Here is a 57671-nt window from a genome sequence, read left to right on the forward strand (position 1 = left end):
AAACAGAACTGTATATGCAAAAATTAGCCGATCTAATCGGACCCGAAGTTGCTATTCCATCAAGTGGTCATGGTGATATTGATGTCGTAAGAGCTGATGTTAACAAAGCCTATGGCCTAGAATATTTATCAAAAAAATTAAACATTAAGCCTGAGGAAATGTGTGCTTTCGGTGACGGTGGTAATGACTTGGAAATGTTGAGATATGTTGGTCACAGTGTTGCTATGGAAAATGGTTCACCTATTGTTTTAAAAACTGCCAAATATCACACAGTCAACAATAATCAACAAGGCGTTATTGCTCACCTAGAAGAAATTTTTGATATATAAAAGAGCATGTGGACAATCCACATGCTCTTTTATTGTTCAAAATAACGTTGTTTTTCTATTTCCCAATACTTTTTATCCTTATCGTTAATCTCACGTAAAACCTTACAAGGATTCCCAACCGCTATAACGTTACTAGGAATATCCTTAGTGACAATGGATCCAGAACCAATTACAACATTGTCTCCAATTGTTACGCCTGGATTGAAGACCACATTTCCTCCAATTCAAACATTATTACCAATCGTTATAGGTTTACCATACTCATAATGTTCATTGCGAATAACTGCATCGATTGGATGACCTGCTGTATAAAGACTTACTCGTGGTCCAAACATAACATTGTTGCCAATCGTGACGTTAGCAATATCTAAAATTATACAGTCATAATTACTATAGAAATTCTCTCCTATAACGGTGTTACAGCCATAATCTGTATAAAACGGTGGTTCGATATGAATCTTCTTGCCACTTTGCTTGAAAAGATCTTTCAAAATTGTTTGTCTATCAGTTTCTTGATATTCAGTCGTTTGATTGTACTCACGCAACAATCCCTTAGCCTTATGAAAATCCTTGGCAAGCTCTGGATCATCAGCAATATACAAATCGCCGGATAACATTCTTTCTTTTTGTGAGCGCATATTTTCTCCTATCTAAAAACAGGTTTACTATTACGATATTGAATATCTTCGACACCGTCAAGAACATTGCTAAAACGTGCCGCTGCGAAGAAATAATCTGACAAACGATTAATGAATTTTAAAACAAACTCATTAATTGGTTCTTCTTGCATCAAAGCCACAATTTCTCTTTCTGCACGGCGAGTTACCGTTCTTGCCATATGTAAATTAGCTGCTGTTTTTGATCCGCCAGGTAAGATAAACTTTTTAGTTACAGGTACTTTAGCTGAATAATCATCAATCTTTTTTTCTAGCCAATCGACTGAACCATTGTCAGCTTTAAAAATAAATTCATGTTTCTTATCGGTCGGCGAAACAGCCAAATCAGTTCCACAATCGAATAATAATTGTTGAATTTCCAATAATTCATCCTTCAAAACTTCTGTCTTTTCTGATAGGTTAGCAATTACCACCCCAACTAATGAATTTAATTCATCAACAGTTCCGTAAGAATCGATTCGTTGAGCTGATTTATATAAAACATCATTGCCAATAATTCTAGTTTTTCCTTTGTCACCAGTTCTAGTATAAATTTTCATCCATGTACTCCTCATATAATTATGTGTATGAATAATTATCATACACTCTATAATAAATTATCAATAATTTCACAATGAATAACCGTAGCTTTATCTCTCGTACCTATGTATAATATCACATGTAAGCGCAGTCATTGTGAAATTGGAGGAGATTACATGAATGATAGTTTAACCTTACAGCTAGTAGGGGAATTCGTTGGTACTTTAATTTTGATCTTACTTGGTGACGGAGTTGTCGCCGCTGTTACATTGAAAAAATCTAAGGCCGAAGGTTCTGGCTGGATTGCCATTGCTCTTGGTTGGGGACTTGCAGTAACTTTGGGGGTTTACTGCTCAGCCTTCTTAAGTCCAGCCCACTTGAACCCAGCAGTTACATTAGGTATGGCTATTGCCGGAGTCTTTCCTTGGTCAAGCGTCATCCCTTATATGATTGCCCAAACCTTAGGTGGTATCGTTGGTGCCATTATCGTTTGGCTCAACTACTATCCACATTGGGAAGAAACAGAAGATTCCAGCGCCATTTTGGGAGTATTCGCAACTGGACCTGCTATTAGAAATTACTTCTTTAACTTTTTAAGTGAGTTCATTGGTACATTTGTCCTAGTCTTTGCACTATTAGCCTTCACACGTGGTAAATTTACTGAAGGATTGAATCCCATCGTTGTCGGATTATTAATCACAGCTATCGGTTTCTCACTTGGTGGGACAACAGGTTATGCGATTAATCCAGCCCGTGACCTTGGACCAAGAATTGCCCATCAAATCTTACCAATTGCCAACAAAGGCGATTCCGATTGGGCTTATAGTTGGGTTCCTATCTTAGGACCTTTAGCTGGTGGTGCTGTTGGCGCATTCTTATATCTATTAATTCCGTAATAATTTAAAAAGCGAACCTAAATCGATAGGCTCGCTTTTTTAATGCTTAAAATAAATCATATTTTTGTTTGTAATTATTGAATAACTTTATCCACCGTTTACCCACAAACAACAATAAAACACCGGTAAACAAAGCATGAACAAAATCAAAATAAAAACTGGCCATGATTGATGTGAGGATGCTCTTAATAGTAATTGGATCAACGTAACCGATAATGTAATAAATATCCATAATCCATCCCATCAAAAAGCCACTGAAGAATCCCCAAACAACTAAGAGCCATCTAGGAACATCACTACTCATTAATCCTGAAATTAACCCAATTATACCTAATGCAAACATTTGCCATGGCGTCCAAACACCTTGACCAAAATACATATTAGATGTCAGGGCAATGATTGTTCCCATTAAAAAACCAGTCTCCGGACCACTAACGACTGCTCCCATAATTAAGATAAATAATTCTGGCTTTACAGATGGCAACGCTGCAAAAATTATTCTACCAACAACTGCTAAAGCACAAACAATAGCAATAAAAACTATCTCTTTAGAATTGTGTTGTGACTTTTCAAATCTCCAAAAATAAACTCCTAGAGTCACAATCAAAAATCCAAATGAGAATAACAAATAATTCCGACTAGAAAAGACGGCCATTAAAACTAAAACTAACAGTGATAATACTAATAAAATTGTTGATTTACGATTCAAGTCGTTCAATATCCTTCCATGTTAAAGCTTTGGGGAAAATATCTCTCAAAGCTTTATTTATTTCTGTTGTATAAAAAAATCTGTGACTGAAAAACATTTGCGGACTATTGAATTCACTCAATTTGCCACTAAACATCAACGCCACTTGATCAAAATACTGGGCTGCAAATAGTAAATCATGACTGTTGACAAAAACTGTGCCACCCTTTTCCTGAAAATCTTTAAGACGTCGACCTAACTCCATGCGCTTATTAGGATCTAAGCCCTTTGTCGGCTCATCTAAGAACAAGATTTGGGGATTTTTGATAAATCCCAAGGCCAAGGCCAAAAATTCTTGTTGACCACCGCTTAGATCATAAGGACTGACATCCTCTAATCCTTCTAATGAAAAAGCTTTTAAAACATCCGCCACTTTTTGCTGACTTTGACTCAATTCAATTTGAAATTCTAATTCCTTTGAAACTGTATCTTTGGCAAATAAAGTTGCTGGATCTTGTGGCAATACAAATACATTACGATAAAAATCTTTAGTTATTTTTTGTCCGGCAAACAAAATTTGGCCAGATTGTTTCTGCAGTTGTTGCGTAATGACTTTGAGTAGAGTCGTCTTCCCCATACCATTGGGACCAACTACGCAATAAGATAAGCCCTTCATCAATTTAAAACTGACATTATCAACGATTTCGTTGCCATTATAATTAAAGCGAAAATTCAATCGACTCACTGAGAACAACTCACTGTCACTTTGAATTGGAACCTCGTTATCTCTAAAGTTCAATTCAGCTTGATGATGATGGATGATTGAACTTAACTTTTTATTATTTAAAGGTAAAACAATTTGTTCCGGTAAATGCAATTCTAAGAATAGACGATCCACTTGCGTTAAATAATTCCTATAACGGGGATTGTTAAAGATAGTTTGCAATGCTTCACTAATGTTCTGATCAACAATCAAGTGACTAGCTTCCATCACGACTAAACGATTCGCATATTGTATTACTTGATCTAGTTTGTGTTCCACTAAAATAATTGTCATATCAAATTCAACATTGACCTTGTGGACCATTTGTAATAATTTCTCAGCTGCTATTGGATCAAGTTGTGAAGTGGGTTCATCTAACAATAAAACTTGCGGTTTCAAAATCAAAGCACTCGCTAAATTGATTAATTGCTTTTGACCACCAGATAAATTCTTAACTGGTTCATCTAACAAATTAATTATTCCTAAAAAGCTAGCGATTTCAGCGATTCTCAAGCTAATTTCATCGTCAGATTGACCTTGATTATCTAAGATAAATTTCAATTCATCCCTAGGAGTTTCCATGATCAACTGATTATCCACAAATTGTGAGACGTAAGAAAAATGATTAGTATCACGTAACAATTCGGTTTCAATACTTCCAAAACTTTTGCCATCAACTATTGGCAATAACTGTTTTAACAATGTACTCTTGCCACTGCCAGTCTCACCAATCATTACTACAAAATCACCTTTGTTGAGCGCAAAATTAATCTTGTCTAACGAAAGTCTTTGGCTGTTGTAGTATTGGAAACTGTAATTTTTGAAACGTAGTATTTCCACCATAAGTACGCCCATCCTCCTGAAATTAATGGCAATAAAATTAACAAACTATCCAAAATCATAATTATCCAAATTTTAATGTCAATTTGAATCGATAAATTAGCTGAGCCAAAATTGATTTTACCAACCTTCAAAATCACTAAGATTAGATTGATTATTACTGATATTAAAACAGTACACAAAATTACCCAATCACTGTTTCTAAAATCAGTTTTTCCAACCTTTTGTTGTCTTTGTTCATAACCTTTCAAAGTTAAGGCATCGGCCACATTCATAAAATTAGCAATTGACTTATTCAACACCACTTCCGTAAGTGTCATAGTCTTTTTGATTTTTTGACTAAATTTTTTTGACTCTTCATAAATTCGAAATTTATTTAACTCTTTAGTTTCATGATAAATAGCAATAATTCTAGGAATAAACTTAATCGTTAAAACAAAAACGATCGCCACACTCTTAAAAAATTTTGCTAACAGTTCAAAAATGACTTTGATTCTAATCAACGCATCATACAAATAAAAAGCCCACAACAAATTAACAAATGAAATACCCAAAATAATACCATTACTAAGCGATTCAGTCGTAATTTTAATCAGAGGCAGTGTCAACAAAAGGTTATTTCCACGTTGATTCAAAATCAAATTAAACAAGACCGTCACCAGAAAAATTATCCCAGAAAATTTACAATACGTTTTGAATTTTTCCTGTCGTGTATAAAATGATACAACTAATAATGAAATTAATATGCCCGTAATAATAATTGGATTATTAAACAGTAAAGATATCAAAATGACATTGGCTAAATAAGCAAATATCACCAAATTATTAGTATTTTTTTGAAAATGAAAAACTAACTGATTCAATATCTCCACCTCCTATCCAATATTCTTATTCTAACTTATTAACTTTAAAAAACTAAATGATTCAAGAAAGTTTTATTTTGTTATAATTGAAATCGTGTTTAATTTATGAGGAGGAATTTATCGATGAAAAGAATTGCTGCATTTTTAGCTACATTATTGATGTTACTAGGAGTATTTGCTCCAGCTGCTGCAACACCCGTTCAAGCTAAGTCAACTAAGAATATCAAAGTAACTTACGTCTTGAAGAAGAACAAGAAACAAATCGCCAAGAAAACTCTAACTTTAAAGAAAAATACCACTGTTTCTAAAGGTTTGAAAAAGGCCTGGAAAGTTACTGACAAAGATGGTTTCATCACAAAGATCGATGGTCATAAACAAAATACTAAGAAAAAAATTTACTGGACTTTTACCGTCAACAAGAAACAAGTTAATGTTTCAGCTGATAAGAAGAAATTACACAACAAAGATAAAGTCGAATTCAAGCTTTCAAAATATAACGGCTAATAAAAATGCATTCAACAATTCCAAGTGGAAGATGTTGAATGCATTTTTTATTTGTTAACGTCAAATGTGTAAGAACTTGCATAAAATGGAACTCGATATGCTCTATAGACATAAGCTTTGGAAGCGGCATTTTCAATTGTTACATTGAAGACTTGATTACCAGCTTGATCGACTTCAATAATATTGCTTTCTTTACCATTATTCTTAAATCCAAAATCAACTAAAGTATTACCATTAGATTCTCTTTCAGCGTACCCGATAATATTAGTAAAATTGGCTTTACCCAAATCTTTTCCATAAGACCACGTTTGATCAATAGTCATATTCTTAGTATCGATATGATATTGAACGGCTTGTGAATACTTGCCGCTAGTCTTCTTATCACCGTTTGTAACATCGATGTTGTTGTCATATAAGATTACATCTTCGGAATCCTTATCCTTACTCAAGAGATACAACCCATGTTGACCACCAGTAATTGAGGTTCCCTTAGTTGGTGTTAAAACTTTACTGCGATATTTCTTAGGCCATGACGACTTCTTCTTACCACTGTAAATCCAGACTATTTTATCAGTCTTGTAATTCAATTTCATAATCATATCTTGATTACGTCCTGAAATCATAATCGAATTATCAGATGCATCGTAATCAACTGCGTTTTGATGGAACCAGTCGACTTTACCATCCGAACCAGCCTTGTAATTCTTGTACATTGAGCTAGGCAAGATCTTCTTCAAATCGATAACTTTAACTACCTTACCGGTCTTATGAGAAATCTGAACCATAACGTCTTCTTTGTACTTCGAACCATCACTGACAGTAGCTAAAATATCCTTATTCGGCAATTCAACTAAATCATGGTGAATCAAGGTTGTTTCATCCTTAGCGTTTCCTGAATCATTTGATTTCGTCTTAGTACTGAAGGTATATTCTTTATAAACTCGACCTAAAACGTCTGTTTCAATCAAGTCATTGTATACTTGCGAATCTTGTTTTTTCTTGGTCAAAACTAACATATGGCCATTAGAAATTTGTTCGATCGTATGTTGCGAATAATCAGTTGAATACCAGCGAACCTCTCCATCAGCATCAATTGCAAATGGCTCTTTGGTCGTACGGTTGACGATAGTTAATTTATTATCACCGATATCCATCTTTGATTTATCGTTCTTAGAGACAGTTATTTTGGCATTCTTGACATATTTTGGCAACGAACCAGTTTTAATTTGAATCGTCTTTTCGTCAGTCGTACCATCCTCATAAGTAACTTTGATTGTTACATTATTAGTAGTATCAGCATACAAACCTACTATAGGTACTTGATGAGTTTTCGAATTGCCATTGACCTTGTTAGTAATATCCGTAGAATCAGTTTTACCCTCAACAGTATATGAAACTTTCGCTTTTTGATCAGTCTGGAAAACTACTAATGCAGTTAATGGCGATGTCTTATATGGATTGACCTTAATATATGGATCATCCAATGTATATTTTTTATTTTTGACTACTTTTTGGTAAGTCTTTGTTAGTGCCGCTTGTTTATCCTCACGTGTAGTAACAAGCTTTGAACCGATATTTTTCTTTATCTGAGCGGTGGATAGTACTTGTGAATCATTGCTACTTTGACTACATCCCACTAAGAGAAAAGAAATAAATAATAACGGTATTAAAGAAAATACGACTCTCCTCCTCAAAAAATTATTCCCTCCTTTTATTCTTATACGAATAATTTACCAAATAAATATTTATATTCCTTCAATATTTTATGAACATTCTATGAAATTTTGCTCAAAAAAAGCCTAAAATTATCTACTTCGGGATAATTTTAGGCTTTATTTATTTAATTATTAATGGTTGAAGATTCTTCTCAATCTCAGCCAACGGAGTCTCAACTTGAGCTAAAGTAGCAGCAGTATAAGCGCCTTCTACCAAAGCTACATCATACTTATGAATCGTTTTATCAGTCATTTCCATCAGCATTTCAAGATTCATTTTCGAACTACCTAAATCGTAAAATGCCAAAATCTCATCGCCAGTATTGTCATCAACAGCCGTTTTAATTTTCTCTAACGAAGAACCAATTTCACCTTCATCAGTTCCTCCAGCGGTAGTTATTGATAAATCTGGTGCTGCTTGAGAAATTAAATCCTTCACTCCCGCGGCAATTTTACTCGAGTGAGAAACTATTACGATTCCATATTTCATTTTTAGTCCCCCAATACTTCTAATAAGGATTCAAATAAGTATGCACTTGATTCTGCACCTGGGTCGATATGACCTTTAGATTTTTCTTCTAGATAACTAGCACGACCTTTAGTAGCAACTAAATCTTTGACATTTTCTAGTGCTGAATCGATAACTTTTTGATTGAAAGCATTGTTTTTCAAAGCATCACTAGCTGGTTGCCAAACATCAATCATCGTCTTCATACCGACATCTGACTGACCACGACGTTTGATACCGTCAGTTCCAATTTGAATTAAATCGGACAATTCAATATTTTCCGCTTTGACTGCTTTAGACATATCCAAAAAAGCCGTTCCATACAAAGGACCTGAAGCCCCACCAACTTTTTGAATCATTGCAAAGGCAGTTGTTTTGTATAAGTCAGCTAAGTTTTCCGGATCTTTTTTATCAAAAGAATCTTTGATAGCATTCATCCCACGATCCATATTTGTTCCATGGTCACCATCGCCAATTGCTGTATCTAATTCGTTTAAGTTTGCTTTATTAGCTTGAACTTTTTCTACAAATAAATTAATCCATTTTTTTGCATCAATTAATTCTAATTTCATCGAATCTTCCTCTCTACCAAGCGATTGTTGTAACTGGTTCTTTTAAGAATTTGATCCATTCACTGTCTGCTTTCATGATGGTCAAAGAAATTCCCTGCATATCGAGCGATGTAACTAAATTACCAACTTTACTAAACTCAACATCAATATCTTTATCAGCTAATTCTTTTAAAACGTCGTTAGCAAAGATGTATTGTTCCATTAAAGGTGTTCCACCCATACCGTTAACTAAAATAGCAAAATTGCCTGATTTATCATCAAATTCTTTTAAAATCTTCTCAATCAATTCGTGTGCTAAATCTTTTGCAGGCTGAATCTTTTCGACAGCATAGCCGCGTTCATTGTGGATACCAATGCCATATTCAATTTCATCGTCACCTAATTCAAATCCAGGATGCCCTACAGCGGGCACAGTAGCCGCATGGAGAGCAATTCCAATCGTTTTAGTATTGTCGATAACCTTTTGACCTAAAGTTGCAACATCGTCTAAGGACATCCCAGAACGAGCTGCAGCTCCGACGATTTTTTCGACTAAAGCAGTACCGGCAACCCCACGTTTACCTTGAGTAAATTCACTATTTTCTACTGAAATATCATCGTCAACAACTATTGTCTTGATTTTAATATCATCCGCTTCAGCCATTTCTTTAGCCATGTCAAAATTCATAACGTCACCGGAGTAATTCTTAACTACTAACAAAACGCCCAATCCTTGATCAACCGCCTTGATAGCCTCATAAATTTGGTCAGGAGTTGGTGAAGTAAAGACTTCTCCAGCCACAGCGGCACTGAGCATTCCATCGCCCACGTAACCAGCATGCAATGGTTCATGACCACTACCACCACCAGAAACGATACCGACTTGTTTGTTTTCAGTAAACTTCTTATCATTTCTAACTACAGCAGTCGTACCGTCGATTTGTCTTACTAAATCAGAATTGGTTTTAACTAAACCTGAAATCATTTCAGGAACAATATCCTCAACATTATTAATAATCTTCTTCATATTCTCCTCCTTGTTTACGCTTACAAATTTTATTATACAGCTTTTTCATAACAAAAAAACTACCCTAGAAATTAGAGTAGTTTTTCATTATGCCAAACTAGCTTTAGGCAAAATATTAATGATATAAAGTAAAATTACGAAAACAACGAACAATCCATACATGATAGGATTGATTTCTTTTCTCTTACCGGCAGCCAACATGGTAATTGGATAAACCAAGAAACCAAAGGCGATACCGTAGGAGATGTTATAAGTCAAAGGCATACCAACGATAGTTAGAAAGGCTGGCAAAGCAATTTCAAAGCGATCCCATCTAATTCCTTTCATCGATTGCGCCATCAATGTACCAACAATAATTAAAACCGGTGCCGTAACGTTTGTTGTTACAACCGATAATAATGGTGAGAAAAACATTGATAAAGCAAACATAACGCCGACTGTAATTGAAGTTAAACCAGTTCTACCACCAACAGCAATACCTGCTGAAGATTCAACATAAGCTGTTGGAGGAGTTGTACCAAAGACAGCTCCACTGACCATTGAAATCGAATCAGCCATCAAAGCATGACCAATTCTTGGCATTTTACCATCTTCGTCTTGCATAACGTCAACTTGCTCAGCTAAACCAATCAAAGTACCAGCAGTATCAAAAAAAGCTACTAATAAGAAGATTATTACGACGGCCCATAATTGTGGATGTGTAATATCTGAAATGTGCATTACCCCAACACCAAAAGTTGGTTTTAAACTAGGAATTGCTGAAACAATATGTGATGGCATAGGAATTAATTTAGTAACTAAGCCCACAATAGTCGTAAAGACCATCCCGATAAAAATAGCTCCAGGAATTTTACGAGCCATCAAGATTGCTGTTACTAACAATCCAACAATCGTCAACCAAGTAGTTGGAACGGCAAATGATCCAATTGCTACTAATGAGGACTTACTAGCCGTGATCAATCCCCCACCTTGCAGACCGACAAAGGCAATGAAGATACCTAACCCGGCGGCCACCGCCAACTTCAGGTCCTTGGGAATAGCATTAATAACTACTTCACGAATTTTCATTAATGAAAGAATTAAGAAAATCAAACTAGCTACAAAGACTCCAGCCATGGCAGTTTGCCAAGGAATTCCCATCGCTATAACGACAGAATAACTGAAAAAGGCATTGTCGCCTAAACCTGGTGCAATCGCAATTGGGTAGTTAGCTAAAATTCCCATCAAAATTGAACCAACGACGGCAGTTAATGCTGTAGCAGTAAATAAAGATCCTTTGTTCATCCCCGAGTCTCCCAAAACTTGTGGATTAACAAATAAAATATAAGCCATGGATACAAACGTTGTTAAACCAGCTAAAATCTCACGTCTAACATTTGTTTTGGCTTCTTCGAGATGGAATAAACGTTCCATAAAACTTAAATTCCGTCCATCTTGTAATGAATTCACAATAAACGCCCCTTAGAAAATATAAAAACTTTTTTTCGAACTTTTCTAGTATTGCAGATTATTCGGGTTTTTACAAGTAAATTAGAAACATTTTATTATTTTTTATTTATATTGTTCGGATTTTACTATTATTTTATTAATATATTTTGTTTTTTAAGTGATTTTATAGTTACGTGTAACGCTATTGTTCGGATTTTACTTAATTTTTCACAAAAAAAGAAGACTCAAACAAGAAACGTTCAAGTCTTCTTTTTTCAGAAATATTAGTTTGTAACAGCTGATTTTTCTGAAATTTTAATAGTTCCATCAACTAAATCAGCTTTTAAGTTTTTAACGTCCAAATGATCGAGATAGAATTCAGCTACTTTATCTCTAATTTGTTGCTCAATAACACGACGTAATGGTCTTGCTCCCATGGCTTCGTCATATCCTTCATCGATCAACCATTCTTTAGCTTCTGGTGTGACTTCCAAAGTGATTTGTTTCTTAGCCAAGTTAGTATTGACATCATTTAACATCAAGTTAACGATTTGATTCAAGTCCTTCTTTGATAGATGGGTAAACTCAACGATGCCATTGAATCTATTCAAAAATTCTGGTTTGAAGTAAGGAGCTAATTTATCCATCAACTTCTCGTCTTCAGTTGCTTTATTACCAAATCCAGCATTAGATGTAGCAATAATGATCGTATTCTTGAAATCAACAACATTTCCTTGTCCATCAGTCAAACGACCGTCATCCATAACTTGCAATAACAAGGTCAATACTTGAGGGTTAGCCTTTTCAATTTCATCTAACAAAACGATGGAATATGGATTACGACGAACCTTTTCAGTTAAAGTATTGCCATTATCTTCATAGCCAACGTAACCAGCTGACGTACCAATCAATTTGGATACCGCTGTTAAGTCTGAATATTCACTCATATCCAAACGAACGATAGCATCCTTGCTACCAAACATATCTTTGGCTAATTGTTTGACTAATTCCGTCTTACCAACACCAGTAGGTCCAACGAACAAGAAACTACCGATTGGACGATTGCCGTCATCAAAACCAGCCCGGTTACGACGAATAGCTCTGACTACCATGTCAACAGCTTCGTTTTGACCGATAACCTTGCTCTTTAAACGTTTGCCCATATCTTTGAGACGTTCAATATCGCTGGCACCCATTTGTGATACGGGTACACCAGTCAATCTTTGAACGGATTCAGCAATATCGTTAACGGTTGCTACTGGTTCATCGGTTTGCTCGTCACCTTTATCTAGTTTTGCTTGTAGTTCTTCAATGTGTTTCTTCAAACTAGCAGCTTTTTCATAATCTTCTTTTTTAGCAGCAGCTTCTTTATCAGCTTCAGCTTGTTTGAGATCTTTTTCCAAGCTTACTTTGTCAGTTACAGGATTTTTGGCTGCCAAGTGAGCTGCCGTCATATCGATCAGGTCAATTGCCTTATCTGGTAATGATCTCTGAGGAATGTATTGAACTGAATAATCGACTGCGGCTTTCAATACATTGTCAGGTAGTTTTACATGATGATGATCTTCGTATGATTTACGTAAACCTTTCAAAATAGCCACCGTAGCATCTTTACTTGGTTCATTGATTGTTACATCGTTGAATCTTCTTGCCAAAGCAGCATCCTTCATGATCGTATTACGATATTCATCTTGCGTTGTAGCACCAATAATAGAAATCTCGCCACGACTCAAAGCTGGTTTGATAATGTCAGCTAAACCTTTGCTACCAGAATCGGAGCCACTTGATCCAGCACCAATGATTTGATGAATTTCATCGAAGAATAAGACGACATTGCCAGCCTTTTTAACTTCTTGCAAAAGTTTTTGAATGTTTTCCTCAAATGATCCACGGTATTGAGTCCCTGCTTCAAGAGATGAAACATCAATTGAAATAATTTGTTTGTCTTTGATAGCTTCAGGTACGTCACCTTTGACGATGGCTTGTGCTAAACCCTCAACTACTGCAGTCTTACCAACACCAGCATCACCAACGAGAATTGGATTATTCTTCGTTCTCCGACTTAAAACTTCAGCTGTTTCTTGAATCTCTTTGTCACGGCCAATAACTGGATCCAAAAGTCCATCTTTAGCCTCTTGGGTCAAATTACGACCTAACTTCTCTAACATCGTGCCATTTTTTGTTTGTTTATTATCGCTGATAGGGATATTTTCCCCAGCAGTTCTTGCTTCTTGATATTTTGCTAATTCTTCAGGAGTCAACTCTTGGCCATTCACATAATACTTAGCTTGTGAATTACCGTTTTGTTGACTCATTAATCTTCTAAATATTTCGTCCATATTGTCGTTAAATGGATCTCCATCCCAAAATGATCTTGCCATATAAAAGCCTCCTCACTTCAAGTAATGCAATTCCAATTCACGCAGAACTTTCCACATTGCTGTATCCTGCGCCTTGGCAATTGCCTCTATATCGCGCAAATTGATAGATGTGGCGGAAGATTGTTTTTTGTTGAAAGATTTATGAAGCGTCGTATAACCATACCCGCTCTTTTTTGCTATTACATAAATTGTTAATCCGTTGTCTTCTAAGTATGATTTGATATCTATTCTCATCTTTCTCCAACCTCCACACTTATAGTATAGCACATTTGTGATATAACACAAATGTGAAGTATCACAAATGTGACATATTTTTAAAATGATTCTTGATTCCTAATTTATCAACATTTTGTTAAACTAAAACTATTAAGAGGTGATTTAATGAGGGCCTTACTAAGTACTTTAAACAGATTAAATCATGTTTATGACCAACTCGATTTACTCAATTTTCGAGCTCACAAGAATCTTCCTTTGACTTTCAACAAGGAAGATAGTAAGAAGTTACTACCCCAAAACAAACGTCTTTATTTCAGTTATTCGTATCTAAATAAGGAAAAATCTCGTTTAACGAATGTATTATTGAACCAAGTTGTTGACTTACGTTTACCAATTTTTATCAGAAATAAAACTATCCATCCCCAGATGATCGATAAAGTCTTAAAACTGCAAAACATCAATCAAGCTCCTAGCAAGCAACGTTTCAAACTACCTTCTAGAAATCGTAAAATCAACAAATTAAAACAGTTGATTACAATGATTGAAAACGAAAATTTGAATCTTTGCCGTGGATATCTCAATCAAATTTATATCATTTTGCTGATTCATCATGCCTTGCCTTTAGAGCTAAGAGATCAACGTTATCAAGCTGGTGAATTACTTCAAGATAGTGATTTTCGGACCAAGCTTTTACAATACGACTATGATCGTTATTTGTATGAAGAATTTGAACCGGAAAATTACTTACGACTATTGATTTACAATCGTGTCCATCGGATGCCAGATTACGTTAAATCTTTTGAAGCTCGCAAAGTTTTGCCTGAAGCTGCTGAATGTGGATTTTCTGCCACGGCTTTTCAAATTGCTATCGATGGTGTCAAAGAACTGTACATTGCCTTTCGTGGTACCGAAGGTGGCGATGACAATACTATCAAATCTCGCAGTAAACGTTTTGAAGCCTCAATCTTAGAAACTTATAAAGATTGGGATTACAACGTCAACGCTATTTTGATTGGTAGCGATAAAAATCTCAGCCAACTGAAAATGGCTCGGCAATTCGTACAATACGTTAAATTACACAGTCTTTCTGACACTTTGATCTATGGCTTAGGACATTCTTTAGGTGGTCATTTTGTCCAAACTTTGCAACTAATGGACAATCCTTTTGATGCCGGTTTTACACTGAACTCTGCTCCAGTTAATTTAAAATTGATCCAACATTTAAAGCCTGAATTATTTACTCCAGAAATCTGGGAAAAATTATTTGATTTAACTAATGATACGGAAAATGTGAAGTACATTACGACTGACTTAAAAAATCAAATCAATCGTCTATTACCAAGTGATTATTCGGAAATTATCAACCAAAGTTTTGAACAGGATATGACCCAAGTTTTCTACGAATTGCCTTTTACTATTTGGATCGGACAAAAATGGGAATATAACTTAAGTAATTGGAAATATCCTTTTAAAAATCATCCCCGAGCCTTTTTGAGCAGTGGTGAAATTCACGCCTATCAAAGATTCTTTGAACAATTATTCGCTTACCTAACGATTTCTAATAATAGTGCTCAGGTCGTCAAAAATAGTATGAGTTTTATTAGACATCGAACACGAATATTACATAATACGATCAATGACCCTAAAACTGCTAAATACTTTTTTGACTATGCTAATTATTTGTACCAGTCTGGCGTCTTTAAAGATCGTCCACAAAAAATCAGTCAAACTTTCATTGAAGAAAATAATTCTGTTCTTCGTGGTTCGTTACGCGAGTGGCCTTTTTTGAAGAGTATAAATACTGATATGTTAGGCTTGGCAACCTATTTCCACGTTATAGATGGTGCAAAACATTTCCTCAATCGCAAGCCTACAAAATTATAAAAATTATAACTTTATTAAAATAAACCTTGAAATTTTAATTCTATGTGCCTATAATACGAACCAACAAAACGTTGAAGAAAAAAGTAGAAATCTCAAAAACGCTTAGTGAGTCATGTTGAGTGAAAAATGACCGTCATGAGAATTTTGAAAATCATTTCTGAGTTCGGTGCCGATATGTAGGTTACCGTGGCTGCCACCATTATCAGGCTAGCGGATTATTTGTCCGTTAAATGAGTGAGTATTTTTGTAATACCCATAAAAGGTGGTACCGTTCTATTTGAGCCCTTTTCCTTAGCTGGAAGAGGGCTCTTTTTGTTCCTAACGTTTTTAAAATTTCAAAAGGGGTGGTTAAAAATGGATTCTGATATTAGTGGCATTAAGAGCCCATCACAGATTAGAAACAACATTTTTAGGAGGAAGTTTTATGAAAGACGATTACGATTTATCAGGAGAAAAAAGCAGTAAGAGAAAGGTTCTACACCTACTAGTAGTATCATCATTAATTTTTGGGATGTTCTTTGGTTCTGGGAACTTGATTTTTCCAGTTCACCTAGGACAATTAGCCGGTAACAATTGGCTGTCAGCCGCATTTGGCTTTGCAATTTCTGGTTCACTCTTTCCGTTACTAGCAATTTTGGCTGTTGTCGTTACTAAGAGTGACGGCTTATATGATTTGGCCCGTCCAGTTGGCAAATTTTATGCTGCAATGTTTTTAGTTTTGGTTCATTTGACCATCGGACCTTTCTTCGGTACTCCACGTACTGCCGCTACCGCTTTTGAAATGGGACTTAAACCATTCTTACCAGCAAAATTTGACACCGTCGGGATGTTAGTTTTCACCGCTTTATTTTTTGGTTTAGCCTATGTTTTAACTGTTCATCAAAACAGATTATTGAAATACGTTGGAAAATATTTGAATACTATCTTCTTGGTATTATTAGCTGTTATCTTTGTAGTTGCTTTCTTGAACCCTATGGGTGGCTTGAATCATATGCCAACCCAAGCTTATCAAACTAGCGCTACTGTCAGTGGTTTACTTGAAGGTTACAACACGATCGATGCCGTTGCCCTTCTAGCTTTGAGTGTTACTTTCGTTCATGCCGTTAAAGGTCTTGGCTACAAAGATAGAGAACTAACTGGTTTAACTGCTAAAGCTGGTTCTTTGAGTATCGCCTTAGAAGTTTTAGTTTACTTTGGATTAGTTCTCTTAGGTTCATTTAGTTTGAGTAGATTAAACCTTTCTGACAATGGTGGTACTGCTCTTTCACAAATCGTTAATTACTACTTCGGTAATTTTGGAGCCGCCTTCTTAGGTGTTCTAGTTACCTTAGGTGTTTTCACTACCGCTATGGGACTTGTGGCATCATTCTCACAAGATTTCCACAAATTATTCCCTAAAGTAAGCTACTTAGCTTGGTTACGTGTCACAACGGTGATGTCATTTATTGTTGCTAACGCTGGACTAGATAACATCATCGCTTGGTCACTACCAGTGTTAATGTTACTTTACCCACTATCATTAGCTTTGATCCTCGTTTCTTTGACAGTTCACTCAAAACCATACGCTGGGGTCGTTTACAAGATGACCATCGCCTTTACTGTTTTACCTGCCGTCTTTGATATGTTAAATGCTTCACCAGAGGCTGTCACAAATTTAACTTTCGTCAAAGCTGCATTAAACTTCTATCATCAATACGTTCCATTCGCTAGTTTAGGTTTAGGCTGGGTTACATTGACTCTAGCTGGATTTGTTCTAGGACTAGTCTTTGGTAAATTAGGCGTCTTTGCTAGTGCAACAAATTCAGTTGAAAGTAGAAACTAAGATGATTGAAGTTGCATCCACTACTAAAGATTTCAATTTTCAAACAATTCGTGAACTGTATTATAAAACCTGGCAATATGCTTATGTTGGGATCGTTCCACAAGCCTTGTTAGATAATTTAAAAATTGATATTTGGCATCCAGAGACGAGATGGAACAATACTTTAGTAGCCTTAGACGGCGAAAAAGTAGTCGGGGTTTGTTCATTTGGTCCTGCTAGACGTAAGAAATATCAAGGATTTGGGGAAATCTATACGCTTTACGTCCTGCCAGAATATCAACATCAAGGTATCGGTCAAAAATTATTCGCCGCTGCCTTAGAAAACTTAACTAAAAAGTTTAATAACTTCTATTTGATTGTCTTGAAGAAAAACTTAATTGCTCAAGCATTTTTTGAAATGTTTGGCTTTGAAGAAACATTAGATCAAATTGCTGATCAAACAGAATATGGTCTCGTTCACGAAATTGTCTTTACAATGAACGACAAAAAAAGCACCCTCGATTGAGGATGCTTTTTCATTTGCAATTAATTATGAATTATAGTCTCTTATTTAATTCTTCGCCAAGTTCTTCGTAACCAGGACGGCCAAGTAGACCAAACATGTTCTTCTTATATGCTTCAACACCTGGTTGGTTGAATGGGTTGATACCGTTCAAGTAACCAGAAATACCAACAGCAATTTCGAAGAAGTACATTAAGTAACCTAGGTTATAAGCATCTTGTTTTTCAATGTGAACTGTCATAACTGGAACGCCGCCGTCAGTGTGAGCTAGAACAACACCTTCGTAAGCCTTCTTGTTAACGAAGTCCATTGACTTGTTTTCCAAGTACTTCAAACCATCAAGGTTATCTTTTTCAGCAGGGATCTTAACGTCATGTCTTGGTGTGTCGATCAAAACAACAGTTTCCATCAAGTTACGACGACCTTCTTGAATGTATTGACCTAATGAGTGCAAGTCAGTTGAGAAGTTAGCTGATGATGGGTAGATACCTTTTTGATCTTTACCTTCAGATTCACCCATCAATTGCTTCCACCATTCACCAAAGTATTGAACGTTTGGTTCGTAGTTTTCTAGCAATTCTGTTGTGTAACCTTTACGGTACAAGATGTTTCTCAAAGCAGCATACTTGTAAGCATCGTTCTTTGTAAGATCAGCTGATGAGTAGTCTGTACGAGCTTGTGCAGCACCTTCCATCAACTTGTCGATGTCGATACCAGCAACGGCGATTGGCAATAGACCAACAGCTGTAAGAACTGAGAAACGACCACCGATATCGTCAGGAACAACGAATTCTTCGTAGCCTTCAGCATCTGATTCTGTCTTCAAAGCACCCTTAGCACGATCTGTTGTAGCGTAGATACGTTCCTTAGCACCTTCAACACCATACTTTTCAATCAACTTAGCTTTCAAAATTCTGAAAGCGATTGAAGGTTCTGTTGTTGTACCAGATTTAGAAATGATGTTAACACTGAAATCACGGTCGCCGATAACATCAAGTAAATCAGCTAAGTAATTTGGAGAAATTGAGTTACCACAGAAGTAAACTTCTGGAACATCTTTTTCATTCTTAACATTGTAGAATGATGAACTTAGGAAGTCGATTGCAGCACGGGCACCTAAGTATGAACCACCAATACCGATACCAATGAAGACTTCTGAGTCTGATTGGATCTTCTTAGCAGCTTTCTTAATACGGGCAAATTCATCTTTGTCATAGTCAACAGGCAAATCGATGAAACCACGGAAGTCAGCACCGGCACCGGTACCCTTACGTAGTTCTTCATCAGCAGCATTAACTAATGCTTGCATTTCGCCAACTTCGTTCTCATGAACGAACTTGCTCAATTTTGAATCATCAAATTTAATTTGAGTCATTTATCTCTCTCCTCCATATATATCGTCAAATCTAAGATTAATCATTTTCGAAGAAAATTTCAAATTTTTATTAGCTTTTTTATCCATTTTCCCAAAAAATATAATAAATACCCTACCACAGCACCTAGAGTATTGAAGATAACATCATCAATATCAGTAACGCCGGTGTTTAAAACAAATTGTAAAGCTTCAATTGACACTGAAATCATCGCACCCATTAAGACAACTTGCAGAAAGTTGAGGTGGCGCTTACTTAATGCGGGAATGAAAAATCCCATCGGTACGAACCACACAATATTACCATACAAATTATAAAAAAAGTCGACCAATGACTTAGCATCTGCTAACTTCATCGTTTCTATCAGTGGAATGGTATTTATATCAGATAAGGGACGGTGCCAGAAAAATTTGAACTGCCATATGAAATAGCCATCTCGAAAAACTGTCAAAGCAAAAAGTAGGAAAACATAAAAAACGAACACGCTGAGCCAAAACTCATACCAAAAGGTAGTATTTCTTTTCTTTATTTTAACCCAGATATACCTTAAAATTATAAAAATTAAAGTATATAATATTGCTTTATCAACAGCGTAAAAAGAAAGCCGAATCAATGGAAAATGATTAAATTTTGTTGCAAAACGCGCATATATGTAACTATACAATGGTCCTAAAAATATCATTTTGCTCATTCTTTCCCACTTTTTACCTATAACGTATTATACTAACAATTAAGTGATTTATTTAGTCTTTAAATAGATTTATTTAAGAATTTTTAAAAACAAGGAATTTCTAATGAATAAATTAAAAAATATCTTGAACAAGCGACTAGGCTTTATGGCCCTATTAGTTGCTTTACTATGGATCAAAACTATTATTGCCTATTACTGTGATTTTTCACTAGGCGTTTCGGACCCGTTACAACATTTCATTTTAATAATTAATCCTATTGCAACAGCCGTTATACTTTTGAGCATAGCGTTATACATCAATCGCTCCAAAATTTCCTATATCGTTATGGGCTTCATTTATCTTCTAGAATCCGCTCTTTTATACGGTAACATTCTTTATTACCGAGAATTTAGTGATTTTCTATCTTTTAATACTATTGCTGGAGCTACTAAAGTCTCCAAAGGTCTCGGGGGCAGTGCTGCTAACCTAGTTCAAATCCATGATTTTATTTATGGATTGGATTTCATTATTTTAGCAATTTTGTTACTTACCCATTATATCAAAATTGATCCCCAACCTATGAAAAAATTAACTGCAATTGCAACAACTTTTCTAGGTATTTTTCTTTTCTCGTTAAATTTAACTATTGCTGAAAGTAATCGTCCACAATTATTAGGTCGAACTTTTGATCGTGCCTACATCGTTAAATATTTAGGCTTAAATAGCTTTCTAGCCTATGATTCAATTAAAACAGTTCAAAATAATCAAGTACGTTCGGAAGCCGTCGGAACCGATATGGATGATGTTTTAACTGAGGTCAAGAAAAATTATGCCAAACCAAATCCAGCATACTTTGGCAAAGCTAAAGGTAAAAATATCATTGTAATCCACTTGGAAAGTTTTCAACAATTTCTCATTAATTACAAGGTTAATGGCCAAGAAGTTACACCGTTTTTGAATAGTCTTTACAGTGATAAAAACACGATGTCCTTTGATAATTTTTATCATGAGGTTGGTCAAGGGAAAACTAGTGATGCTGAGAACATGTTAGAGACGGGACTCTTCGGATTGCCAGAGGGTTCTCTCTTCTCAAAACTCGGTAGTGACAACACTTTCCAGGCTGCACCAGCTATTCTTGGACAAAAAGAAGGCTATACTAGTGCCGTTTTCCATGGAAATATTGGAAGTTTTTGGAATCGTGATAATGTCTATAAAAACATGGGCTACGACTATTTCTTTGATTCAAATTACTTTAACAAAACAGCTGATTCTAGTCTGGAATATGGAATGAAAGATAAATTGATGCTTTCAGAAAGTGTTAAGTATCTTGAACAGTTGCAACAACCTTTCTACACTAAATTTATTACCGTTACTAACCACTATCCATTTGAATTGCCCGATGAAGATAATGATGGTTTCCAAGCACCTAATACAAGCAACAGTGCCGTTAATAATTACTTTTTGACTGCGCACTACTTGGACAATGCTCTACAAGAATTCTTCAATTATCTAAAATCTAGCGGAATTTATGATAATTCCATGATTGTTCTTTACGGTGATCATTACGGCCTTTCCAACAGTCAAAATCCCGACCTAGCTCCATTATTGGGTGTCGATACGAATGATTGGTCTGACTTCAATGATTCACAAATGCAAAAGGTTCCTTTTATGATTCATATGAAAGGTCTTAAAGGCGGCGTCAATCACTCTTATGGTAGCGAAATCGATGTCTTGCCAACTATTTTGCATTTAGCTGGGATCAATACTAAACAGTACATTCAATTAGGAACTGATCTATTATCGAAACAACACAATCAAATCGTTATCTTCAGGAATAAGAATTTTGTTACACCACACTACACTGTCCTAAAGAATAGTGATGGCAATCCTGAAGTTTATAAAAACAAAACTGGTGAATTAGTTGATTTAAGTCAAAATCCTAAATTAAAGGAAAAAGTAGCTAAATGGCAACAATACGTTAATGATAAATTGAAACTATCCGATACGATCAACAACAAGAATCTTTTGCGATTCTACACACCAAACGGTTTTACTCCAGTCGATAGTAAAGAATACAATTATCAAAATGAGATTCAAAAACTAGTCGCTACTAGAAATGATCTTGGATTGAAATCTACCAGCGTTTATTCACAAAATGGCAACAAATCAACTACTAACCTTTACTCAACCGATGCACCTGAACTAAACGGTGATCGATCTGTAATTGATAGCTGGTCCAGTGTTCTCAAAGGAAAAAATGATTCTACTAAGTAAGTCAGCGGAAGCTGGCTTTTTTTCTTTTCCGAAATAACGTATTATTTAATCATTGAATTAATTTAGTTATGAGGGATATTATGCAAAAAATAAAATCCATATTGAACACGCGACTGGGATTCATGAGTTTCTTAGTTGTTTGTCTATGGTTAAAAACAGTGGTTACTTATTTTTTAGACTTTGGTTTAACTATCAATAACTTATGGCAATACTTTTTCATGATAGTTAACCCTTTGGCAACACTGGTTTTTTTATTAGGATTAGCTCTTTACATCAACAAACCAAAAATTTCATATTTAGTAATGGGATTTATTTATCTAGCCGACTCTATTTTTATTTACGCTAATTTACTCTATTATCGCGAAATGGCCGACTTTATCTCGGTCAGTACAATGCTTGGTGTCACTAAAGTTGCTAAGGGATTAGGCGCTAGTACTCTAAGCTCGATGCAGCCGAGAGATTTAATCTACTTAATAGACTTTGCAGTGATAATTTTATTATTCGCAACTCATTTTGTAAAAATCGACCAACGACCATTTAGAAAACTCAACGCTCTAGCCACTAGTATGCTTGGAATTGCACTATTCTCTGCCGATTTAGCAGGTTCTGAAGCTAATCGACCACAATTATTAGGAAGAACTTTTGACCACTCTTATATTGTCCAATATCTCGGTATCAATTCATTCTTAGGCTATGATTCAGTTCGCTCAGTCCAAAACAATCAAGTACGCTCTAATGCTACTGAAGCTGAAGTCGATGACGTCTTAGATTATGTTAACAATAATTATGCCAAACCAAATCCCAAGTATTTTGGTAAAGCTAATGGCAAAAATATCATCATCATCCACCTAGAAAGTTTCGAACAATTTTTAATCGGTATGAAAGTTAACGGACAAGAAGTTACGCCATTTCTAAATAGTCTTTACAATGACCAAAATACCCTTTCGTTTGATAACTTTTTCAATGAAGTTGGTAATGGTCGGACAAGTGATGCGGAAACAATGCTCGAATCAGGTTTATTCGGATTACCTGAAGGTTCATTTTTCCAAAAACTTGGTGGCGACAACACTTTCCAATCTGCCCCAGCAATTTTAGCCCAACAAAAAGGTTATACGAGTGCTGTTTTCCACGGTAATATTGGAAGTTTTTGGGGACGAAACATTACCTACAAAAACATGGGTTACAATTATTTCTTCGACAAAAGTTACTACGACACCAAAGATTCTGATAGCTTGTCGCTAAATGGTTATGGTGTTAAGGACAAGTTGCTCTTTTCTGAAGGAGTCAAATATCTAGAACAAATGCAACAACCCTTCTACACCAAATTCTTAACTATCACTAATCACGTCGGCTATCAATTTTCTGATGAAGACAACGCCGGTTTCCAAACTTCTGACAACGAAAATTCTACTGTAAATGACTACTTCAAAACTGCCCATTATCTCGATAAATCCGTCGAAGAATTTTTCAATTACTTAAAAGCTTCTGGCTTAGAAAAAAATACTATGGTTGTACTTTACGGTGATCATTACGGCTTAAATGACGAACAACACCAAGCTCTTTCAACAATGATCGGTAAAACTCCGGAGACTTGGACAAAATTTGACAACGCTCAAATGCAGCGCGTTCCTTTTATGATTCATATGGACGGACTAAAGGGTGGAATTAATCATACTTATGGTGGCGAGATCGATGTTCTGCCAACAATCTTACATCTAGCCGGGGTCAATACTAAATCGTACGTACAGTTATCTACTTTCCAAGCAACATAATTCAATCGTTGCCTTCAGAAAGAAAAGCTTCGTAACGCCAAAATACACTGTCATCAGAAATGGAACCTCGACTACCGTTTACACGAATGAAACTGGTGAAGAAGTCGATATGCGCAATAACCCTGAATTAGTCACTAAAGTTGCTAAATGGGAAGAAGATGTTGATACTAAACTCAAGACCTCTGACAATATCAATAACAAAAACTTGCTTCGCTTCTATACGCCAAAGGGATTCACTCCCACCGACCCGAATAATTATTCTTATTTGAATCAAGTACAACAAATGGAAGAACTCCGTAACAAACTCGGAGATAAATCAACTAGTCTTTATTCAAAGAATGGCAATAAATCAACAACTGATCTTTACACGACTGATGCAGTACAACTACAAAATGACCGTACGCCAATCGACAGTTGGGACTATTTAAATCAAAAATAAAAAAACTCCAATAAATACCTAAGAATTTAGGGCTTATTGGAGTTTTCTTAATAAGAAGACATTTTTATTTAATCTGATATCTTAAGATAGTTTTTAATTTATCGGGTGCAACTCGACGGGCATCTGACAAATAAATTTCACGATGAACTTTAGATATACGCTGTTTGTTTTCACTAGCAACCAAATCGTCAATTTTCTCAAAGCTAGCAGGTTCATCATCATAACTACCAACATGCAGTATTTGAGCTACTTCCATAGCCGGATACTCTTTGATTTCAAGATTATCTATTTCGGGCAAAGATTTCTTTTCTTTGACTGCTTGCAAGGCTGATTTGACTAAATCATCAGAAACAAAATCTGGAATTCTAATCATAATGTCATAACTGAATTCATTTTTATCTAAATAATCTAATTGTTGACCTTTTTTCGTTAATGACCAAACTCCTTCCAATGGAAATACCACATAGTCGTCATATTCTTGAGAGTTTGCTACTTTTTTATACGCACCTTTAATTCCATACGCAGCTGGATATAACACTTGAATCTTTTGAGAAAATTCAGAACCGTTAGGATTACCGATCCCAGATAGTGAAATAAATTTTTGCTTTGGAATATTTAATATCACTGGTTTTTTCTTAGTAGAATAAAAATCACGTTCGAGCTTACGCCATTCATATTTCATTAGTTAATCCTCCGTAGTATATATCAAAAAAGTACACCAAAATGGTGTACTTTACTAGTCTTGTTTCTGTTCATCTTTCTTATGTTCAAAACCTTCATCAAATAAGGTCACAGTAAAGGTTGTTCCTTCATTGAGTTTACTTTTGACCTCAATTTCACCACCATGATTTTCTACCAATTGATGGACGATTGAAAGTCCAAGTCCTGACTCACCATACTTACGATTCTTACGAGATGGATCAGCCTTATAATAACGGTCCCAAATATTCTTAACTTGATCTTCTGACATCCCGATACCAGTATCAGAAATTATGAAGACTGAAGCGTGGCGTTCTTCATTACGACTACCACTAATAAAAATCTTGCCGTTATTAGTAAATTGAATGGCATTTTGCATGATGTTAAAAATAACTTGTACAAAACGATCGTAATCAGCATAAGTCTTCAGTTCACCCTCATAAGGTTTCAAAATCAATTCATCGCCAGCGGTCTTAGCCTTTTTATCCAATTGTGAAGTTATATCATGCAATGGCTTATTAGCATCGAAAACTCGTTTAGCCATAGTGATTTGGTTAGTTCTAATTTTTTCATAATCCAAATTTTCATTGACTAATCGAATCAAACGCTTAGTCTCATTACGCATCAATTGAATACTTTGACCTTTAGACTCTTCAGGAATAGCATCATAAGCTAATCCCTCCAAAAGTCCATTAATAGTCGTTAGCGGCGTTCTCATTTCATGGGAAGCATCAGCCATGAATTCCTTACGACGTTGTTCCTGACGCTTAATTTCAGTATCAGAGGCTTCTAGTGACTTAACCATTTGGTTGAAATCATCCGCCAAATCGTCCAATTCATCGCGACCCTTACTTTCAATGTGCACTGAGAAATCATTGTTAGCAACTTTCTTCGTTGCACCACGTAGACGGTTGATTCGGTCGACTTGATACCTAGATAATATGAAGCTCAAAAGTATCGCAGCCAAAAGAGAAATCAATAGGGCAAAATAAAGTCGACTGTTAATTTCACCAATATTAGTCTGCAACTCAGAAACATCTGATCCAGCCCAAACTGCTGCTATCAATTTACCATTTTGGAACCACGGCGTTAAGACATAAACATAACTGCGATTGTCGTCTTTTCGCAACCTTGGATTACCCTCAGCATTCTGTGACTTTTGGATATTACGGATCGTCTTACCTTGTTTGAGTTTTTTCCAGTATGATTGTTTCAAGTGCAATTTTACATTTGTTGGCGGCGTTGGATAGACTTGATCATTGTTATAATCAAAAATAGCGAATTGAACATTTCTCTCTGATAAGACTTGCTCAACCGTTCTAATATTGTCGCCAGTAATATTATGAATCTGCCCAGTTTTAGGATCAGTTTTCAAAGCTATCTTTTCCAGATTACCAGCATAACTTTCCAGACTCTTGTAAGTTCGATTGTATTCCCAATTAGTGGCCGCACTAGTGACGGAATACAAAATAATCCCAAGAGTCGTCAAAATAACGATCAAAAAACTCAGCATATTTTGATAGATTAATTTCATTATGCCTTATTCTTTGCTCCTGTATCATCGAATTTGTAGCCAACACCCCAAACTGTTTCGATAACTTGAGGTCCAACTTTTTCAATCTTTTGACGCAATTTCTTAATGTGGGCATCAACGGTTCTTTCTTCACCGAAATAATCGTAATCCCAAACTTGTTCTAGCAATTGTTCACGTGAGAAAACTTGTTTAGGCTTACTTGCTAAAGTCTTCAACAAGTCAAATTCCTTCGGTGTTAAATCAGGAATCTCTTTGCCATTCAAATAAGCTTCACGAGTATTTGAGTTTAATTTGAAGAAACCAGTATTGATGTCAAAACCGTCGTCAGCTTCTTCTACTTCAGCGTTAACGGGAGTTGATTCAGCCAATTTTTCAGCCATATTTTCATCACGACGGTGAATAGCTTTCATTCTGGCAATCAAAGTAATTGGACTGAATGGCTTGGTGACATAATCATCGGCACCAAATTCCAAACCGAGCACTTGGTCACTTTCGGTATCACGAGCTGTTAACATAATAATTGGAACAGTTTTAGAGACTTTTCTAATTTCTTTGGCAACTTCCATCCCGTCTTTTCCAGGTAAGTTCAAGTCTAAGGTGATCATATCCCATTTATCTGGGTCTTCATTAAACATATCAACCGCTTCATTGCCATCATAGGCAAAACTTGCTTCCCATTTTTCCTTTTGGAAGAACATGCCCATCATTTCAGAAACGGACTTGTTATCCTCAATCATTAATATTTTCATAAACATATCACTCCATATGTGAGATTTGACTATATCATTACAATAAAAATTGTTACCATATTACTAGTATACAAAATAAAATTAAGTTGGTGATTTTTTGCAAAATAATTATCGTGGTACCGTCTTCTTTGATTTGGACGGAACTCTTCTAAACGCCCAATCTCGAGTGGATGACTCTGTAGCAACAGCGGTCCACCAATTAAAAGAGAATGGCTACTTACCAGTTATCAGTACTGGACGTTCTCCTATCGAAATTTCGGCTGCCACTAGTACGACTGGTATTGATACTTATATTACTTTAAATGGCGCATTTGTCCAATCACAGGATAAAGTTATTTATCAAAATAATATTAAACCTGAATTAATAAAACAAGTTATCGAGCAAGCAAAAGCATTCGGTGACAGTGTCAGCATGCACTCTCCGACTGAATCATTTCTCAATGAAGCTAGTCCTTTCGTTGAAGAATTTTATCATGCTGTTGACATCGATTTACCTTCAATCGACCCACTCTTTTATCAAAGAGGCGACGTTCCTATGGTTGTCGTAGTATCTGATGGTGATTCGAAACGTTATCAAGAAAAATTCCCTGAATTAAAATTCTATAAAACTGGTCCTTATTCAATCGATACGGTTGAAAAAGACGTTTCTAAGATGAGCGGTATCAAACATCTTATTAAAGGCCTAGAACTAGAAGACAAACCGGTTTATGCATTTGGCGATGGAACTAACGACTTACCTATGATCAAATATGCTGATTATGGGATTGCCATGGGTAATGGTATAGATTCGGTCAAGGACGCTGCTACTTATATTACCACTGAAAACGTTAACGGTGGTATTGTTAACGGCTTAAAACATTACAATTTAATCTAAACTAAAGAGGATGACACTTACTAAAGTATCATCCTCTTTTTAACTTAAATTAAGCTTTAATAACTACCTTGCCCATCATGTGACCGGCTTCTACCAATTGTGTAGCTTTTTTAATATTTTCCAGATTAAAGCCATGGAAGACTTTCGTTACTGTTGAAGTAATCATGCCACTATCTAGACCTTGAGCTAATTTTTCTAGATAATCGCCTTGTGTGGACATTGAATCCAACTTGAATTTAGCTTTAGTAAACATCCATTCCCATGCAAAATTAACCGACTTTTGTTTTAAATCAGCAATTTGTGATTCACGTAAATTAGTAATTGTGGCGAAAGTTCCAAATGGTTTAATCAATTCAACAATTTCAGACCAGTGTGGGTCGTTATCACTCAAACCTAAAATATAGTCAACATTCTTAATTCCTAAATCATGAACTTGCTTGATCAAGTCGTGGTGATGGTTGACTACCAGATCAGCTCCTAAGTCTTTGACCCAGTTTACCTTTTCTGGTGTCGAAGCAGTAGCAATTACTCTCAAACCGGCTATATGTGCCAATTGAATGGCAATCGAACCGACACCACCAGCACCATTGATAATCAAAACAGTTTTAGCCCGATTATCTTGTGCAGGATTGATCTGTAATTTTTCAAATAGCAATTCACTAGCCGTCAAAGTTACTAATGGCATAGCGACACTTTTTTCAACTGATGTTTTCTTTGGTGCATGAGCTACGATTCGTTCATCAATCAATTCATATTCTTGATAAGAACCATCACGAGTATAATCACCGGCGAAGAAAACTTTATCGCCAACTTGGAAATTTTTAACCTCACTGCCGACAGCATCGACTACGCCATAACCGTCATAACCTAAAATCTTAGGATCCGACAATTCGTCAGCAATTTTCTTTCTAGTAGCGATATCCACCGGATTGATCGAAATACCCTCAATTTTGACTAACAAGTCTCTTCCAGTAGGATTTTCTTTAGTTTTTTCAAATTCTGTAAAGCTTTCAAATTTATTATTAGTAATGCCGAATGCTTTCATTTATTACCCTTCTTTTTAATAGCTTTCCTTAATTGTAAAACAAAAAATCCGTTAACTCCAAATTAATGGTGAAAACGGATTTATAATTATTCGAATGTATTTGTTTAACCAATAATCTCAACAGTTGCACTAGTAATTCCATATGAAGGAATCATACTATTTGGCATTGCCATATCGATTTGGTATGGATTGTCATAGGCAAATGTTCCAGTATCGTTAACTGTACGATAATAGACATCTCCTTGAGCTGTAGTAATCTTCAAACGTGATCCTCGTGGAATAACATTTAAGTTCGTAGCAACTCCTGAATAACCCATATCTGACCCTAAAACAGCTGGATCATAAAAACTGATTTTGAAAGTCCCAACATTGCGACCACTTGATTGCATTTCTACAGGTGGTTCGGCAGCAGCTTGTGTAATAGCTTGTTGTGATTGTTCAATTTGTTCTGGTTGTGATTCTTGAACTGGTGCATGATCAACCTCAACTTCTTGTTGAAGTGTTTCTACATCAGCCATATTTGGATCTTTTTCACTGTGACTAATACCTGGCATGAATTCCTTGTTACCTGGTAATGATACCTTTTTGTTTAGTGTGTTAGCATCATCATTAACTGTTTGATGTGTTTCCAAATTAGTTAATGTTTTATGAAAATCCGTTGTATTACTTACTTGTTCAGTTGATGTATCGGCAGCATATGCGACTGTATATCCCATTCCCCCTGTGACGATCAAACTGATAATAAGTAGTGCATCTAATTTAATTTGCTTTAGCAACTAATCTCTCCCCGGTTTTATGTTTACCAGAGGACACTATACAAGATAAATGTAACAAACATATTACAGACACAATAAAAAAATTCCAGCGAACTAAATTTCTGTAATCTTTTTGTAATGAGATTCATATTTTTTCATATTATTTAGAGTATTTTGACAAAAGTGGTGAATTTTAACATATCGTGAATTATTTATCAATATTTTTGTGACCGATTACTAGATTTCAAAAAAATATTTTTGTTTGCGAGAACAAATATTTGTTGAATATTTTTTTTTATGCTAATTTAGAAATATCGAAGGATATGGAGGAATTTTATATGTCAAAAAAAATTGCTGTTGTAGTTGGTAGTTTACGTAAGGGATCATTCTCAAAGCAAATTGCTAAGAATGTTATGAAGTTATTCCCTAGCGACTACGAACCAGAATTTGTCGAGATCGGTAACCTACCACTTTACAATGAAGATATCGATACACCTGAAAATGTTCCTGCAGAATATACTGCATTCAGAGACCAAATCAAAGAAGCTGCCGGTGTTTTATTCGTCACACCTGAATATAATCGTTCAATTCCTGGTGGCTTGAAGAACGCTATTGATGTCGGTTCTCGCCCTTATGGTCAAAGTGCTTGGGACAAGAAGCCTGCTGCTGTAATCAGTGTTTCACCTGGTGCTATTAGTGGTTTCGGTGCTAACCATGCTCTACGTCAATCATTAGTATTCTTGAACATGCCAACATTGCAACAACCAGAAGCTTACATCGGAAACGTTACAAAGATTCTTGATGAAGACGGCAACGTTGCTGAAGGTACAGTTGGTTTCTTACAAAGTATCGTTGATGCTTACGTTGAATTATTAAACAGATATTAATTAACACAAAAAGCGAATCAATTCCTAATCGAATTGGTTCGCTTTTTTACGTCTAAAATTTTAATTTCAAAACTGCTCTCAAAACATTGATTGCAGACTTCTGCAAATCGCCTAAATATAAATCGTTGTTGTCTTTCCATTTACCAGAAAGCAAAACATGGTTATTATCAATAATTTGAGCCACACCATCATATACCCAATCCTTGAGACGATCCTTTAATTTAGATTCGTCACCAATTCTAAGTTTTACTATTACTTCTCCTTCATTATCAACCACGAAGTCATTCCACATTTCTGTTTCAACATTACGTTTCTTTAAGAAGTCATAGTCGTGTTTGATCAATAAATTGCCCTGTTCATCAAATTCTGGCCCAAAATTAGTTACTGCACTCATCAATTCTGATTTTGAATTACCAGGCATGATTAAATCATTTCCAGCATGCATGCTTTGTTTAGGGTCGGCTGAACTGAACCAATCTGTCATGACTAATCCATCAAAATGCCATTCATCACGTAAAACATTCGTTAATAATTCAAAGTTTGCACCTGAAAAGATTCCATTGACACGATTGTAAGACGTCATGATAGCAATTGGTGCACAAGTCTTGACAGCAATTTCAAAATTACGTAAATAAATTTGACGTAGAGCTTGTTCGCCAATAACACTATTTCCATAATTTCGATGACTCTCTTGATTATTACCGAAGAAATGCTTGATTGTCACGCCGATACCGTGATGCGTTTGAACACCCTTAGTTTCAAAGGCAGCCATTGTTCCTGATAAGTATGGATCTTCAGAAAAATACTCAAAATTACGACCACCGAGTGGATCACGATGAATATTCATTCCAGGATCCAACCACAAATCAATTCCAAATTCTTTTAATTCTGTTCCAACGGCAAAACCAACTTTTTCAATCAAATCTTTATTCCAAGTTTGTGCTAAAGCTGTTCCAATTGGCCAAGCTGTCGCAAAATGTTCAATTACTTGGTCATTTTGTTTATAAACAGGTTCAACTCTAACTCCTGCAGGCCCATCAGCCATAACAATTGGTGGAATCTTCTTATTTTTGATTGTGCCAGTCTGACCAGCAGCACCAGGAACTAAATCAGAAGAAATCCCAACGACGCCATTTTTATTAGCTGACATTTGGCCTTCTACTAAATTAACCAATTCTTGATCGGTTAGACTGGCGACAAATTCGGCTAATTCAACATCGCCACTACTTACATCATCAAAAGTTTTTCCCGTAGCATTACGAACATGTTCAATAATTTGATTTAACCCTTTACCAGGCAAATCTTCACGTTTTTCAACAAAAGTTGTCACATCATTTTTTTCTTGATAATGAGCAAATTTTGTCTCTGGAAAATTAATAGCCTTTAATAAGAAGAAAGGCACTCCACTGACGTTCTTCAAAGATACTTTATTAGTTGTCAAAGTAGTTGGATCAATTCTTGGTACTAATAAATTATCAACTTTTTCTAAGATAACCTTCTCATCTAATTTGAAACTCGCAACTACTTGTGTATTTTTCGAACTATTACCCACTCGCAAATAATAAGTTCCCGGCATCAAAACGTAAGCACCCAATTCACTGTCAAAAATATTCAAGTCAGACATCGGAACAGTAAATTCCAAAGTTTGGCGGGCACTAGGACGTAGTGAGGTTGTTTTTTGATAAGCTACCAAATCTTGATAAGGTGTTGGAATATCAGTTTGAGGCTTTGAAACATAAACTTGTACTGTCTCTTGACCAGAGAATTTCTCACTGCTATTCTCAACTGCAACTTGTAGACGAATCCGTTGTTCGTTGACATTGACTTTTTGCGTCTTTAAGAAAAACTTCGCATAACTTTGACCAAAACCAAATTCAAAACGCGGTTTAATTTGAAAACTGTCAAAATAACGGTATCCGACATAAATTCCTTCAACATATTCTGGATTAGACATCCCAAAATTTTCGGAACTAGGATAATCTTCATAGTTATAAGCCCAAGTATCAGTCAATTTACCAGAAGGAGTCTTAGTACCATCGAGAATTTCTGCCACAGCATCGCCAGTCGTCATCCCCAATTGAGAAACCAAAACAACACTATCAAGCATTGGACATTGATCGATGAAACTAGTATCCATCACCCCACCGACATTTAATAGGACAATACTATTAGAATAAAATTGACTCATTTGGATGATATTTGATAACTCATTATCAGTTAACTTAAAATCACCTTTGCGATTGCGACGGTCATAGTTTTCACCAGATACACGAGAAATCACATAAATCCCCGTTGCTGCATCCTCAAATTCAGCAATCTCTGGATCTTTAAAAGTGAACCCTGGTGCCAAGATTGCCATCGGGTCGTCCTTTAATTTTTCATCATGCTCACGTTTTTGTTGTTGATAAAAACGTTGCAACCGCATTAGCCAAGACTTTGTTGTCACTGTAAACCCAGCATTTTCTAAACCTTGCAAAATGCTGGTGACACTTCTTTGATTAACATCACCGGAACCAGTTCCACCTTTCACCGTGGCAAAAGCGCCATGTCCATATAAAGCAATATTTTTATTTTTTAATGGTAAAGTTTGATTTTTATTTTGTAATAAAACGATAGCCTCTTGAGCAGCATCTTTAGCTAACTCTTGATTTTCAAGCTCTCGTTGAGAAATATTTTCCATCTCAAAACCTCTTCTCTGGTGGAAATTTTATTAACTTAATTTTACACTTTTCTATACTAAAGGTCGAAATTCTAAAAAGTATTTTGAATTGTGTGTTAAGATGCCGTCGTCCGTTCGGCCCTGTGATGGCTCAGCCGCCAAATTTTACTTAGCAACTTGTTGCTTAGTAAAAGACCCAGCTTTGAAATGCTGCGCACTTGGTTTATGCAGTAGTTCAAAGTGGCGTCGGCAGCGTTCCAGCCAATCACAGGACTTTTGTGGACGACGGCATCCTTCGCCACATTACCTTATTTAAGAAACTTACTAAACAAAAACTTATGCACGATAACCACAATAGCTAACAAAATAACCCCTATCAAAACTTCGCTAAATAAAAAATTCCATCCCAATGCTTGGAAAATATTCAAAAGTGGATTATTCAAAATCGAAACCAACAATAAAAACAAAATTATGTCTGCTGTATAAATACTCATGTTTTCCTCCATATACTAGCTAATAGTATATCCAAAAATTGTATAATAATAGTAGAAAAAAGTTATACGAGGTGAAAAATGTTAAAGGATAAAAACATTGCAGTCTATGTCAGTGGTGGCATTGCTGCATACAAAACACTCAATGTTGTCAGAGCATTGATCAAACAAAGGGCTAATGTTCAAGTCGTTATGACTAAAGAATCGCAAGAATTCGTCACACCGTTGACCTTCGCTACTTTGAGTCAACGACCTGTCATTACCGATAATTTCACAGCTCAAACTAGTAATGATGACTTTATTCCCCACATCAAATTAGCTCTGTGGACTGATTTAGCCATTGTTGTACCAGCTACTGCCAATATTATCGGAAAAATGGCTAACGGTATTGCTGATGATATCGTCTCAACTAGCTTATTAGCTACTAAAGCTCCTAAGTTGGTTTTTCCAGCAATGAATACTGATATGCTAGAAAATCCCGCTGTTCAAAGAAATCTGCATTTCTTGCAAGCTAATAACGTCAAAGTCATTCAACCAGCAACTGGCTTTCTAGCTGAAGGGATGACTGGTAAAGGTCGACTACCTGAATTAGACCAAATTATGACTGCTATCGAGGAGTTCTTTATTGAGCCTAAACTAAAAGGCAAAAGAGTTATCGTCACTGCTGGTGGTACTAAAGAAGCTATCGATCCAGTTAGATATATTGGCAATCGTTCCTCTGGTAAAATGGGTATCGCGATGGCACAAGTTGCCCGTGATTTAGGTGCTGACGTTACTTTGATCACTAGTGTCAAAACTGAATTATCTGGCGTCAATAAAATCGAAATTCAAACTGCTGATGAATTAATGAAGGCTTTAGAACAAGAATTTCCACAAACTGATGTATTAGTCATGGCCGCTGCAGTTGCTGATTTTAAACCCATGACAGTTGCTGATCAGAAAATCAAGAAAAATCCCAACGAAGATATCTTCACTATCAAATTAACCAAGAATCCTGATATTCTAAAAACTATTGCAGCTACCAAAACTAACCAATTCGTCGTTGGCTTTGCTGCCGAAACGCAAAATCTTTTGGATAACGCTGAAAAGAAACTCAACAGTAAAAATACTGATGTTATCTTAGCCAATAACGTTGCTCAAGCTGGTGCTGGGTTCGGTGTCGATACTAACAAAATGACCCTTTTACAAAAAAATCATACTCCAGAAACTTGGCCCTTGATGTCAAAAATCGACGTTGCTAAGAAATTCTGGGACTTCTATTTACAACAATAATCTCACCCTAACATTTTTACACCCCAACAAAAAAGGCTTAGAAAATCTAATTATGATTTTCTAAGTCTTTTTCTATTGTGGATTTTCTGAATCAGAATAATAAATTGGTTCGGGAGCATCAAAACTAGTTTGTTGTAACCAATCTTTCAAATCTTCTCCGAGTTTTTTTGCCATTTGAGAAGAAACGGCAATTTGTTTTTTAGAAATGTGATTAACGTGAACACCAGCGGTTATCGTACAACTCCCTGGCAAAAAAGGTTGAACTATTTTAGCAATCCGAACAGCTAAAACATCATCTTTGTGAAGTCGACCGTCGTGACTTGGATAACGAATCGTTTGGATTTCAGTATCCTTTGTCAAAGTCGTCACTGTCCCGATATGGGGCGTATCACCACCAGTAATCGTAGCAAATAAATCTTTACCAATCACAAAAATTTCTAAATCCATCGTGTAATTTTCTTGTGTTACTGAGAATTTCATTAAATCCCCTCCCAACGGCCGTCAGAATCATTTTCAATTCTTAAAGCATCTAACTCTTTCATCGTCTGATGATCAACTAAATCTTGAATGGTTTGAGGATGATTATAAAAAGCTGGAATAGGAGGAATCATTTGTACGCCCATTTTAGATAATTTAGTCATATTCTCCAAATGAATCGTATTCAACGGTGTTTCTCTAGGAACAATAATTAGTTTGCGTTGCTCTTTTAGTGTGACATCGGCAGCACGAGAGATTAAATTATCACCGATACCAACAGCAATGCTAGCAACTGTCTTCATACTAGCTGGTACGATTACCATCCCATCGGTCAAAAATGAACCACTGGCAATTGTTGCTCCTAAGTCACTATCGCTATAGAAATAATCTGCCAATTGCTTAATATCCGCTAAAGACATATCAGTTTCTAACTGCAAATTCTTTTTAGCCCAAGCACTCATGACGACATGTGTCTCCACATTTTCAATTTGACTTAATTTCTTCATTAAATCAATTGCATAAATCGTTCCTGAAGCACCAGTAATTCCGATGACAATTTTTCTCTTACGTGCCATATCAACACTTCCTTACTCTAAATATTTCTTCCAATCTTTGACTTCTTTAAATGAAGCTCTGATGAATTGGTCTTTCATATCAAATGGAACCGTTCCATCAATAATAGTCTTAGAACTCATCCCGCGAACACGAATTGACTTAGGATCATATTCTGGTCTCTCTGAAGGATCAAGTGGATGATTACGCATTCCTGGTAGGACCATGATGTCTTTATCTCCTTGGAAACGAGTATTCATCGTCCAAACAACGTCGTTCATATCAAAAATATCAACATCTTCATCAACTAAGAAAACTGTCTTCAATTCCTTAAAGGCTGACAAAGCTAAGATAGCAGCTTGTCTTTGAATACCTTCATCGGCTTCATTGTCCTTGTGAATTTGCATGATAGTCATCAACTTACCACCACCTGCTGGAGGATTATAAACATTGACAACTTTTCCAGGAATAGCCTTATCAACTAATTCAAGGATACTTGCTTCAGTTGGAATACCAGCCATTGAAACGTGTTCTTCACTAGGTCCAATTGTTGTTTGCATGATTGGATTGTCTTTTCTGTGAGTAATGGCTTTAACTTTAACAACATTAACCGCTGGATTAGCATCACCATTGTACCCAGGAAATTCTGGCATAGCCTTACCAGTATGAGTATTGATATCTTCTTGCATAGTTTGGTTAGGCATGATTTCAGCTTCAACAACATATTCGGCACGTGCAATTGCCTTTTCATCAACTGAAGTAGCGTTAACTAGTTGTACTGGTTGATTACGCAAAGCTCCAGCAATATTCAATTCATCATAACCAAGTGGTGTTGTAGGTGGCTCGAAGGTAGCACCGATGGTAATGGCAGGATCCAAACCAATATTAATTGTAATTGGCATTGGTTTATCTAATTTTTCAAATTGTTTTTGGAAATGACCGATATGACGACCACCTGGCATAATGTACATACCGATAGTATCTTTGTCTTCCAAGACCATACGGTGAATTGTAACGTCAGTCATAGTCTTGTCTGGATCTGAACCTAGTACTAGACCCATTGTGATATAAGGACCAGCATCATATTCTGTATTAGTTGGAGCTGGCAAAATCTTTCGAATATCAAAATCTTTATCAGTTACTTTGTGAACTACTTCTTGAACTGGAGCTTTGTCAGAATCCACCATTTCTGGAGCTACAGGATGTTCAACTGAATCTTTCAACAAACGTCCTAAAGTCTTGTAGTCATGGTGCAAAATCATTCCGTCACGTTTACGACTAGCCATTGCACCAATCAAAACACGTGTATTAGGAAATCCTTTCACATTGTTGAACATCATCGCAGGTCCTTCTTGAGTTGGACGCTTAACTGTTCCACCAGCACCGATATAACGGTAAACTCCGGACAGTTCAGCATCGGGATCGACCTCAACATCAGTTTCATGATATTGACCAGGTTGCTTTTTGAGTTCATCAATAACTCTTCTTAAATCATATGGTTGCTCTGACATAAAATTGCCTCCTCTTTTTCTTAACATGATAAGTATAAATTCCAAATATCATAGGAACAATTCAAGTTATCTTGGTATACATTCCAAAATGGAATAGTTTTATCCTTCAGCACAAACTTTATCTATCCAAGTGAACAAATCTCGTAAATCGTAATCTCCACTGTGTGGCGTATTCCAAGGCATGGCAAAATCAACTTTGTAACCAGTATTTTTCAAACTGGTTGCTAAAATAATAGGAATAGCGAAAGAAGTATCACGGTCGCTTGCTCCATGACGAATCCGCCAATATTTAGCACTATCGTTATTATCCAAATACTGCAATGGGTTAATAGCTTGAACAATTTCTTGATCAGCCAAAGTTGAAGGAACTTTAGAATGCTCTTGAGTAAACTTCGTAAAATGCTGACTATCGATTTTTTCAGTGCCAAACAAATTAGGTTCTGGATTTTTCATCTTCAGATCATCAAAAGCTGGTGTACTCTTCATGCGAGTAATAAAATCTAAATATTTTGACCAATCAACATCTTTTACTACACCATTTTCAATAATTACACCAGAATCAGAATTGACAGTTTGATTACTATCTAAAGCCTTTTGTGCAGATTGAATAATAAAATTCTTAACGTAGTTTAAAAATGAGCCTTGGCCGTTATTGTCTAAACTTAATTCCTGACCATTGTCATCTTGTAATTGCAGACTATTCAAATAATCGATAAATTGATATTTCAATTCTTTTGATAATTCAATTTGTTCATCACTCAACTTGCCGGTTTCTACTTTTCCAGTGCCATAATTCAACTTTGACCAATCATTGATCCCATTAAATTGCCATTCATAAGCACTATCGGCATGTTCTAAATTATGAATTGGACAATAACAGCTGGCCGCAAAAATAGCATCTGATTCATCGGCGGCACCTAACTCTTTGAGGTATTTATCAAAAAAAGGTGCATTGCCTGATGTTCCTGTTAATGCTGAAGTAGCACCACCAGCACTAGTTCCATTAGTGATAATTCGGTCAACATTGCCCGGAATCAATTCGCTATTGTGACGAATGAATCTGATGGCAGCTTTCATATCAACAATAAACGCTGGAGCCTTGCCAATATATTTGCCATTCTCTACGAGAGTACGACCTCTTAGTCCAGTAGAAACCACCACATATCCATGTTCCAAAGCAGCAACTATTGTCTTACTACTATTCGGTTGACTAGTATTCCCAGGATAATCTCTTGGACCTGGCATGTAGCCACCAACCGTATTGGGCATAAAAATAGGCGCCGTTTTGGCATTATAACCATTGATACTTCCCCCATGAAAATAAGCTAATGGTGCAAAAATATTCAACTTTTGAATGTCAGCCACCGGGTTTTCAACATAGACGATATCTTTAAAGGCACGGTACCTTATTCCATAATTACCTGTTGTTAATGTTTCATCCTCATAATTATTAATATTTATTTTTAACACATTCATTTCCTTTCTGAATTCGTTTACAATGCAATCTTAAGGTACATTAATAAAATCAGCAAATAAATTCTTACCCTCTAAACTTTTATTTCATACTAAATACCCCCCTTCTTCGAAGGGGGGTATCAGCTATTATTTACTATATTTATTTATAAAGTCATTTAACATATTTTTATTACATCTCTTCAGCAATCACTTCAATCTCTACCTTTGCATTCATAGGTAAGGACGATACCTCAATTGCTGTTCTAGCTGGATAATCATCAAAATATTCGGCATAAATATCATTAACCAAAGAAAAGTTCTTTAGATCATCCAAATAAATTGTTGCTTTCAATACATGATTAAAGTCACTTTCTGAATCTTTTAAGACTTCTTTCAAATTATTCAAAGCTTGTTTTGCTTGGCCTTCTACTCCATCAACCAACTTACCATTTTCTGGATTTAATCCAATTTGTCCGGATGTGAAAATCAATCCATTAACTTTTGTCGCATGAGTATATGGTCCGATTGCATCTGGTGCGTTTTTTGAAATAATTCTTTCCATGATTATCACTCCTACTTTTTATTATTAATATTATTGACCGCTTGAACAAGTCTATCTATCCCGTCACTCACTTTGGATAGCGGTGCTCCTAAGTTCATTCTCAAATGATTATATCCGCCATTACCATAGACTCTACCATCCATGATTGCTACTTTTTCATTTTTTACTAATTCTTGCTGTAAGTTCTTCATATCTATTCCTAGAGATGAAATATCAATCCATCCAAGATATGTGGCATCCGGAATCTTATAATCTATATTTAACTTGTCTACTAGTACTCCACTCATATAATCGAAATTCTTATCAATATACCTTCTTAAATCATCTAACCATGATTCTTGATGGTTATAACATTCAATCGTTGCAAGCATTCCTAAGTATGGTACGGATGATAAAGCATTCTTCTGTTTGAGAGCGTATAGAAACTCTAGTCTATTTTTCTCATCTGGAATAAGCGCATAAGAACATCCCAATCCTGGAATATTAAATGATTTACTTGCAGAGGATAATACCGCACAATCGACTGTTAATTCTTTAAAGAAATCAGCAATAGAGTGCGCTGAAATTCCCATTCTTAACATATCTAAATGAATCTCATCGCTAATCAAGGCGACATGGTAATCGTTACATAAATTAACCATTTCTTGTAATTGGTCTTGTGTCCATGCAATCCCTAATGGATTTTGAGGATTGCATAAAAGAAAGATTTTGGGATGTTCGTTCTTAAAGACATCTTCCAATTGATTCAAATCCACACCATCATTAATATTCATTTGGACTAATTCTCTATTGTTCGAGGAAATAGTATTGATAAAGGCATCATAGCATGGACTAAAAGTTACGACCTTGTCATTCGAATTACTAAATTGCTCAACTAGTTTTGCTAAACTAAAAATCACACTTGGACTATATACAATAGAGTCAGCATCAATTTTTGTATCATATCGTCTTGCATACCAACCAGTAATTGCACCTTTAAATTCAGGATTATTCCAACGGGTATATCCAAAAATCCCTTTTTGTGCAGCTTCAATCAAAACATCAGTTACACCTTGAGGTGCCTTAAAATCCATATCAGAAATTGTGAATGGTAATAAATTCGATTCACCAAATCTATCTTTAACATAATCCCACTGTGTTGAATATGTACCGTATCTATTTACAACTTTATCAAAATCCGCCATTTTAAAGATTCCTCCTAGATTTCCATATATTCTTTTGGAGAGTGAGTAAGTACGATTGGATTACCAGAATCATCAATCCAAACATCATCTTCAATACGGACCCCACCTAGTCCCGCAAGATAAATACCCGGTTCAACAGTGAACGTCATATGATTTTGTAGTATTTCTTCACTATGCGTATTTAATAATGGATATTCATGAACGGTCAATCCTAAACCGTGTCCTGTTCCATGTAGGAATTTATCTCCATATCCTTTTTCAGATATGTAATCTCTAACAATTGTGTCTATTCCTTTCATTGGAACTCCACTCTTGCATGAATTAATTCCCTTAACTTGTGCATCTAGAGTAACTTGGTAAATTTCTTTTAGCTTATCGTCAACTTTTCCAAGAGATATTGTTCTAGTGATATCCGAATAATATCTATCAACCATAAAACCAAAGTCAAAGATAATCATTTCATTTTCATTTATTACTTTATTTGAAGCATGTCCATGTGGCAAAGCTGATCTATAACCCGAAGCAACAATTGTTTCAAATGCCGTCGCATCAGCTCCATGATTTAATCCATACTGATCAATTTCATTTGCTACTTGTTTTTCAGTCATTCCAGGTTTAATAAATTTTAAAATATGTTCATAAGTAAGGTCTGAAATCTCTCCAGCTTTTTTGATTTTAGCAACTTCATCTTTATCTTTAATCATTCTTTGTTTCTCAATAAGATTAGCTGTTGGAATAAGTGATACAGTTCCTTTGCTCAAAGCAAGATACTCATTTACATTCATATCTTCAGCTTCTATTCCGACTTTTGACAATCCATGTTCTTCAATTAAAGATTGAATAGTTTCTTCCATCCCTGCCTTATTATCTATCACTTCAAAATCGGGTGATTGAGTTTTTAACTGTTCGAAATATCTTCCATCGGCAATGATATATTTGCCATCGATTGTAATAAGAGCCTGCCCATAGCTACCAGTAAAGCCAGACATATAATATCTATTTGCTTTATTATTGATTAAAAAAGCATCTAGTTCATTTTCAATCATAGATTCACGTAAAGATTTAATTCTTTCATTTCTTATCATCAATATATCCCCCTAATTACTTGGTACTTTTATAACCATCGTTTTAGTAGCAATATCATGTATAGAAAGTCTCTTTTTGCCCCAAAATAGCATGAATACTGAGATTATTGTTACTAAATCCCAGAATACTCCTAAATATGGATCACTATAAAATTTAGTTGCTGTCGTAATGATTACTTTTATATACGTTGAAACAGGTGTTGAGACTCCTTCAACGAATACCAAAAACACAAACTGACGCATCAAATAGGTATTGATTGTTGGTGCACTACCATCTTGATTGATTATTTTTAAATGAGTCATTTTTTTACCAATCGTTTGTCCTGGATATAATTTCCAAGGAATCCAAACGTAATAAAAAGCTCCAAAAATAATACATACAAGACTAATAAGAATTGTTATTGATCCACTAACTCCTGCAGCACCAAATTGATACATACTTGTCAGCGGTTTACTCTTTCCAGTTAGTAATAGATAAAGAATTACTGATGGCAAGCCTGCACAAATCCCTCCTAACAGCCAATCAATAATAAAAGAGATTATTCTACTTGAACTAGTATCAGATGTGTAAGTTATTTTCTTATTCGCAATTTTTTTCTTAGTCTTATGTTTCATAATGCACCTCGATACATCAGAATTTATCTTATATAAATCAAAATGAGACAAGGATAACCTTGTCTCATTTGATTTAGAAGTCTAGGTCTAGATCATCGATTAAGGCTTCGTCTTCTTCAGAAATAGCCTTCTTCTTCTTAGATTCTGCTTCTAATTCACGTCTTTCGGCCAATTTAGCAAATGGGTACCAAATAATTACGGAAACAATCATTTGTAGAGCATTCACGATAATACTGTGCCAATCAAACGTAGCAAGATACCCTTCTAGGAATACCCCTACATATGGTGGAGTAAAAATAGACATCTTCAAAAATCCAAAGTGCATTGCCCAAGCTCCAAATGATGAAACAATAGGGCCGATGATTACAAATGGAATGAAGAACAATGGGTTTAGAACAATTGGAGCACCAAATAAAATAGGTTCATTGATTCCAAATAGTGCAGGAATCAAAGCAATTCTACCAATTTTCTTTTGTGCAGTTGCTTTTGAGAACATGAACCAGAATACAAGTCCAAATGTAACACCAGTACCAGTAAAGTTACCAAATGCCGAATCCATACCAGGTGTAAAGAAGTGAGTTAATGCTTCTCCGGCTTTGAAGTTTGCCATATTTTCTGCCAAGAATTGAGTAGAAATTGGGCTTGTAACGGGACTCAATACGGCTGGGGAATACCAAAGAAGAACAATAGACATTGCAAAATCTTTAGGAAAGTATAGGCAAATGGATTGTCCATAGAACCAACCAATGGAGCAAGAATATAAGTAAAGATCATTGGTGGCATAGTATGTAATACATTCACACAAAGAATTCTAATGATTAAGAAAAATCCAATAACAATAATAGAAATAGGAATCATTTCAAAAGATTTCGATACAAAGTCTGGAACACTTTCTGGCATCTTAATAGTAAAATTCTTTTTCTTACACCATCTAAACAGTTCAACAGCCATAATGGCACCAAACATTGAAACGAATAGACCTTTTGTTCCTAAATATGTTGCATCAATTCCGCCATCCTTAGTCATATCAACGGCTAAGATCAGATATCCCATAACACCCATAGTCACACATCCTGGAACATCTAACTTATGTGACTTAGCTAAGTGATAGGAAATAATTGCGGCGACATACAACGCCATCATCCCCATACCAACAGTATATGGAATTGTGATAATAGAATTATTAGCAACAATCCACTTAGATATTGGGTTTGCCTTACCAATCATATTAGGCAAAGCATCGGGAATAAGGGCAAAACTACCGATGATAAGAATTGGAGTCATAGCAACCATTGATTTCTTAATAGCGCTCAAATATATATTCTTATCCATCTTGTTTGCTAGTGGCGTGAAATACTTATTCATAAACGCTTCAAATTGATCAAACATTAGTTGCTACCCCCTTCAGAGGATTTCAACTCTTGTTTACGTTGTGCAATCAATGCTTCTTTAATAACTGTCCCCCCATCCATAGATCCATATGTTTCTTTATCAATTACTACGTAAGGGATATTTCTAGGTGTAGTTAGTGATTCAACGTAATCTTTTTTATATGAAACTTGAGGGCCCAATAGAACAACGTCAGCATCATCAATTTCTGATGGCAATTGATCTACTGGAATGGCCATTAAATTAAATTTATCAATATCTAACTTCTTACTTTTCTTGATAACATCTTTCATGCTATCCATCATCATTGTTGTTGATAACCCCGCAACACAAGCTAAAACAATTTTCATAATTATTGATCCCCTTTCAATATTAACTGTCTCTTGATTCAAAAATATTAATTAATTCATCAATTAAATCTCTGGCCAGTTGAGCTGTCATGTAATGATCCTGGGCATGTGCCATAAGCAACGTTACTTCGGTCTTTTTATCTTCACTTCCCAATTCATCTTGTATCATCTTTGTTTGAATATTGTGAGCTTCGACATCCAAATCCTTTGATTCCTGTAACAGTTTATGTGCTTCGGCATAGTCTCTATCATGTACTTTTTGAAGTGCTTCAAAAGCCTTTGATCTACTTTCTCCCGATGAGGAAATAAGCCCCATTACTTTTTTCTCTGACTCATCCATTATTGAAAACTCCTACTTTTTAAAATTTATAAAAACTTGAAACAATTTTTTTATCAAACTCTTTTGAAACTTCTTGAATCAAATTGCTCATTGTTATTAGATCTTTTTTACTGGCAAATGAATAAGGATCATGACAATACCTCAATGGGAAGCCAATAACCATAGATGTTGTTCCTCCATTTTCAAGATGTGCTGTCCCAGCATCAGTACCTCCACCTTTTAACATATCTTTTTGATAATCCAAACCAAATTTATCAGCAATATCTTTAACACAATGAACAAGCTTAGGATTTGGAACCATTGTTTTATCAAAGTATTCAAGCATTGGACCATGTCCAAGTTTTCTAGTATTCATAAATCCTCTATCTAATTCGGGATTCTTAGCAACGTCAATTGCAAAAAAGACATCCGGATTTACTATATTGGAAACTAATCTTCCACCTCTGATACCTACTTCTTCGCTTCCGGTAAAGGCAACAACTACGTTGACTTTCAAGTCGATATCTTTAAGTTTTTTAAATGCGTTCACAAGTGCCCAACAGCCAGATCTATCATCCATTGCCTTACCAGCAACGATATCTTCATCAAACATTTCTTTATAATTTGAATCGAAGGTAACTATATTACCAACGTCAATTCCACTTGCAAACGCTTCTTTATCGTTTTCAAATCCAAAATCAACGTACATATTCTCAATGGTTCCATTGGGGTTCTTTTCAACGTTTAAAAGTCCTTTAATTTTTTGACCGCTATTCGTTGTGACTCTGATCATCTGCATCGATTTTGCTCGATCTTCAACATTTCCTAACGGCATTAAATAAGCCATTCCAATTGATGAAATATATCGAACCATAAATCCTACTTCATCCATATGCGCAGCAAACATAATCGTCGGTGCATCTTCAATGGAACTCTTCTTAGTAACTATCAGACTACCTATTCCGTCATATGAAAAACAATCACTAAAGTCTGACAATTCTTCTTTGATTATGTCCCGTACTTCACTCTCATTAGAAGCAAGAGCATCTGCATTAGATAGTCTCTCCAAAAATTCAAAGTCCATTTTAACTTTCCCCCATTTCGCCCAAAATGTTTCTAGTTATATCAAAATCTGACTTACTATATAACTCGTTTATCTTTGATTCGTTTTGCATCAGTTTAAATAGTCCATTAGAAATTGAACGATAGTAATAAAATTCTTTTTTCGTCAAACAAATCATGAACACCAATTTGATATCTTTTTTATTTTCATTCAACTTCGGCTTAACAATATAGATAGATATTGCACTTTTCCTCCCATCCATTTCTATTGGATGTGGAATTGCTATTCCGTTTTTATAAACGGTACTCATATATTTTTCTCTCAGAGCAACATCTTTATCAAACCCTTTATATGCATATCCTTTTTTCATCATTCTTAAAGACATATCATTGATCAAATCCATGTAGCTATCGCATTCAACAACATTAAATAAATCTCTTTTAATCAATTTAATATACTCAATGGAATTTTCTGAATACTTATCTCTTTGATCAAACTTTCCATCAAGAAAAAGCATCTGCTTAATATTCTCTAAGTCCTTATCAGAGAGTAGTTCACTAATATAAACAATTGGACAGTCGAAGTTATTTTTCATAGGGACACTAGAGAAAATTATATTTGGTTTGAAAAAAGCCAAATTTGAGGATTCCCAGAATGGAAATGTTTTGATAACAGAGTTAGGAAAAATACTCTGGATCCTGGTTTGTACGAATCTTCCAATCCCACCATCAGTTGAACAAACAATCGCTACACGTTCATATTTATTGATTTGATTTTTCTTCTCTTTTTCAGAATGGTTTAAAAAATGAACTGCAATTAAACCCAATTCATCATTTGAAGTTTCATATCCAAAATTTTCTTTCAAAAATGAAGAAAGTTTCAAAACAATATCAAAAATCATTGAATATTTTATACATAACTCCAATAGCAATGGATTCTTGTACGTTACTTTTTCATTTAATCTTGCTATTAGAAACTCAAGATGTGTAACTAAATTGTCCAAGAAAAATTTGTCCCCACTATAGTCTGTATCATTTTCTTTATCGATTTTTTTGAAAAATACAACAAGCTTTGACATCAATTCCTCTCTATCAACTTTTGAGTTGATTTTATTTCCTTGAGTCGAGTGATCAATCAGGTGGTAAAATTCTTGTACTTCTTTAATATCAAGCACAAATTGAAAATTGTGCTGAATACTTAACAGGACATCACCAAACTCTGAAAAATCGTTATCATCATCTAAACTAAATGACTTAGAATTAGTCTCATCCTTGGAGTAAAAGAGTTTGTAGTAAACTATCACTCTTAACCAACATATAATTACTTGGAATTCATAATAACCGATACGCATATCATTCTTTCGAATGGAATCCTGAACGATTCTTTCATATTCATCATAATTTCCAACGCGACCATCAATCAGCTTTACAAATGAATTATCACCATGCATATAAAGATCTATCATCAATTTTCTAATGCTTTTCGGTTCACCAATAATCCTTATTCCGTAATGGCTCTTTCTTTCTAGCTTTAAACTATATGAATTAAGATATTCTGAAATAGTATCTAATCTTGTATACAACGAAGTATTACTCAAACCTATTTTTTCAGATAATTCACTCACCGGAGTATATTCGCTTCCATTTATTGTCAAAAGCATACTCAATTCTTCATATATCAATTTTCCTTGAGCGTTAGTGGAAGCATTGCTATTTAAACCGTTTAAAAAATGGTTAAGGTCTTGGACATTTAAAACTTCAAGGGAATACCCTTTTCCGTATGTGTTACGAATCTCATATCCATTACTTTTTCCCTCCTTTTTCAAATATGATAATTCGTTCTGGATAGTCCTTTTGGAAACATTTAACTTATTAACAAAGAAGGACATTGGAATATAATTTTTGCTATTCGCCAAATCCTTTAAAATTAAGTATGTTCTCATTTTTGTCCTCTCCCTTATCCAATTACTATGCTAATGTAAGCGCTTTATTATTAACAGAACAAACTTTGCATTAGAAAGTGCAAACCTTGTAGTGTTGCAAAGCATATTTGTCTATACCACTCTTACCAATATAGTAATCAATTCTTTGTATAATACAACTTATTTAAGTACTAAAAAACACGAGTAGAAGTCATTAAATTCTTTACTCGTGTTTTCATCTAACTATACAGATATAATAATCCATTCTTCATTTTAAAAATATTGATTTTTAAATCATTGACCTCTTAAATTTAGGAATAGACTTTTTTTCCAAATTTAAATGTATAAATTAACTCATAGTTTTTATTTAAAACTACCAGATCAGCATCTTTAGATACCTCGATACTGCCCTTTCTATCATAACAATCTAATTTTTTTGCTTGATTTTCTGATGTCATCTTTACTATATCTTTGATATTACATCCTGTGAACTGCATCATATTTTTTATTGATTCAGAAATATGCAATACACTTCCGCTCAAAGTACCATCCGGTAATCTAACCGTTCCGTCATGCTTTTCTACTTGCATCCCTCCGTGTATATATTTACCATCTGGACAATTTTTTGCTCGCATAGAATCTGTAATCAAAGAAATACCTTCTGCCTTTTTATTTTTAAAAGCTAAGTCAACTACCTCTTTATCTAAATGATGTCCATCTACTATCATTTCAACATTTAATCTATCATCTACTAATCCTGCAAACGCTAAACCTGGATTTCTATGAGTAATTGGACTCATTGCATTAAATAGATGTGTAACATTACTCAATCCCGCTTGAATATGTGGAAGTAGCTCTTTATATGAAACAACACTATGCCCCGCAGAAGGCACAATATTCTTAGATACTAAATATTCTGTAAATTTAGTATTTGTCTCTTCAGGCGCATAAGTAATCATTTTAATTCTATAACCACTACATTCATTAAAATTTTCTAACATTTCTTGAGATGGTTTATGAATAAAGCTAGGATTTTGCCCTCCAGACTTCTCACAGGAAATGAAAGGTCCTTCTAGATGTACACCAAGAATCTCAGCATTATATTCTTTCTGATTCTTGGAACAATACTCATTAATATTTATTAGTGCATTTTCTATAGCCGCTTGATCATCAGTCATTGTAGTGGGCAAATAACTAGTCACACCCTCGCTCAAAAGTGAATTACTGATATTTTCCAAAGATTTGTTAGTACCATCCATGATATCTGAATTATTGGTTCCATGAACATGTTCTTCAATAAAACCTGGCAAAACATAATCATTATTCATAGATTTTAATTCTTCATCAGGTTGTACTTTTAAATCCGACATATTACCAATTTCTACTATCTTACCATCTTCTATTTTTAGATACTTTTTTTCACAAATTTCATTAGAATTAACTATCGTTGCGTCAGTAATATACATTTACACATTCCTCCAAAAAAAAGACTGTTTCCAGTCTTTTATTTTTTTATTTATTTTTATTTAAATATTCTGTATATTTGGCATAAACTTCATCGTTATTACTTTGTGGTACTTCAACTACATTTGGTGATACAAAGATATTTAATGGCACGTCTCTTCTTTGTAATTCCAAAGCCGTTTCAGAAGCAAATGATTGTGTAATATAAACAACTGCTAATGTTGAAGAGGCACCTACTGGTTGATGATATCCGGGTACAGGGACAATTGCATCTTCTAATGGACAACAATTATCAATAACGATATCAGCAACATCTCCTAATTTCTTACCAGATGAATGAGTTGCTGTTGCCTTTTCATAGTTAATACCACTAGTTACGGCAACAACTTTTAAACCACGTTCTTTTGCATATAGTGCAGCCTCAACTGGCGCTGCATTCAATCCACCATGAGAATATACAACCATAACTTCTCCTTCTTGGAAATTATAGCTTTGCAAGAATTCTTTAATATATCCTTCTTGACGCTCGATCCATAGTAATTCACGAGCACCGCCTGTAGAAATGACATTGTGCCACATTAAACGGTTATCCATCATAGGTTCAAATCCAACAAATCCACCGTATCTTGGAAAAATATCCATTGTAGGAATAACCGAATGTCCACTACCAAATAAATGTACTAATTTTCCTGATTCAATAGTATCTGCCATTAACTTTGCAGCAGCTTTAATATTTTCTTCTTGTGTTTCATCAATCTTCTTAATTACCTTGTTCGCATTTTCAAAATATTGTACTGTCATTTTTTCATCCTCATTTTTTATATTAATTTTTTTGCATTTATAAAATATTTTTTGTATCCGTTTTCTAAATTGCTGATGATCATACCTTTTGTTATACCTTTTTGATACCTACTGTTAATTGCTTCCATTAACATAGGCAAACAGGCGGGTGTAACTATATCAATCAATTCATCATCTTGAATCAACATCATTGCCTGATTAAACGGCGTACCTCCAAATAAATCGGCAAATATTATTACTTCATCGCATTCTTTCTTCAGACCATCAATTTTACTTTTTAATTCATCGCTAAATTCATCAGTCTTCTGATTCTCTTTAAAATCCACAAAAGCATAATTGTCTAACGAATCAAAAAACATTTTTAATGAATCAGTCATACCACTAGGAAATTTACCATGTCCAATTACAATAAATCCTACCAAACAATCACCACCTTTAAATTACTCCAAGCCCACCAAGCACGATTCCTATTAGAAAAATTAGTCCAATAATCTTTAATGCCGAGAACTTCTTTTTAGCAATTAACCAATAAATGAAGAATACAAATACAAATCCAATCAAACCTGGCATAATATTATCTAAAATGGATTGAAGTTTAATCTTCATATCTCCACTCGCATATTGTAATTTTGTTTGAACATTGATATATGTTGCACTTAATGATCCAATTACCAACAATCCCAAAACATTTAATGCATTAGTTAAACCATCTAATTGTCCATTGGACATAATCGATTGGATTCCTTCAACACCTGTTTTATACCCAAATTTAAAAAGTAATTTTGAGTAAAAGATTGTAAATAACAAGTACGCAACTGCATAAAATATAGGACCTGCTACACCTGCTGATTGCGTAAGCGCAATGGCTATAGCAAGCATCAATGGAATTAAAGTTCCAGGAATTAAGGTATCACCGATACCTGAAAGAGGACCCATTAGTGCAACCTTAATTGTATTGATCGTATCATCATCAATATCTCCACCCTGTGCTCTTTGTTCTTCCAAAGCTGATACTGTTCCTAATACTACTGAACCAATTTGAGGCTCAACATTAAAAATCATAGTATGTCTTTTCAACGCTTCACGTGTTTCATCTTTATCATTTCCATATAGCTTTTCAATGACTGGCGTCATTGCATGTGCAAATCCGATACCCTGCATTCTTTCACCACTTTGTGAGCATCCATTAAAGAACAACCATTTCCAAAATGTTGAATTCAATGTTTTAGAATCTAACAAACCACTCGTCTTTGATATATCTCCCTCATTTGACGCGTTTGTCACACTATCTAAAGCAGAATTATTTCCTTTCTGTGATTCAAAAATTGCTAGAGCCAATACTGTTCCTAGAATTGCAATTGCAATGATTGGAAGCTTTAGATAAACAGTTAAAATATATCCAACAATAAATAAACCAATATGCAATTTATTCTTTACAATCATATTTAGTAGCAATCCAATACCAAGTGCTGGTAAAAGTGCTCCAATTGCAGAAAGAATATTATTCAACCATGCTGGAATAAATGCGACAATTTTTTCCAAATATCCTTTTCCTAAAAACAGAATGGCAAAAGTAATGCCGAATCTTAAAATAAAATTAAGTACCTGTGGCAAAAGATTATTGTGAATTACACCTTTAATACTTCCTTTATCTGCCTCTTTATCTGCTCTATGTACAAAATATACATTTGCAACATAAGTAAAGTTCCACATCATAACTCCCAATAAACCAATTGGAACCGTCAAAGTTGCCGCTAAATTAGCATTTGCATTAGACATTATTATCAAAGCTGGAGCTATGTATCCAATCAAACTAACATCAAATGGTAATACAGCACCTGGAGTAACAATACCGATGTACATTGATTGAATAACAATTCCTACTTTTAATGCTGTGTCCATATCTCCAGTAATTAAACCAACTAAAAATGAAGCTATCAATGGACGTCCTAATACATAAAATCCTCCTGTAGTACCAAAGAAGAATGGTGTACCAATAGATCCCAAAAAAGCTAATAATGATATTAATGTTATTTGGAGTATCATTACTTATCACACTCCCTGCCACGGTACAGAAGAACTATCTGGCAACTGTTGTAAGCTAACTTCACAGTGCTCTTTAGCAAAATTTAAAGCATTCTCATATTCTTCTGTCAAATAAACATGTTTAGTAATTTTTCTGGAACCTTCTTGATCAACCACAGTTCCGACAATAACTTTACTAATGTTTTTTATTTTTTTGATTACTTCTGGTATTGCACTTGGGTACTTAACTATAATTAAACAATTACTACCATTTTGTATTGTTTCATCATTCAGATTGTCAATTGAAATAACATCACTCGAAATATTCTTAGGAATCGCCATTAACATAATTGATTTCAACATAGAGTTTGTTGCTGTTTTGTCATCAACAACAAGTATTTGATTAATATTTAAATTTCCAATCCAATTTGTCGTAATTTGTCCGTGAACCAATCTATCGTCCACCCTGATATATGTTTTACCCATTAAAAATCCCTCCTTACTTTTAACTATTCATCCAAATTCAAGTCAATCTTGTAGTAATCCCACTTCAAACATGATTCGACATATTCTAATAAAGTATCATCTGACAACTTGCTCCATCTCTGTGTTCTAAAAACGGGATCAAATTTCTTGATTTTCATCAAATCTAAAACTTTCTTATCTGTTACTCGATCTATAGTGTAGATTTCATGTGCCTTTTTTACGATATATCCTTTTTGTTTCAATGCTTCATAGAGCTCTTTATTAGGAATAGAATTCTTATCTGCACTATCTGTATACAATAGGAACTTGTTTGGTACATATGAAGTCTGTACTGCAACAACAGTATCTTCAATTAATCTTCGTCTTGTATATTTAATTATCTGTGCATTATCACTAATATTGAATAAACCTGACAATTCATTATCTTTTATAGTTTCAATGCTAATAGGTTCCGTCTTTACTTCTTTACCTCTATTTTCCATTTCTTCTTTAAAACCAATTTGACCACGCTTAGTTCTACTAAGACGATTATTTTTTTGAACAAAAGTACCTTTCCCTTGTATGCGCGTTAAATGACCTTCATATACAAGTTCTGATAATGCTTTATTGACAGTTGATTTGCTTACATCAAACATCCCAATTAACTCATTTTGACTCGGAATCATATCCCCTGGTTTATAAGTTCCATTTTGAATCTTGGTTAAAATCCATTTCTCAATTTGTCCATATAGCGTTCCCTCCATACATACATCACCTTACTTTTCTTTATCGGTTAACCTGTTTACATGTTAACGGGTCAACCTGTTTTAGTCAACTACATTTTGTAAGCGATATCACAGAAATAAACCACTCTTTTTCCCTTTTTTTGTCTTATTTTAAATATCATAGTATATACATATAATTCCTAACAATTAAAATATGTATTTTTTTGCCATATTATCTTCAAAAAAAAAATTTATGATACCAGTTTTTTTATATTAAAAAAGTAAAAGTATACTCCATTTCTAAAGAATAATCTCATGAATATTACTTAATTCAACATAAAAAGCTTAATGATGATTTCCCATCATTACGCTTGCTCATCAATCCTAATTCAACCATTAAGACAATTACCCAAATAATTATCATATGAAGGTACATCAATAAAAAAAAGCCTAATGACGATTTCTCATCACTAAGCTTGACCCATCGAACCAATCGCAACCACTAAGGCAATCACCCAAATAATTATCATATATCCGTAAAAAAGTTTATCCCGTAATGGCACTGGTCGAATATTTCGAAATGAATTAGCAATTGCTTCAATAAACACCGCCACTGGAATATAAGCGCTCAACCCAGCTACTCCAATGACAAACAAATTCACCCAGTCACCATTGACAGATTTAAGATATAAACTATAAATAAAAATCGCTATCAGAACAAAACTAGGAACTATTTCAATCGTACGACGTATTTTCATTTTTTATCCCCATTCGTTTTTTTCTTCTTCTTTGGCAAATTTAACTCAAATAACAATGGATTAGAATCTGGTGCAATCCTCATGCACAATTCTTCCTGTGCTCGAGTAACTCCAACATACAGCAACCGTCTTTCTTCTTCAATAAATTCTGAGTAGTTTTTAACTTCTTGATAAAAATTATGAAACATAGTTGTCTCTTTTTTCTTGTGTAGCGTCTCTTTTAAATTAATTGGATTAAAAGCATTATTCTTCCAAAAATCTTGATAATCGGAAATTCTCGTAGCACCTAAAGCAGTACCCAAATATTCATAACTCTTGTTATAAATCAGACTCCACTTTTTAGTAAATTGTTCAAAAGTCATATCTGGTGGGAACCATTCATTGATCGACAAACCTGGTTTTTCAACTTCTTTATTCGTTAAACCATACAAATAAACGTACTTGAACTCTAATCCTTTGGCTTGATGCAAAGATAAGAATTGAATGTGATGCTCTTGTTTGTTTCGTTCCACTTGACTTGATAAAATCGATTTTTTCTGTTCTTCATCGAAAAAGAAATCATCAATATTGTGATAAGTTTCCAATTCTTCTTCGAGATAATTTTTAATTTCATTCACTTCAGATTTAGCCATGAATTTCTTCTGAATCATATAATCAAAATACTTATCCGTTAACTTAATAGCTGCTTGTAATAAATCTTTGATCAGAGCTTTTGAAATTTTTTCTTGGCTTTCTTTGTTATCAGCTTGTTCCATCCGCTGTTTGAAACGCTTGATGCTATTGAAATAAATTTGAACTCGTTCATCCGTCCGTTTTAATGGCGTATTGAATTCAGCATTGTAACTTTCTGCCGCTAACAAATACTTACTTAATTTACGAAATTTATCATCAGCTCGATTTTCGACTTTTTGCGTGTGATTTCTGTATTTACTGAAACCAATTCGATTCGACTGTTCAGAAAAATACTTATACTCATCTTTCCACAGAGCCTTCATCAGTTCAGTAATAATTCTATAAATTAAATTATTCTGCAAAATGGCACTAGCATTGTTAATATCAGCATAAATTTCTTTGTTAGCCAACCAATCAGCCAACAGCATTCGTGAAGAATTATAGCGAACTAAAATGGCAATGTCGTCATTGTCAATATTAGGATCATTGATTTGTTTGACTAAATGTTTGAGCATTTTAGATTTACGACTAAAGCCAGACTTCTTACTACTGTAAAGCACAAAGTTACCAACACCAGCTCTTCCTGACAGTAAATCTTTGTCCAAACGAACATGATTTTCTTTAATCAAAGGAATAACTTTTTGAAGAATTTTTTCACCTGTTCGATAATTGGTCGAAAGATTCTTCTTTTGGGCGTTAGGCAATAGTTTTTTATAATTCAAAATAAATTTCGGATTACTACCACGAAAGGCATAAATGCTCTGATCATCATCCCCAATCACGATTAGATGTTGCATCGTTTCTGGACTGAGTAATTTAGAAATAATTTTCCACTGCAAGTTGTCGATATCCTGGAACTCATCAATGACCGCAATCTTATAGCGAGACATGATTCGTTGATAAAACTGCAAATGATTGGGATCTTCCATACTTTTCAACAGCAGCATCTTCATATCATTAAAATCAATATAGCCATTTTGTCGTTTCAATTCTTGATATTTTGTCATTACATCGACGTAATCATAGTAGAAATTGTCATCGTGAGTCTGACGGGAAAATTGTGACATTTCCTTGATAGATTCTTCGACGGTCTTATTAGTTGGTAAAATCCCGTCAGTCGTTAAATCCTGATTGATCAAATATTCATTAAGATTAAACATTTGTTCCAACATTTCCGATTTTGTGATCATTGTACTGGGATGTTTGATCGTATCAGATAATTCTCGAGTGAATAAACGATAGCTCGTTAAGACCCGTGCTTGTTGATACTCTTGATTTTGACGTAATAATTGATAAAACAAGGCGTGAAAAGTAGTGAAATTAGGACGACCATCTAATAGTTGTAATCCCGTTTCACCCAATTCATTCACAAATTTATTGTATTTATCTCCCATATCAACCCGTGATTTATGAGAAAAAGTAATTCCTAAAATTTCATCTGGATCGGCATCACCTTTAGCAATAGCAATCAAAGCCATCAAAATAAAAATCGTCGTCTTACCAGCTCCCGCACAAGCATTAACTAGCAATGGATTAGTAAAATCATTTTCCAAAATAGCAATTTGTTCATCGGAGAACTTCATATTAAGACCTGATTCCATCAGATCGATTATTTGCTTCGTTGATAAATCTTGAATATTCTTATCCCCCAATATCTTTCATATGCATTTTGACATATTTCCAAAACATATTATTAGCACTTGAATGTTGACCTTTAACTCTAACAAAACATAATTTATTGGCGATATTAGTCGTTAACGGCACCATCTTAAAATCTTGGCTATCAAAATTCTGTGCAGTTTTTTTCATCATTAAAGAAACACCCATATTATTTTGAACCATCTGCATGATCAAATCAACACGTGTACCTTGATAACTAATATCTGGTTTGAATCCTGCCATCTGACACAATTTAATTACAGGTTCGTAAAGATTCGTTGACGGTCCCAGTATTAAGAAACGTTCTTTCTTTAGTTTTTTTAAATCTATCATCTCTTCATTAACGAAGGGATGATTCTTCGGCAAGACGGCCACGAAGTCATCATCTTCCATTTCAATATATTCCAAATCAGAATCATCAAAATCAAACATCCGAGCAAAAATAATTTCACAGCGACCGGATTTTAAAGAAGTTACTAAGTTATAACTCTCTTCTTCTTTCAGCTGCATGTGAACTTCAGGATGTTGCTGCAAAAACTTCGTAATCAGATTAAAACTAACGTAACTAGGCATTGTCGGAATAGTATGCATTTCAATTGTTAAATTCTTAGCATCTTGAAAATCCGCTAATTTAATTGTCATTTCACCGTATTTGGCGAGGATTTCTTTGGCATAAGGCAGGACGATTTCGCCTTGTTGAGTTAATTCAATTTTACGATGAGCTCGTTTAAATAATGGCACATCTAACTCTTTTTCAAGTGCTAAAATCTGCTTAGAAATATTTCCTTGCGTAGTGAACAAGTTGTTAGCCGTGTCAGTATAATTTAACGTTTTGGACAAATTTACAAAAATTTGTAACTTGTGCAAATCCATTTCCGACACCTCCTATTCCATTTTAGAATACTATATCATAATTTTTGAATTGTTTATTCACCCTGCCAATTTTAAAGTTGAACATAGTTCTTATTTGAAAGGGGTATTACGAATATGCCAACTGGCGTTATTATTAATG

Annotated in this window: 54 protein-coding genes and 2 pseudogenes (2 of these 56 cut by a window edge); 12 read left to right on the plus strand and 44 right to left on the minus strand. The window is 34.9% G+C overall.

Annotation, left to right across the window (positions count from 1 at the left end; all coding sequences use genetic code 11):
• Positions 1 to 329 carry the end of a Cof-type HAD-IIB family hydrolase gene (locus FFM65_RS07105; protein WP_119318298.1) on the plus strand. It extends 466 nt beyond the left edge of the window, so only the last 329 of its 795 coding nucleotides appear in the window; the start codon falls outside the window, past its left edge; it ends in the stop codon at positions 327 to 329.
• A gap of 29 nt (positions 330 to 358) precedes the next feature.
• On the opposite strand, the pseudogene FFM65_RS07110 reads toward FFM65_RS07105, so the two are convergent.
• Together FFM65_RS07110 and FFM65_RS07115 are read right to left on the minus strand one after the other, a co-directional pair.
• Positions 359 to 967, minus strand: a pseudogene (locus FFM65_RS07110) (sugar O-acetyltransferase).
• 8 nt (positions 968 to 975) lie between these two features.
• On the minus strand, positions 976 to 1545 hold the full coding sequence (locus FFM65_RS07115) for a cob(I)yrinic acid a,c-diamide adenosyltransferase (RefSeq protein ID WP_119318297.1): 570 nt from the start codon (positions 1543 to 1545) through the stop codon (positions 976 to 978).
• A gap of 156 nt (positions 1546 to 1701) precedes the next feature.
• On the opposite strand from FFM65_RS07115, the gene FFM65_RS07120 reads away from it, so the two are divergent.
• The gene (locus FFM65_RS07120; RefSeq protein ID WP_119318296.1) at positions 1702 to 2421 is read left to right on the plus strand and encodes an MIP/aquaporin family protein; all 720 of its coding nucleotides are present in this window, start codon (positions 1702 to 1704) and stop codon (positions 2419 to 2421) included.
• 46 nt (positions 2422 to 2467) lie between these two features.
• Here FFM65_RS07120 and FFM65_RS07125 read toward each other — a convergent pair whose 3' ends face one another.
• Genes FFM65_RS07125 through FFM65_RS07135 form a run of 3 tightly spaced genes read right to left on the minus strand, consistent with a single transcriptional unit; the run spans position 2468 to position 5371 of the window.
• Positions 2468 to 3130 carry an ECF transporter S component family protein gene (locus FFM65_RS07125; RefSeq protein WP_245954245.1) on the minus strand — a complete coding sequence of 221 codons (663 nt, stop codon included), beginning with the start codon at positions 3128 to 3130 and terminating at the stop codon, positions 2468 to 2470.
• The gene (locus FFM65_RS07130) at positions 3120 to 4715 is read right to left on the minus strand and encodes an ABC transporter ATP-binding protein (RefSeq protein WP_162897959.1); all 1596 of its coding nucleotides are present in this window, start codon (positions 4713 to 4715) and stop codon (positions 3120 to 3122) included. Before FFM65_RS07130 ends, FFM65_RS07125 begins: the two co-directional genes overlap by 11 nt.
• Positions 4649 to 5371 (minus strand): energy-coupling factor transporter transmembrane component T, encoded by a 723-nt coding sequence (locus FFM65_RS07135; protein ID WP_307722443.1) that lies wholly within the window; start codon positions 5369 to 5371, stop codon positions 4649 to 4651. The genes FFM65_RS07130 and FFM65_RS07135 overlap by 67 nt, the downstream gene beginning before the upstream one ends.
• Positions 5372 to 5698: 327 nt before the next feature.
• On the opposite strand from FFM65_RS07135, the gene FFM65_RS07140 reads away from it, so the two are divergent.
• On the plus strand, positions 5699 to 6079 hold the full coding sequence (locus tag FFM65_RS07140) for a DUF4430 domain-containing protein (protein ID WP_119318292.1): 381 nt from the start codon (positions 5699 to 5701) through the stop codon (positions 6077 to 6079).
• A 47-nt stretch (positions 6080 to 6126) separates the two neighbouring features.
• Here FFM65_RS07140 and FFM65_RS07145 read toward each other — a convergent pair whose 3' ends face one another.
• From FFM65_RS07145 to FFM65_RS07175, 7 genes are all read right to left on the minus strand, one after another.
• Positions 6127 to 7773, minus strand: coding sequence for an aryl-sulfate sulfotransferase (locus tag FFM65_RS07145; RefSeq protein WP_137610105.1), 1647 nt, complete (start codon positions 7771 to 7773; stop codon positions 6127 to 6129).
• A gap of 142 nt (positions 7774 to 7915) precedes the next feature.
• Positions 7916 to 8284, minus strand: coding sequence for a dihydroxyacetone kinase phosphoryl donor subunit DhaM (gene dhaM, locus FFM65_RS07150; protein WP_119318291.1), 369 nt, complete (start codon positions 8282 to 8284; stop codon positions 7916 to 7918).
• Between the two features lie 2 nt (positions 8285 to 8286).
• Positions 8287 to 8874 carry a dihydroxyacetone kinase subunit DhaL gene (gene dhaL / locus FFM65_RS07155; protein WP_119318290.1) on the minus strand — a complete coding sequence of 196 codons (588 nt, stop codon included), beginning with the start codon at positions 8872 to 8874 and terminating at the stop codon, positions 8287 to 8289.
• A 13-nt stretch (positions 8875 to 8887) separates the two neighbouring features.
• On the minus strand, positions 8888 to 9880 hold the full coding sequence (gene dhaK, locus FFM65_RS07160; RefSeq protein ID WP_119318289.1) for a dihydroxyacetone kinase subunit DhaK: 993 nt from the start codon (positions 9878 to 9880) through the stop codon (positions 8888 to 8890).
• 87 nt (positions 9881 to 9967) lie between these two features.
• Positions 9968 to 11293, minus strand: a complete 1326-nt coding sequence (locus tag FFM65_RS07165; RefSeq protein WP_119318396.1) for an NCS2 family permease — start codon at positions 11291 to 11293, stop codon at positions 9968 to 9970.
• Positions 11294 to 11592: 299 nt separating this feature from the next.
• A complete protein-coding gene (locus tag FFM65_RS07170; RefSeq protein WP_119318288.1) occupies positions 11593 to 13689 on the minus strand; it encodes an AAA family ATPase in 2097 nt (698 codons plus the stop codon).
• A 12-nt stretch (positions 13690 to 13701) separates the two neighbouring features.
• The gene (locus FFM65_RS07175) at positions 13702 to 13923 is read right to left on the minus strand and encodes a hypothetical protein (RefSeq protein WP_057813547.1); all 222 of its coding nucleotides are present in this window, start codon (positions 13921 to 13923) and stop codon (positions 13702 to 13704) included.
• Positions 13924 to 14070: 147 nt separating this feature from the next.
• Here FFM65_RS07175 and FFM65_RS07180 point away from each other — a divergent pair, with 147 nt between their 5' ends.
• The 3 genes from FFM65_RS07180 to FFM65_RS07190 all read left to right on the plus strand — a co-directional run bounded on the left by FFM65_RS07180 (position 14071) and on the right by FFM65_RS07190 (position 18116).
• Entirely contained in the window at positions 14071 to 15789 is a 1719-nt protein-coding gene (locus FFM65_RS07180) for a DUF6792 domain-containing protein (RefSeq protein WP_119318287.1), read from the plus strand.
• A 424-nt stretch (positions 15790 to 16213) separates the two neighbouring features.
• On the plus strand, positions 16214 to 17611 hold the full coding sequence (gene brnQ / locus FFM65_RS07185) for a branched-chain amino acid transport system II carrier protein (RefSeq protein ID WP_119318286.1): 1398 nt from the start codon (positions 16214 to 16216) through the stop codon (positions 17609 to 17611).
• On the plus strand, positions 17595 to 18116 hold the full coding sequence (locus FFM65_RS07190; RefSeq protein ID WP_137610106.1) for a GNAT family N-acetyltransferase: 522 nt from the start codon (positions 17595 to 17597) through the stop codon (positions 18114 to 18116). The genes brnQ and FFM65_RS07190 overlap by 17 nt, the downstream gene beginning before the upstream one ends.
• Before the next feature lie 31 nt (positions 18117 to 18147).
• Here the strand turns inward: FFM65_RS07190 and FFM65_RS07195 are convergent, their stop codons facing one another.
• Positions 18148 to 19488, minus strand: coding sequence for a glucose-6-phosphate isomerase (locus FFM65_RS07195; RefSeq protein WP_119318284.1), 1341 nt, complete (start codon positions 19486 to 19488; stop codon positions 18148 to 18150).
• 59 nt (positions 19489 to 19547) lie between these two features.
• Positions 19548 to 20168: a VanZ family protein gene (locus tag FFM65_RS07200; protein ID WP_059075108.1), complete on the minus strand. Its 621-nt coding sequence runs from the start codon at positions 20166 to 20168 to the stop codon at positions 19548 to 19550.
• Between the two features lie 112 nt (positions 20169 to 20280).
• Between FFM65_RS07200 and FFM65_RS07205 the strand changes: the two genes are divergently transcribed.
• The gene (locus FFM65_RS07205; RefSeq protein ID WP_119318282.1) at positions 20281 to 22431 is read left to right on the plus strand and encodes an LTA synthase family protein; all 2151 of its coding nucleotides are present in this window, start codon (positions 20281 to 20283) and stop codon (positions 22429 to 22431) included.
• Between the two features lie 80 nt (positions 22432 to 22511).
• Positions 22512 to 24642: pseudogene (locus FFM65_RS07210) on the plus strand (LTA synthase family protein).
• Between the two features lie 64 nt (positions 24643 to 24706).
• Here FFM65_RS07210 and FFM65_RS07215 read toward each other — a convergent pair.
• From FFM65_RS07215 to FFM65_RS07225, 3 genes are read right to left on the minus strand one after another with little or no spacing between them, the layout of a single operon-like run.
• Positions 24707 to 25324 carry a GyrI-like domain-containing protein gene (locus FFM65_RS07215; RefSeq protein ID WP_119318281.1) on the minus strand — a complete coding sequence of 206 codons (618 nt, stop codon included), beginning with the start codon at positions 25322 to 25324 and terminating at the stop codon, positions 24707 to 24709.
• A gap of 54 nt (positions 25325 to 25378) precedes the next feature.
• Positions 25379 to 26875: an ATP-binding protein gene (locus tag FFM65_RS07220; protein ID WP_119318280.1), complete on the minus strand. Its 1497-nt coding sequence runs from the start codon at positions 26873 to 26875 to the stop codon at positions 25379 to 25381.
• Entirely contained in the window at positions 26875 to 27624 is a 750-nt protein-coding gene (locus FFM65_RS07225) for a winged helix-turn-helix domain-containing protein (protein WP_010020345.1), read from the minus strand. Before FFM65_RS07225 ends, FFM65_RS07220 begins: the two co-directional genes overlap by 1 nt.
• 97 nt (positions 27625 to 27721) lie before the next feature.
• Here FFM65_RS07225 and FFM65_RS07230 point away from each other — a divergent pair, with 97 nt between their 5' ends.
• Positions 27722 to 28498, plus strand: coding sequence for a Cof-type HAD-IIB family hydrolase (locus tag FFM65_RS07230; RefSeq protein ID WP_119318279.1), 777 nt, complete (start codon positions 27722 to 27724; stop codon positions 28496 to 28498).
• Between the two features lie 49 nt (positions 28499 to 28547).
• On the opposite strand, the gene FFM65_RS07235 is transcribed toward FFM65_RS07230, so the two are convergent.
• Both FFM65_RS07235 and FFM65_RS07240 read right to left on the minus strand, forming a co-directional pair.
• Positions 28548 to 29543, minus strand: coding sequence for a zinc-binding alcohol dehydrogenase family protein (locus FFM65_RS07235; protein WP_119318278.1), 996 nt, complete (start codon positions 29541 to 29543; stop codon positions 28548 to 28550).
• A gap of 104 nt (positions 29544 to 29647) precedes the next feature.
• Positions 29648 to 30319, minus strand: coding sequence for a hypothetical protein (locus FFM65_RS07240; RefSeq protein WP_119318277.1), 672 nt, complete (start codon positions 30317 to 30319; stop codon positions 29648 to 29650).
• Positions 30320 to 30636: 317 nt separating this feature from the next.
• Here FFM65_RS07240 and FFM65_RS07245 point away from each other — a divergent pair, with 317 nt between their 5' ends.
• Positions 30637 to 31185: an NADPH-dependent FMN reductase gene (locus tag FFM65_RS07245; protein WP_119318276.1), complete on the plus strand. Its 549-nt coding sequence runs from the start codon at positions 30637 to 30639 to the stop codon at positions 31183 to 31185.
• A gap of 52 nt (positions 31186 to 31237) precedes the next feature.
• Here FFM65_RS07245 and FFM65_RS07250 read toward each other — a convergent pair whose 3' ends face one another.
• Entirely contained in the window at positions 31238 to 33865 is a 2628-nt protein-coding gene (locus FFM65_RS07250) for a glycoside hydrolase family 3 protein (protein WP_119318275.1), read from the minus strand.
• A 287-nt stretch (positions 33866 to 34152) separates the two neighbouring features.
• Positions 34153 to 34338, minus strand: coding sequence for a hypothetical protein (locus FFM65_RS07255; RefSeq protein WP_119318274.1), 186 nt, complete (start codon positions 34336 to 34338; stop codon positions 34153 to 34155).
• A gap of 78 nt (positions 34339 to 34416) precedes the next feature.
• Between FFM65_RS07255 and coaBC the strand changes: the two genes are divergently transcribed.
• Complete coding sequence (coaBC, locus tag FFM65_RS07260; protein ID WP_119318273.1) at positions 34417 to 35607, plus strand: bifunctional phosphopantothenoylcysteine decarboxylase/phosphopantothenate--cysteine ligase CoaBC; 1191 nt, start codon at positions 34417 to 34419, stop codon at positions 35605 to 35607.
• Positions 35608 to 35679: 72 nt separating this feature from the next.
• Here the strand turns inward: coaBC and lpdD are convergent, their stop codons facing one another.
• The 23 genes from lpdD to FFM65_RS07370 form a co-directional block, all read right to left on the minus strand.
• On the minus strand, positions 35680 to 36087 hold the full coding sequence (gene lpdD / locus FFM65_RS07265; protein WP_119318272.1) for a prenylated flavin chaperone LpdD: 408 nt from the start codon (positions 36085 to 36087) through the stop codon (positions 35680 to 35682).
• Positions 36087 to 36659: a UbiX family flavin prenyltransferase gene (locus FFM65_RS07270; protein WP_119318271.1), complete on the minus strand. Its 573-nt coding sequence runs from the start codon at positions 36657 to 36659 to the stop codon at positions 36087 to 36089. Before FFM65_RS07270 ends, lpdD begins: the two co-directional genes overlap by 1 nt.
• A gap of 12 nt (positions 36660 to 36671) precedes the next feature.
• Entirely contained in the window at positions 36672 to 38147 is a 1476-nt protein-coding gene (locus FFM65_RS07275; protein ID WP_119318270.1) for a UbiD family decarboxylase, read from the minus strand.
• Positions 38148 to 38246: 99 nt separating this feature from the next.
• A complete protein-coding gene (locus tag FFM65_RS07280; RefSeq protein ID WP_245954244.1) occupies positions 38247 to 39617 on the minus strand; it encodes a subtype B tannase in 1371 nt (456 codons plus the stop codon).
• A gap of 175 nt (positions 39618 to 39792) precedes the next feature.
• A complete protein-coding gene (locus FFM65_RS07285) occupies positions 39793 to 40164 on the minus strand; it encodes a RidA family protein (protein ID WP_119318269.1) in 372 nt (123 codons plus the stop codon).
• Between the two features lie 11 nt (positions 40165 to 40175).
• The gene (locus FFM65_RS07290; RefSeq protein ID WP_119318268.1) at positions 40176 to 41348 is read right to left on the minus strand and encodes a MalY/PatB family protein; all 1173 of its coding nucleotides are present in this window, start codon (positions 41346 to 41348) and stop codon (positions 40176 to 40178) included.
• A gap of 14 nt (positions 41349 to 41362) precedes the next feature.
• Positions 41363 to 42433 carry a M24 family metallopeptidase gene (locus FFM65_RS07295; RefSeq protein WP_119318267.1) on the minus strand — a complete coding sequence of 357 codons (1071 nt, stop codon included), beginning with the start codon at positions 42431 to 42433 and terminating at the stop codon, positions 41363 to 41365.
• A gap of 12 nt (positions 42434 to 42445) precedes the next feature.
• Positions 42446 to 43048, minus strand: a complete 603-nt coding sequence (locus FFM65_RS07300; protein ID WP_119318266.1) for an RDD family protein — start codon at positions 43046 to 43048, stop codon at positions 42446 to 42448.
• A gap of 73 nt (positions 43049 to 43121) precedes the next feature.
• On the minus strand, positions 43122 to 43742 hold the full coding sequence (locus FFM65_RS12460; RefSeq protein WP_371851277.1) for a PTS transporter subunit EIIC: 621 nt from the start codon (positions 43740 to 43742) through the stop codon (positions 43122 to 43124).
• On the minus strand, positions 43703 to 44437 hold the full coding sequence (locus tag FFM65_RS12465) for a PTS transporter subunit EIIC (RefSeq protein WP_342767460.1): 735 nt from the start codon (positions 44435 to 44437) through the stop codon (positions 43703 to 43705). The genes FFM65_RS12460 and FFM65_RS12465 overlap by 40 nt, the downstream gene beginning before the upstream one ends.
• Positions 44437 to 44787 carry a PTS sugar transporter subunit IIB gene (locus FFM65_RS07310; RefSeq protein WP_119318265.1) on the minus strand — a complete coding sequence of 117 codons (351 nt, stop codon included), beginning with the start codon at positions 44785 to 44787 and terminating at the stop codon, positions 44437 to 44439. Before FFM65_RS07310 ends, FFM65_RS12465 begins: the two co-directional genes overlap by 1 nt.
• A 22-nt stretch (positions 44788 to 44809) precedes the next feature.
• A complete protein-coding gene (locus FFM65_RS07315; protein WP_425452466.1) occupies positions 44810 to 45130 on the minus strand; it encodes a PTS sugar transporter subunit IIA in 321 nt (106 codons plus the stop codon).
• Positions 45131 to 45146: 16 nt separating this feature from the next.
• Complete coding sequence (gene ypdE / locus FFM65_RS07320; RefSeq protein ID WP_119318263.1) at positions 45147 to 46190, minus strand: aminopeptidase; 1044 nt, start codon at positions 46188 to 46190, stop codon at positions 45147 to 45149.
• A 1-nt stretch (position 46191) separates the two neighbouring features.
• On the minus strand, positions 46192 to 48111 hold the full coding sequence (locus FFM65_RS07325; RefSeq protein WP_119318262.1) for a BglG family transcription antiterminator: 1920 nt from the start codon (positions 48109 to 48111) through the stop codon (positions 46192 to 46194).
• A gap of 290 nt (positions 48112 to 48401) precedes the next feature.
• Entirely contained in the window at positions 48402 to 49556 is a 1155-nt protein-coding gene (nagA, locus tag FFM65_RS07330; protein ID WP_119318261.1) for an N-acetylglucosamine-6-phosphate deacetylase, read from the minus strand.
• Positions 49557 to 49602: 46 nt separating this feature from the next.
• Complete coding sequence (locus FFM65_RS07335; protein ID WP_119318260.1) at positions 49603 to 50355, minus strand: sugar isomerase domain-containing protein; 753 nt, start codon at positions 50353 to 50355, stop codon at positions 49603 to 49605.
• A gap of 17 nt (positions 50356 to 50372) precedes the next feature.
• Entirely contained in the window at positions 50373 to 50777 is a 405-nt protein-coding gene (locus tag FFM65_RS07340) for a PTS sugar transporter subunit IIA (protein ID WP_119318259.1), read from the minus strand.
• 13 nt (positions 50778 to 50790) lie between these two features.
• Positions 50791 to 52401 (minus strand): PTS system mannose/fructose/sorbose family transporter subunit IID, encoded by a 1611-nt coding sequence (locus FFM65_RS12240; protein WP_255311493.1) that lies wholly within the window; start codon positions 52399 to 52401, stop codon positions 50791 to 50793.
• A 6-nt stretch (positions 52402 to 52407) separates the two neighbouring features.
• Complete coding sequence (locus tag FFM65_RS07350) at positions 52408 to 52866, minus strand: PTS sugar transporter subunit IIB (RefSeq protein WP_119318258.1); 459 nt, start codon at positions 52864 to 52866, stop codon at positions 52408 to 52410.
• Positions 52867 to 52889: 23 nt separating this feature from the next.
• Positions 52890 to 53609 carry a GntR family transcriptional regulator gene (locus tag FFM65_RS07355; protein ID WP_119318257.1) on the minus strand — a complete coding sequence of 240 codons (720 nt, stop codon included), beginning with the start codon at positions 53607 to 53609 and terminating at the stop codon, positions 52890 to 52892.
• A 431-nt stretch (positions 53610 to 54040) separates the two neighbouring features.
• Entirely contained in the window at positions 54041 to 54328 is a 288-nt protein-coding gene (locus FFM65_RS07360) for a LasU family protein (protein ID WP_119318256.1), read from the minus strand.
• Positions 54325 to 56652 carry a UvrD-helicase domain-containing protein gene (locus tag FFM65_RS07365; protein WP_119318255.1) on the minus strand — a complete coding sequence of 776 codons (2328 nt, stop codon included), beginning with the start codon at positions 56650 to 56652 and terminating at the stop codon, positions 54325 to 54327. The genes FFM65_RS07360 and FFM65_RS07365 overlap by 4 nt, the downstream gene beginning before the upstream one ends.
• Positions 56642 to 57532, minus strand: a complete 891-nt coding sequence (locus FFM65_RS07370; protein ID WP_119318254.1) for a LysR family transcriptional regulator — start codon at positions 57530 to 57532, stop codon at positions 56642 to 56644. The genes FFM65_RS07365 and FFM65_RS07370 overlap by 11 nt, the downstream gene beginning before the upstream one ends.
• A 114-nt stretch (positions 57533 to 57646) precedes the next feature.
• Here FFM65_RS07370 and FFM65_RS07375 point away from each other — a divergent pair, with 114 nt between their 5' ends.
• A protein-coding gene (locus FFM65_RS07375) for a DUF554 domain-containing protein (RefSeq protein WP_059074983.1) crosses the window boundary here: on the plus strand, positions 57647 to 57671 show its beginning. Its footprint extends 704 nt past the window's final position; 25 of the gene's 729 nt are visible here — the first part of the coding sequence; its start codon is at positions 57647 to 57649; its stop codon lies beyond the right edge, outside the window.

It is taken from the genome of Companilactobacillus formosensis (assembly GCF_005405305.1).
Classification (GTDB): domain Bacteria; phylum Bacillota; class Bacilli; order Lactobacillales; family Lactobacillaceae; genus Companilactobacillus; species Companilactobacillus formosensis.

Coding starts and splice junctions, on each gene's coding strand:
- FFM65_RS07140 (WP_119318292.1), top strand. CDS start 5,699: ATGAAAAGAATTGCTGCATTTTTAGCTACATTATTGATGTTACTAGGA.
- FFM65_RS07120 (WP_119318296.1), top strand. CDS start 1,702: ATGAATGATAGTTTAACCTTACAGCTAGTAGGGGAATTCGTTGGTACT.
- FFM65_RS07250 (WP_119318275.1), bottom strand. CDS start 33,865: ATGGAAAATATTTCTCAACGAGAGCTTGAAAATCAAGAGTTAGCTAAA.
- FFM65_RS07130 (WP_162897959.1), bottom strand. CDS start 4,715: ATGGTGGAAATACTACGTTTCAAAAATTACAGTTTCCAATACTACAAC.
- FFM65_RS07285 (WP_119318269.1), bottom strand. CDS start 40,164: ATGGAAAGAATTATTTCAAAAAACGCACCAGATGCAATCGGACCATAT.
- FFM65_RS07290 (WP_119318268.1), bottom strand. CDS start 41,348: ATGGCGGATTTTGATAAAGTTGTAAATAGATACGGTACATATTCAACA.
- nagA (WP_119318261.1), bottom strand. CDS start 49,556: ATGTATATTACTGACGCAACGATAGTTAATTCTAATGAAATTTGTGAA.
- FFM65_RS07195 (WP_119318284.1), bottom strand. CDS start 19,488: ATGACTCAAATTAAATTTGATGATTCAAAATTGAGCAAGTTCGTTCAT.
- FFM65_RS07200 (WP_059075108.1), bottom strand. CDS start 20,168: ATGATATTTTTAGGACCATTGTATAGTTACATATATGCGCGTTTTGCA.
- FFM65_RS07270 (WP_119318271.1), bottom strand. CDS start 36,659: ATGGCACGTAAGAGAAAAATTGTCATCGGAATTACTGGTGCTTCAGGA.
- ypdE (WP_119318263.1), bottom strand. CDS start 46,190: ATGGACTTTGAATTTTTGGAGAGACTATCTAATGCAGATGCTCTTGCT.
- FFM65_RS12465 (WP_342767460.1), bottom strand. CDS start 44,437: ATGTTTGATCAATTTGAAGCGTTTATGAATAAGTATTTCACGCCACTA.
- FFM65_RS07245 (WP_119318276.1), top strand. CDS start 30,637: ATGTCAAAAAAAATTGCTGTTGTAGTTGGTAGTTTACGTAAGGGATCA.
- dhaM (WP_119318291.1), bottom strand. CDS start 8,284: ATGAAATATGGAATCGTAATAGTTTCTCACTCGAGTAAAATTGCCGCG.
- lpdD (WP_119318272.1), bottom strand. CDS start 36,087: ATGAAATTCTCAGTAACACAAGAAAATTACACGATGGATTTAGAAATT.
- FFM65_RS07370 (WP_119318254.1), bottom strand. CDS start 57,532: ATGGATTTGCACAAGTTACAAATTTTTGTAAATTTGTCCAAAACGTTA.
- FFM65_RS07300 (WP_119318266.1), bottom strand. CDS start 43,048: ATGAAACATAAGACTAAGAAAAAAATTGCGAATAAGAAAATAACTTAC.
- FFM65_RS07180 (WP_119318287.1), top strand. CDS start 14,071: ATGAGGGCCTTACTAAGTACTTTAAACAGATTAAATCATGTTTATGAC.
- FFM65_RS07355 (WP_119318257.1), bottom strand. CDS start 53,609: ATGGAGGGAACGCTATATGGACAAATTGAGAAATGGATTTTAACCAAG.
- brnQ (WP_119318286.1), top strand. CDS start 16,214: ATGAAAGACGATTACGATTTATCAGGAGAAAAAAGCAGTAAGAGAAAG.
- FFM65_RS12460 (WP_371851277.1), bottom strand. CDS start 43,742: ATGTCTATTGTTCTTCTTTGGTATTCCCCAGCCGTATTGAGTCCCGTT.
- dhaK (WP_119318289.1), bottom strand. CDS start 9,880: ATGAAGAAGATTATTAATAATGTTGAGGATATTGTTCCTGAAATGATT.
- FFM65_RS07295 (WP_119318267.1), bottom strand. CDS start 42,433: ATGATAAGAAATGAAAGAATTAAATCTTTACGTGAATCTATGATTGAA.
- FFM65_RS07360 (WP_119318256.1), bottom strand. CDS start 54,328: ATGAAAATACGTCGTACGATTGAAATAGTTCCTAGTTTTGTTCTGATA.
- FFM65_RS07175 (WP_057813547.1), bottom strand. CDS start 13,923: ATGAGAATAGATATCAAATCATACTTAGAAGACAACGGATTAACAATT.
- FFM65_RS07235 (WP_119318278.1), bottom strand. CDS start 29,543: ATGAAAGCATTCGGCATTACTAATAATAAATTTGAAAGCTTTACAGAA.
- FFM65_RS07205 (WP_119318282.1), top strand. CDS start 20,281: ATGAATAAATTAAAAAATATCTTGAACAAGCGACTAGGCTTTATGGCC.
- FFM65_RS07225 (WP_010020345.1), bottom strand. CDS start 27,624: ATGAAAATATTAATGATTGAGGATAACAAGTCCGTTTCTGAAATGATG.
- FFM65_RS07115 (WP_119318297.1), bottom strand. CDS start 1,545: ATGAAAATTTATACTAGAACTGGTGACAAAGGAAAAACTAGAATTATT.
- FFM65_RS07335 (WP_119318260.1), bottom strand. CDS start 50,355: ATGACAGTACAATATTTTGAAAATGCGAACAAGGTAATTAAGAAGATT.
- FFM65_RS07170 (WP_119318288.1), bottom strand. CDS start 13,689: ATGGCAAGATCATTTTGGGATGGAGATCCATTTAACGACAATATGGAC.
- FFM65_RS12240 (WP_255311493.1), bottom strand. CDS start 52,401: ATGATACTCCAAATAACATTAATATCATTATTAGCTTTTTTGGGATCT.
- FFM65_RS07325 (WP_119318262.1), bottom strand. CDS start 48,111: ATGAGAACATACTTAATTTTAAAGGATTTGGCGAATAGCAAAAATTAT.
- coaBC (WP_119318273.1), top strand. CDS start 34,417: ATGTTAAAGGATAAAAACATTGCAGTCTATGTCAGTGGTGGCATTGCT.
- FFM65_RS07275 (WP_119318270.1), bottom strand. CDS start 38,147: ATGTCAGAGCAACCATATGATTTAAGAAGAGTTATTGATGAACTCAAA.
- FFM65_RS07310 (WP_119318265.1), bottom strand. CDS start 44,787: ATGAAAATTGTTTTAGCTTGTGTTGCGGGGTTATCAACAACAATGATG.
- FFM65_RS07165 (WP_119318396.1), bottom strand. CDS start 11,293: ATGGAACGTTTATTCCATCTCGAAGAAGCCAAAACAAATGTTAGACGT.
- FFM65_RS07215 (WP_119318281.1), bottom strand. CDS start 25,324: ATGAAATATGAATGGCGTAAGCTCGAACGTGATTTTTATTCTACTAAG.
- dhaL (WP_119318290.1), bottom strand. CDS start 8,874: ATGAAATTAGAATTAATTGATGCAAAAAAATGGATTAATTTATTTGTA.
- FFM65_RS07255 (WP_119318274.1), bottom strand. CDS start 34,338: ATGAGTATTTATACAGCAGACATAATTTTGTTTTTATTGTTGGTTTCG.
- FFM65_RS07350 (WP_119318258.1), bottom strand. CDS start 52,866: ATGGGTAAAACATATATCAGGGTGGACGATAGATTGGTTCACGGACAA.
- FFM65_RS07220 (WP_119318280.1), bottom strand. CDS start 26,875: ATGAAATTAATCTATCAAAATATGCTGAGTTTTTTGATCGTTATTTTG.